Origin of the sequence: Psychrobacter sp. S1-30-MNA-CIBAN-0213, from assembly GCF_040309845.1 — a bacterium.
In the GTDB taxonomy this organism is placed as follows: Bacteria; Pseudomonadota; Gammaproteobacteria; order Pseudomonadales; family Moraxellaceae; genus Psychrobacter.
Window position 1 is genome coordinate 173,015 of record NZ_JBEOPE010000003.1, and the last position, 57,671, is coordinate 230,685.

The 57,671-nt window shown below is 41.7% G+C and carries 48 protein-coding genes and 1 pseudogene (1 of these 49 cut by a window edge); 34 read left to right on the forward strand and 15 right to left on the reverse strand.

The window, feature by feature from the left end; all coding sequences use genetic code 11:
• Positions 1–504: the beginning of a multifunctional transcriptional regulator/nicotinamide-nucleotide adenylyltransferase/ribosylnicotinamide kinase NadR gene (gene nadR, locus AAEY87_RS04205; RefSeq protein WP_350656199.1), read on the reverse strand. 582 nt of this gene lie to the left of the window's left edge; 504 of the gene's 1,086 nt are visible here — the first part of the coding sequence; the start codon lies at positions 502–504; its stop codon lies off the left edge, out of view.
• A gap of 903 nt (positions 505–1,407) precedes the next feature.
• On the opposite strand from nadR, the gene AAEY87_RS04210 reads away from it, so the two are divergent.
• From AAEY87_RS04210 to AAEY87_RS04225, 4 genes are all read left to right on the forward strand, one after another.
• Entirely contained in the window at positions 1,408–1,620 is a 213-nt protein-coding gene (locus AAEY87_RS04210; protein ID WP_068037612.1) for a PspC domain-containing protein, read from the forward strand.
• Between the two features lie 432 nt (positions 1,621–2,052).
• Complete coding sequence (gene glyQ, locus AAEY87_RS04215; RefSeq protein WP_350656200.1) at positions 2,053–3,027, forward strand: glycine--tRNA ligase subunit alpha; 975 nt, start codon at positions 2,053–2,055, stop codon at positions 3,025–3,027.
• 9 nt (positions 3,028–3,036) lie between these two features.
• Positions 3,037–5,130 (forward strand): glycine--tRNA ligase subunit beta, encoded by a 2,094-nt coding sequence (gene glyS / locus AAEY87_RS04220; protein ID WP_350656069.1) that lies wholly within the window; start codon positions 3,037–3,039, stop codon positions 5,128–5,130.
• A 387-nt stretch (positions 5,131–5,517) separates the two neighbouring features.
• On the forward strand, positions 5,518–5,805 hold the full coding sequence (locus tag AAEY87_RS04225; protein WP_082785715.1) for a hypothetical protein: 288 nt from the start codon (positions 5,518–5,520) through the stop codon (positions 5,803–5,805).
• A gap of 69 nt (positions 5,806–5,874) precedes the next feature.
• Here the strand turns inward: AAEY87_RS04225 and AAEY87_RS04230 are convergent, their stop codons facing one another.
• On the reverse strand, positions 5,875–6,330 hold the full coding sequence (locus AAEY87_RS04230) for a cell division protein ZapA (protein ID WP_350656070.1): 456 nt from the start codon (positions 6,328–6,330) through the stop codon (positions 5,875–5,877).
• Between the two features lie 107 nt (positions 6,331–6,437).
• Positions 6,438–6,878 carry an HlyD family secretion protein gene (locus AAEY87_RS04235; RefSeq protein WP_068329300.1) on the reverse strand — a complete coding sequence of 147 codons (441 nt, stop codon included), beginning with the start codon at positions 6,876–6,878 and terminating at the stop codon, positions 6,438–6,440.
• A 212-nt stretch (positions 6,879–7,090) separates the two neighbouring features.
• Between AAEY87_RS04235 and AAEY87_RS04240 the strand changes: the two genes are divergently transcribed.
• The 4 genes from AAEY87_RS04240 to AAEY87_RS04255 all read left to right on the forward strand — a co-directional run bounded on the left by AAEY87_RS04240 (position 7,091) and on the right by AAEY87_RS04255 (position 10,641).
• Complete coding sequence (locus AAEY87_RS04240; RefSeq protein WP_068037605.1) at positions 7,091–7,744, forward strand: UPF0149 family protein; 654 nt, start codon at positions 7,091–7,093, stop codon at positions 7,742–7,744.
• 171 nt (positions 7,745–7,915) lie between these two features.
• Positions 7,916–8,398 carry a nucleoside deaminase gene (locus AAEY87_RS04245; RefSeq protein WP_350656071.1) on the forward strand — a complete coding sequence of 161 codons (483 nt, stop codon included), beginning with the start codon at positions 7,916–7,918 and terminating at the stop codon, positions 8,396–8,398.
• 138 nt (positions 8,399–8,536) lie between these two features.
• Positions 8,537–9,772: an acetylornithine deacetylase gene (gene argE, locus AAEY87_RS04250; RefSeq protein WP_350656072.1), complete on the forward strand. Its 1,236-nt coding sequence runs from the start codon at positions 8,537–8,539 to the stop codon at positions 9,770–9,772.
• A 131-nt stretch (positions 9,773–9,903) separates the two neighbouring features.
• Positions 9,904–10,641 (forward strand): LysE family translocator, encoded by a 738-nt coding sequence (locus AAEY87_RS04255; RefSeq protein WP_068037603.1) that lies wholly within the window; start codon positions 9,904–9,906, stop codon positions 10,639–10,641.
• A gap of 99 nt (positions 10,642–10,740) precedes the next feature.
• On the opposite strand, the gene miaB is transcribed toward AAEY87_RS04255, so the two are convergent.
• Entirely contained in the window at positions 10,741–12,222 is a 1,482-nt protein-coding gene (miaB, locus tag AAEY87_RS04260) for a tRNA (N6-isopentenyl adenosine(37)-C2)-methylthiotransferase MiaB (protein WP_350656073.1), read from the reverse strand.
• 646 nt (positions 12,223–12,868) lie between these two features.
• Between miaB and AAEY87_RS04265 the strand changes: the two genes are divergently transcribed.
• From AAEY87_RS04265 to AAEY87_RS04280, 4 genes are all read left to right on the forward strand, one after another.
• Positions 12,869–14,911, forward strand: coding sequence for a lytic transglycosylase domain-containing protein (locus tag AAEY87_RS04265; protein WP_350656201.1), 2,043 nt, complete (start codon positions 12,869–12,871; stop codon positions 14,909–14,911).
• 460 nt (positions 14,912–15,371) lie between these two features.
• Entirely contained in the window at positions 15,372–16,100 is a 729-nt protein-coding gene (locus tag AAEY87_RS04270) for a T2 family ribonuclease (RefSeq protein WP_350656074.1), read from the forward strand.
• Between the two features lie 334 nt (positions 16,101–16,434).
• Positions 16,435–17,418: a malate dehydrogenase gene (locus AAEY87_RS04275; RefSeq protein WP_068037600.1), complete on the forward strand. Its 984-nt coding sequence runs from the start codon at positions 16,435–16,437 to the stop codon at positions 17,416–17,418.
• A 289-nt stretch (positions 17,419–17,707) separates the two neighbouring features.
• Entirely contained in the window at positions 17,708–17,947 is a 240-nt protein-coding gene (locus AAEY87_RS04280) for a DUF2789 domain-containing protein (RefSeq protein WP_068037599.1), read from the forward strand.
• A gap of 100 nt (positions 17,948–18,047) precedes the next feature.
• Here AAEY87_RS04280 and ribF read toward each other — a convergent pair whose 3' ends face one another.
• Complete coding sequence (gene ribF, locus AAEY87_RS04285; RefSeq protein ID WP_350656075.1) at positions 18,048–19,091, reverse strand: riboflavin biosynthesis protein RibF; 1,044 nt, start codon at positions 19,089–19,091, stop codon at positions 18,048–18,050.
• A gap of 315 nt (positions 19,092–19,406) precedes the next feature.
• Here ribF and AAEY87_RS04290 point away from each other — a divergent pair, with 315 nt between their 5' ends.
• A complete protein-coding gene (locus AAEY87_RS04290) occupies positions 19,407–20,030 on the forward strand; it encodes a GNAT family N-acetyltransferase (protein WP_350656076.1) in 624 nt (207 codons plus the stop codon).
• A 39-nt stretch (positions 20,031–20,069) separates the two neighbouring features.
• Here AAEY87_RS04290 and AAEY87_RS04295 read toward each other — a convergent pair whose 3' ends face one another.
• The 3 genes from AAEY87_RS04295 to ampD form a co-directional block, all read right to left on the reverse strand.
• Entirely contained in the window at positions 20,070–20,651 is a 582-nt protein-coding gene (locus AAEY87_RS04295) for a hypothetical protein (RefSeq protein WP_350656077.1), read from the reverse strand.
• 133 nt (positions 20,652–20,784) lie between these two features.
• The gene (murJ, locus tag AAEY87_RS04300; protein ID WP_068329279.1) at positions 20,785–22,335 is read right to left on the reverse strand and encodes a murein biosynthesis integral membrane protein MurJ; all 1,551 of its coding nucleotides are present in this window, start codon (positions 22,333–22,335) and stop codon (positions 20,785–20,787) included.
• Between the two features lie 165 nt (positions 22,336–22,500).
• Positions 22,501–23,100 (reverse strand): 1,6-anhydro-N-acetylmuramyl-L-alanine amidase AmpD, encoded by a 600-nt coding sequence (gene ampD / locus AAEY87_RS04305; protein ID WP_350656080.1) that lies wholly within the window; start codon positions 23,098–23,100, stop codon positions 22,501–22,503.
• A gap of 230 nt (positions 23,101–23,330) precedes the next feature.
• Between ampD and AAEY87_RS04310 the strand changes: the two genes are divergently transcribed.
• From AAEY87_RS04310 to lpxC, 12 genes are all read left to right on the forward strand, one after another.
• Positions 23,331–25,451, forward strand: coding sequence for an Lnb N-terminal periplasmic domain-containing protein (locus tag AAEY87_RS04310; protein ID WP_350656081.1), 2,121 nt, complete (start codon positions 23,331–23,333; stop codon positions 25,449–25,451).
• A gap of 9 nt (positions 25,452–25,460) precedes the next feature.
• Positions 25,461–26,300, forward strand: coding sequence for an SDR family oxidoreductase (locus tag AAEY87_RS04315; protein WP_350656082.1), 840 nt, complete (start codon positions 25,461–25,463; stop codon positions 26,298–26,300).
• A 57-nt stretch (positions 26,301–26,357) separates the two neighbouring features.
• A complete protein-coding gene (locus tag AAEY87_RS04320; RefSeq protein ID WP_350656083.1) occupies positions 26,358–27,368 on the forward strand; it encodes a hypothetical protein in 1,011 nt (336 codons plus the stop codon).
• 76 nt (positions 27,369–27,444) lie between these two features.
• Positions 27,445–28,173, forward strand: a complete 729-nt coding sequence (pyrE, locus tag AAEY87_RS04325) for an orotate phosphoribosyltransferase (protein ID WP_350656202.1) — start codon at positions 27,445–27,447, stop codon at positions 28,171–28,173.
• A gap of 137 nt (positions 28,174–28,310) precedes the next feature.
• Entirely contained in the window at positions 28,311–29,276 is a 966-nt protein-coding gene (gshB, locus tag AAEY87_RS04330) for a glutathione synthase (RefSeq protein WP_350656084.1), read from the forward strand.
• A gap of 251 nt (positions 29,277–29,527) precedes the next feature.
• Positions 29,528–30,613 carry an undecaprenyldiphospho-muramoylpentapeptide beta-N-acetylglucosaminyltransferase gene (gene murG, locus AAEY87_RS04335; protein WP_350656085.1) on the forward strand — a complete coding sequence of 362 codons (1,086 nt, stop codon included), beginning with the start codon at positions 29,528–29,530 and terminating at the stop codon, positions 30,611–30,613.
• A 98-nt stretch (positions 30,614–30,711) separates the two neighbouring features.
• The gene (gene murC, locus AAEY87_RS04340) at positions 30,712–32,151 is read left to right on the forward strand and encodes a UDP-N-acetylmuramate--L-alanine ligase (RefSeq protein WP_350656086.1); all 1,440 of its coding nucleotides are present in this window, start codon (positions 30,712–30,714) and stop codon (positions 32,149–32,151) included.
• 207 nt (positions 32,152–32,358) lie between these two features.
• Positions 32,359–33,273, forward strand: a complete 915-nt coding sequence (locus AAEY87_RS04345; protein WP_350656203.1) for a D-alanine--D-alanine ligase — start codon at positions 32,359–32,361, stop codon at positions 33,271–33,273.
• Between the two features lie 442 nt (positions 33,274–33,715).
• The gene (locus tag AAEY87_RS04350; RefSeq protein WP_068037577.1) at positions 33,716–34,525 is read left to right on the forward strand and encodes a cell division protein FtsQ/DivIB; all 810 of its coding nucleotides are present in this window, start codon (positions 33,716–33,718) and stop codon (positions 34,523–34,525) included.
• 132 nt (positions 34,526–34,657) lie between these two features.
• Positions 34,658–35,950: a cell division protein FtsA gene (gene ftsA, locus AAEY87_RS04355; RefSeq protein WP_203226476.1), complete on the forward strand. Its 1,293-nt coding sequence runs from the start codon at positions 34,658–34,660 to the stop codon at positions 35,948–35,950.
• A gap of 288 nt (positions 35,951–36,238) precedes the next feature.
• Positions 36,239–37,435, forward strand: coding sequence for a cell division protein FtsZ (ftsZ, locus tag AAEY87_RS04360; protein WP_068329266.1), 1,197 nt, complete (start codon positions 36,239–36,241; stop codon positions 37,433–37,435).
• 363 nt (positions 37,436–37,798) lie between these two features.
• Positions 37,799–38,716: a UDP-3-O-acyl-N-acetylglucosamine deacetylase gene (gene lpxC, locus AAEY87_RS04365; RefSeq protein WP_068039407.1), complete on the forward strand. Its 918-nt coding sequence runs from the start codon at positions 37,799–37,801 to the stop codon at positions 38,714–38,716.
• Between the two features lie 298 nt (positions 38,717–39,014).
• Here lpxC and AAEY87_RS04370 read toward each other — a convergent pair whose 3' ends face one another.
• On the reverse strand, positions 39,015–39,530 hold the full coding sequence (locus AAEY87_RS04370; protein WP_350656089.1) for a hypothetical protein: 516 nt from the start codon (positions 39,528–39,530) through the stop codon (positions 39,015–39,017).
• A gap of 263 nt (positions 39,531–39,793) precedes the next feature.
• On the opposite strand from AAEY87_RS04370, the gene AAEY87_RS04375 reads away from it, so the two are divergent.
• Positions 39,794–40,522: a CHAP domain-containing protein gene (locus AAEY87_RS04375; protein WP_068037565.1), complete on the forward strand. Its 729-nt coding sequence runs from the start codon at positions 39,794–39,796 to the stop codon at positions 40,520–40,522.
• A 171-nt stretch (positions 40,523–40,693) separates the two neighbouring features.
• On the opposite strand, the gene AAEY87_RS04380 is transcribed toward AAEY87_RS04375, so the two are convergent.
• Both AAEY87_RS04380 and AAEY87_RS04385 read right to left on the reverse strand, forming a co-directional pair.
• Positions 40,694–41,476 carry a DOMON domain-containing protein gene (locus AAEY87_RS04380; RefSeq protein ID WP_350656091.1) on the reverse strand — a complete coding sequence of 261 codons (783 nt, stop codon included), beginning with the start codon at positions 41,474–41,476 and terminating at the stop codon, positions 40,694–40,696.
• 142 nt (positions 41,477–41,618) lie between these two features.
• Positions 41,619–41,930 (reverse strand): YhbY family RNA-binding protein, encoded by a 312-nt coding sequence (locus AAEY87_RS04385; protein WP_068037559.1) that lies wholly within the window; start codon positions 41,928–41,930, stop codon positions 41,619–41,621.
• 522 nt (positions 41,931–42,452) lie between these two features.
• Between AAEY87_RS04385 and AAEY87_RS04390 the strand changes: the two genes are divergently transcribed.
• From AAEY87_RS04390 to AAEY87_RS04420, 7 genes and pseudogenes are all read left to right on the forward strand, one after another.
• Complete coding sequence (locus tag AAEY87_RS04390) at positions 42,453–43,085, forward strand: RlmE family RNA methyltransferase (protein WP_068037556.1); 633 nt, start codon at positions 42,453–42,455, stop codon at positions 43,083–43,085.
• A gap of 271 nt (positions 43,086–43,356) precedes the next feature.
• Positions 43,357–45,249: an ATP-dependent zinc metalloprotease FtsH gene (gene ftsH / locus AAEY87_RS04395; protein ID WP_068037551.1), complete on the forward strand. Its 1,893-nt coding sequence runs from the start codon at positions 43,357–43,359 to the stop codon at positions 45,247–45,249.
• Positions 45,250–45,439: 190 nt separating this feature from the next.
• The gene (folP, locus tag AAEY87_RS04400) at positions 45,440–46,342 is read left to right on the forward strand and encodes a dihydropteroate synthase (RefSeq protein WP_350656093.1); all 903 of its coding nucleotides are present in this window, start codon (positions 45,440–45,442) and stop codon (positions 46,340–46,342) included.
• Positions 46,343–46,414: 72 nt separating this feature from the next.
• Complete coding sequence (locus tag AAEY87_RS04405) at positions 46,415–46,696, forward strand: FAD assembly factor SdhE (RefSeq protein ID WP_068037546.1); 282 nt, start codon at positions 46,415–46,417, stop codon at positions 46,694–46,696.
• A 17-nt stretch (positions 46,697–46,713) separates the two neighbouring features.
• Positions 46,714–47,193, forward strand: coding sequence for a hypothetical protein (locus AAEY87_RS04410; protein ID WP_350656094.1), 480 nt, complete (start codon positions 46,714–46,716; stop codon positions 47,191–47,193).
• Between the two features lie 221 nt (positions 47,194–47,414).
• Positions 47,415–48,131, forward strand: a complete 717-nt coding sequence (locus tag AAEY87_RS04415) for a YidB family protein (RefSeq protein ID WP_350656095.1) — start codon at positions 47,415–47,417, stop codon at positions 48,129–48,131.
• 324 nt (positions 48,132–48,455) lie between these two features.
• A pseudogene (locus AAEY87_RS04420) lies at positions 48,456–49,912 on the forward strand (anion permease).
• Positions 49,913–49,990: 78 nt separating this feature from the next.
• Here the strand turns inward: AAEY87_RS04420 and AAEY87_RS04425 are convergent.
• From AAEY87_RS04425 to trmB, 3 genes are all read right to left on the reverse strand, one after another.
• Positions 49,991–51,130 carry a regulatory protein RecX gene (locus AAEY87_RS04425; protein WP_350656096.1) on the reverse strand — a complete coding sequence of 380 codons (1,140 nt, stop codon included), beginning with the start codon at positions 51,128–51,130 and terminating at the stop codon, positions 49,991–49,993.
• A 40-nt stretch (positions 51,131–51,170) separates the two neighbouring features.
• A complete protein-coding gene (recA, locus tag AAEY87_RS04430; RefSeq protein WP_068037536.1) occupies positions 51,171–52,229 on the reverse strand; it encodes a recombinase RecA in 1,059 nt (352 codons plus the stop codon).
• 1,241 nt (positions 52,230–53,470) lie between these two features.
• Positions 53,471–54,304 carry a tRNA (guanosine(46)-N7)-methyltransferase TrmB gene (trmB, locus tag AAEY87_RS04435; RefSeq protein ID WP_502945444.1) on the reverse strand — a complete coding sequence of 278 codons (834 nt, stop codon included), beginning with the start codon at positions 54,302–54,304 and terminating at the stop codon, positions 53,471–53,473.
• A gap of 308 nt (positions 54,305–54,612) precedes the next feature.
• On the opposite strand from trmB, the gene AAEY87_RS04440 reads away from it, so the two are divergent.
• Positions 54,613–55,542 (forward strand): DUF2628 domain-containing protein, encoded by a 930-nt coding sequence (locus AAEY87_RS04440; RefSeq protein ID WP_350656097.1) that lies wholly within the window; start codon positions 54,613–54,615, stop codon positions 55,540–55,542.
• Between the two features lie 107 nt (positions 55,543–55,649).
• On the opposite strand, the gene AAEY87_RS04445 is transcribed toward AAEY87_RS04440, so the two are convergent.
• Positions 55,650–57,539 carry a monovalent cation:proton antiporter-2 (CPA2) family protein gene (locus AAEY87_RS04445; RefSeq protein WP_068037528.1) on the reverse strand — a complete coding sequence of 630 codons (1,890 nt, stop codon included), beginning with the start codon at positions 57,537–57,539 and terminating at the stop codon, positions 55,650–55,652.
• Positions 57,540–57,671 lie beyond the last annotated feature (132 nt).

The window sequence follows — 57,671 nt, forward strand, 5'->3', positions numbered from 1 at the left end:
TGACCAATAAGCTATTGGATCACGCGCGATAGCATAAGAGTCAAATTCAGGCTGGAGCGGGGTAGTCACTACTTTCATCAGTAATTGCTCTCGAATGTTGCTCTGTGCAAGTGGATGATTGTCCGCGACGAATAATACGGCCTCTGCTGGCAAGTCTAGCGCCTCAATTAAGCGTTGCAGTTTGGCATTGCTAGCAGCAATATCGATAGTCACATCATCGAAGCTGTCGTGTAGTGGCAGCTCAATCTCATGAGTGGTATGAATGTGAATAAATGGCAAATCTGCACAAGCCATCTGGAGCCAACGCGCTTTGTCTTGTAGCGTAATAGTGAAATCTGGGTGCGGTGACGGGTGAGCGGTAATGATGATGTGTAAGGATTTTGCTTGCCCTGCAGCATCTAAAATACTGCGCATCTGCCCTAAATGTAGTGGTTCAAAGTGTCCAATTATCAAGCCATTATCGTACATAATATTTCCTAAAATTTTACCTAAAAATTTACTTATATAGTCGATCCGCTATAAAAATAAATACAGCGCTACTGAGATGATTTTTCCTTGCTTGCTGTGCCTACGCAGACAGAGGCTGCGTAAAAATCATCTTAGTAGCGCATTATAATCTTTGTACTTCTTTTATTTAGGACTGACTATACAATATTTCATTGATTCTCTATTACACATTACATTGGATAGCGATTCTATTAAGGTCAGACTATATAAAGCTTTGCACCTTGATACAGGTGGCTTATTGTAAACTGCTGCTTGGTTTTTGTTAGCCTGTATAAATAGTTTAGTCTGTTTAAATCATAACGTTTTTCATCGTTAGATATTTCTATTTCCGATAAAAGCTGTCAGAGCAGCACTTATAGTAATGTCTTTATTTATAGTCACTTGCTTGTAGCTGCTTTTCCACATTTACTTGTTCATAACTAACTGTTTAATTTACTTCATAAATTTCAAAAATATAGCACTAATTTCGTATATAAATAATTCGATTATTTAGTTTTCGTTAGTCATTAAAGTATCAATCTAGCAGTCTTATGTGAGAAGTCAAAAGTATATAGCAAACTGCCAGTAGAATAGTAGTAAGATAGGAGCAACAAAGCGATTCTTGAAACATTTTGAAATAATTATTTAGAATCAGGTAGTTACAGGCACTTTAGGACAGGTTAGGGCAAGTTTAAGTAGCATAAAGTCACAAACCATACCTACACTGCTAACAGATAAAGCTTAATTAGTTGCTATAATTGTCCGTAAGTTAAGAAGAGTAAGAAGCAATTAAAAGATAGCTATTAGAATATGTTTTTCAAACAACATTAGACTAACTTCTTAATTGTAATATTTAAAAATTTCATAATAATAATATTAAGCGAAATTTTAAAAAGAAATCTGAGAAGAGAGGTATAAGCTTTGGCTAAGTTAGCAAAATTGCATCGTTCACAGAACAGCCGTATGATCGCTGGCGTGATGGGCGGTATTGCAGAATATGTAGGTTGGTCGCCAACATGGGTACGCCTTCTATTTGTAATAATTTCCACTCTAAGCGCCGCAGTACCGGGTATTTTAATCTATATCGTTTTATGGATTGTCATGCCTAAGGCTTCTAACCAGTCTTACCAGTAGTACATTTTTACCGATAGTATGAAGTTTAATAATGCAACATCAATAACAACAAAAAATATCAGCTGATACGAAGCAGCCCACAAAAAGCAAAAAGCCTGACCATAACAGGATAGCAGCGATACACTTTTCCTCCTGCCCAGATGTTAACTCATCTGGGTATTTTTTTTGCTCTGTGATTTTTTCTATGTGATTCTAAACCTTATAACTTACTAGCTCATTGATTTACTAGAATAGCCTCGTTTTTTTGTCGCATTTTAACCTTGAGATAAATTTAGTTGCTGTAAATATGGATAAAATATCTATTTTTTAGTAAGGTGAGCAGGCAAATAGATATGTAGCCGGATGCGCTGCACGAACAATGAGCATAAATGTTTATCACGTTCGGTCTAACACTCCTAATTCCATAGTGATCTTCTTATGAATTCTCAACCGATGACTTTCCAAGATTTAATCTTAACCTTACAGAATTACTGGGCTGACAAGGGCTGCGTGATATTGCAGCCTTATGATATGGAAGTCGGCGCTGGTACCTTTCATACTGCTACTTTCTTGCGTTCATTAGGTCCTGAGCGCTGGAATGCCGCTTATGTCCAGCCTTCGCGCCGCCCAACTGACGGTCGTTACGGTGATAATCCAAACCGTTTGCAGCATTATTATCAGTTCCAAGTGGTATTAAAGCCTAACCCACCTAATATCCAAGAGCTATATTTAGACTCGCTAAGAGCCATTGGTATTGATCCTTTAGTACATGATGTGCGTTTCGTTGAAGACAACTGGGAGTCGCCTACGCTCGGTGCATGGGGTCTTGGTTGGGAGATTTGGCTAAACGGTATGGAAGTGACGCAATTTACTTACTTCCAGCAAGTTGGCGGCATTGAGTGCTTCCCGGTCACTGGCGAGATTACGTACGGTCTTGAGCGTTTAGCGATGTATGTGCAAGGTGTCGATAGCGTTTATGATTTGGTTTGGGCAGATGGTGAATTTGGCCGTGTCACTTATGGCGATGTCTTTCATCAAAACGAAGTTGAGCAATCCACTTATAATTTTGAACATGCTGATGTGCCAAAGATGGGCGAGTTTTTTGACTTTTACGAAGAGCAGGCAGATAAGCTGGTTGCAGCAGGTTTGCCATTGCCAGCGTACGAGATGGTGTTAAAAGCCTCACATGCCTTTAATTTGCTCGATGCGCGTGGTGCCATTTCAGTGACTGAACGTCAGCGCTTTATTCTGCGTGTGCGTACCTTAGCCCGTAAAGTGGCTGTCAGTTATGTCGAAGCACGTGCCAAGCTGGGCTTCCCATTGGCAGATGATGACCATCGCCAAGCAGCTTTAGATAAGTATTTGCCAAAAGATGAGACTGAAACTGAAGAGTCAAATAAAAACCAATCAACTAGCAATAATAAATAGGAGCATCCCATGAGTACAATTTTATTTGAACTGGGGTGTGAAGAGCTGCCTCCAAAGAGCTTAAAACCCTTACGCGATGCATTAGAGAACAGCGTCAAAGAACAGCTGAATGAAGTTAATATTAGCTTTGATAGTATGAAAGCTTTCGCCGCACCACGCCGTTTAGCGCTACAGATTGAAGGTATCAGTGATAAGCAACCTGACCGTACTGAGCAAAAGCGTGGCCCTGCGATTAAAGCCGCATTTGATGCTGATGGCAATCCGACGCGTGCAGCGCTGGGTTTCGCTAAAGGTCTAGGTATTGAAGCAAGCGAGCTTACGACCATTATCACCGATAAAGGTGATTATGTCGGCTATGAGCAGACGGTTCATGGTCAAGCGACCACGGAGCTGCTGCCTGCTATTTTTCAGACCGCGCTTGATAATCTACCGATTGCGAAGCGTATGCGTTCAGGTGCAAGCCGCGATGAATTTGTCCGTCCGGTACAATGGGCAGTATTGATGCAGGATGACGCTGTCATTGATGCCACTATCCAAGGCCATCAAACTGGTACACAAACTCGTGGCCATCGTTTCCATAGTCCTGATTATCATACCATTGCTCATGCTAATGACTATGAAGAACTATTAAAAGGTCTTAAAGTCGTTGCAGATTTTGATAAGCGTCAAATGCTTATCAAAAACCAAGTCAAAGCATTAGCCAATCAAGTAAATGCTAATGCGATTGTACCGCAGGATCTGTTAGACGAGGTGACGGCGTTGGTTGATTTTCCGATTGCGCTACGAGCTGACTTTGAATCGCGCTTTTTACAAGTACCGCAAGAGGCGCTTATCTCGACTATGCAAGCGGATCAAAAGTATTTTTGTCTGACGGATAAAGAAGGTAAGCTGCAACCTTATTTTATCTTTATTACTAATATTGAATCAAAAGATCCTAAGCAAATCATTGAGGGCAATGAAAAAGTCGTGCGTCCGCGCTTGGCTGATGCAGAGTTTTTCTTTTTACAAGATCAAAAGCAGCCATTGTTTGCGCTAACTGAAAGTCTAAAAACACGTGTATTCCAAGACAAACTGGGTACGATTTGGGAAAAGTCTGAGCGTATTGCTAAGCTTGCCGCGTTTATTGCCGCACTTATGCAGCAACAAGGCGCGCAAATTGATATTGAGGAAACGGTACGTGCGGCGATGTTGGCAAAAGCGGACTTGGCAAGCTCACTGGTTGGTGAGTATCCTGAGTTGCAAGGTATCGCTGGGACTTACTATGCGCGCTTAAATGGCGAACCTGCTGCCGTTGCTGCAAGTTTGGAAGAGCAGTATCTGCCTAAATTTAGTGGTGATGTATTACCTAAAACGCCGATTGGTATTTGCTTAGCACTGGCTGATCGCTTGGATACTCTGGTCGGTATTTTTGCGATAGACCAAGCACCAACAGGCTCAAAAGACCCGTTTAGCTTGCGTCGTTCGGCGATTGGTATTTTGCGTATTTTGATTGAAAAGCAGCTGCCGATTAATTTGGTCGCTTTGGTTGAGCAGGCAATTAAAAACTATACCAGCACTGAAGGCAGTAAGATTGCTAAAATGGGCGATACCTTTACCCAAGTAATGGCATTTTTAAATTCACGCTATCGAGCAATGTATACTGAGCAAGGCGTCAGCGTCGATACTATTCAGGCGGTGCAGGCGATTAATCCGCACATGCCGCTCGATTTTGATCAGCGTATTCGTGCAGTACAGACTTTTAGCGAGTTACCGCAAGCCTCAATGTTGGCTGATTCGAACAAGCGCGTGGCTAACATTTTAGCCAAGTCAGAAGTAACCGTTGCTGATAAGGTGGATGAGGCATTGCTAGCTGAACCTGCCGAACAGGTTTTATATAGTAGCGTTCGTCAAGCGCAAACAGCGGTGACACCACTACTCGAAAAGGCTGACTACACGCAAGTATTGCAAACACTAGCCAGTTTAGATGAACCATTGACACAGTTCTTTGATAATGTGATGGTTAATAGTGAAGATGCAGCGCTAAAGAACAATCGCTTAGCGTTGCTTAATCAGGTACGGGCGCTGTTCTTAACCGTGGCTGATATTAGTGAGCTGCAGCTGTAAGGTTGTTGTCTAAACCATTTGAAATGCTATCAATAAAAACTATGCATTAAACAGCGTCCATAAAAAACTGGCTATAGGTAGCCAGTTTTTTTATGCACAGGTAAGAAATGCTTCAAGCTTTTTAATAATTAGTCCGACAGTAAGTAGACAGAGCAGTGATTGTACTAGTAGCATGATTTACAGTAAACTTTACATCATAGCTATAGCCTATATTAAATAAGAGTATCATGCATTTTAGTTCCATGCGAGGCTGATGAAAATGTTCTTGCTTGCTGTGCCTACGCAGACAGAGGCTGCAAAAATTTCTATCAGACTCGCTGTAACGTTTTTAGAGTGAATTGACTATATCCCCATAGCGCATTAACTGCCAAACCGAGGAGCATTCCTGTGTTCGCTGCGATTATTATCATCATTATTATTTGGATTTCGATGTGGGGCTTTTATAAGTTCATGTATCCACGAGCGCCCAAAAGCATGATGCCAAAAGAGGGCGATGTGACCACACCGCGTCATTGTAATTTCTGCGGCAACAGCTTAGCTGAATATCGCGGCGTCCTTGAAACCAAGCCTAGCTTAGCTGCAAACAGCGATAGCAATATTGAAGCTAACCAAGAGTTATTCTTTTGCAACTATGAGCATCAAGCAGACTTCCATGCTGGTAAGAGTTACAAATGATAATTCGCATTGCTTTCTACACTATCGGATGCTGTACTATCAAAGAAAGATAAGAGCCTGTGTTTAAATTTACAAAATAGACTGTGCATCTTTCATAATTTTGCTGAGTAGTGCTTCAGCTTGTTTGGACGCTTGCGCAGTCTCGTTATCTGTCTTTTTATGCGCATGGATTTTTTCATAAAGGTTCAAGCAGCATAATACGAGTAAATTCTCTTGACCTAAATTCGGTGCCTCTCTTTTAATGTTTAGAAGAAAGTCATTGATGTAGTAGACCGCTGAACGTAGTTCTGCTTCTTCATTCACTGGGCAATAAATCTGATAAGTTACCCCGGCGATGACGATATCGACTTTTTTCATTTGTGGTTCAGGAGCCGCAGATTTTGTGCTGGCATTAGAAGCTGTATTGTTAGCAGTTACTGCTTGCGCACTGGTTGATTTAGCATTGTCAGCGTGCTCATGCTGTTTTTGATTCTGCTCAGATTGCAATTTGTCGTTTTGAGTGGCGTTGCTATTATTATCAGTCATAAAAGATCCTACAAGTTAACGTCGTTAAAATAATATGAGTAGAGTGGCGCTATCAGTATATGACACGCCGCAGTATCATTTATATAAAGCATGCATTTAAAGAATGCTTAACCTTCCATTTGATCAATACGCGTCAACCGTTTTAATACGACTTGCGTACGTTCGGCAGCGAGCTGGTTTTTCTCTTGCAAGTCATGGTTTTGTTTTTTAATGTCGCTGTTTTGCTGCTTGAGCTCATCATTATGCTGTTGTAATTGGCTATTTTGTTGTTGCAAATCACTCAGCTGTTTTTGCAGCTTGTCTTGTTCCTCACCGATCATATGATGGGCTTCAGCAAGGTTCTGATAGCGTTTATCTAGATCGCCCAGCTGTTTTTTAGCGTTATCACGTTCAGTGCTACTGCTATCAAGCTTGGTTTGGAGGGCGGCCAGCTCTTTTGGGTCACTATTAGGTTGTTGTTTTAGGCTGCTAAGTTCAGCACTGACGAGCTGATACTGCTTTTTTATATCGAGTATCATTTTTTCTAGGCTTTTAAGTTGATCATACATAGTCAGTTTTTATCCTTAACAAGTCATGCGTGGATGAATTTTCTTCGTTACGTTTAATAATGCCATAGGTGACCGCATAATATCTATATCAACAAAGTAATTGCACGTATTGAGCTTTGTTTTTTACTTTTATTAGTCGCAGTCTTGCAAATATCGTAAGGTTGCGACTGTCTTTAACGAATAATTGCTAACTAATTGATGGGACAACTATTATGAATGACAATATCTCTGGCTGGAATACTTGGTCAAATGCGATTGAAGATTGGACTGACGTGAGTATTTGTGAGCTACATGGTTTGATGACTGGCTTGATGACGGCTTGCAACGCGCCTACTGAGCAAGAATGGGCGACCGTATTGGCAGAGTTGAGCTTTGCGCCGTTACCAGATGCTGCATTGACTTTATTGACTGAAGAGGCAGAGGATACGGTATTTCAGCTCAAAGACAAAGACGACGCTTATGCGTATACGCCACTAGTACCTGACGATGAGCATGACTTGTATGAGCGCGTGATGGCGTTAAAACAGTGGGCAAATGGCTTTATGACAGGTTTTGGTATCACTGATTGTCGCCTAACTAGCGAAGAAAATGAGATGCTAATGGATTTGGCTAAGATTGGCGGTATTCGTCTTGAAGAAGATGAAGAGTATGAGGGCGGCGAAGAGTCCTACCTTTATATTTATGAGTTTGCGCGTATGGTGCCTGTGAGCTTTGCCACCCGCAAACGCAAACCTGTTAAAGAGTTGGCGCTAATCTCAGGTCTCGCTATGGATGCTAAAACAACTAAAGAATTGCAAGCGGAAGGTAAGTTACCAAAGCCTATGCCACATGTGTTGGATGTAATGAATCAGAATAATCCATCGTAAATACTTAATAAAACTCAACAACTCTGCATATATCTATTTCTGATCACGTGGCTCGCACCGTTTTGTACTTACTTTATACTAACTTGCGAGCCACATAATTAAGATTTAAACTGTCTCAAGAGTAAGACTAATTACTAAACAACTTATTAGAAGTAGAATAAGAGTAGCATTATGATAACCGACAATGAAATGCAACATCTGCGTCGCTGTATTGAGCTTGCCGCTGAAGCTTTAGAAGCAGGCGATGAGCCATTCGGTAGTGTGTTGGTCGATGGCGAGGGTCATGTATTGCGTGAAGATCGTAACCGTGCCAATACGGTCGATGCAACTTACCATCCTGAGATTGCTGTCGCGAAATGGGCGGCGGAAAATATGACTTCAGAGGCGCGTGCAAAAGCGGTGGTTTATACTTCAGGTGAGCATTGTGCCATGTGCTCTGCGGCTCACGCTTGGGCAGGATTGGGGCGTATTGTTTACGTTAGCTCTTCAAAACAGTTAGGCGCATGGATGGATGAGATGAGCGTCAAACCCTCATCTCCCATCAATACCTTGTCAATTCAAGAAGTGGCGCCGAACGTACCAGTAGATGGTCCGGTTGCAGGCTTAGACGAAGAAGTAAAACAGTTACACCAGCGTTCTTTCCAAAAAGGCTAACGTTTTTTATTTTTTACCATCCCAAAAATTACAGTAGCAAGGAAAACGAATGCGAGTACTACATCTTGTAGGCTTAGCAAGTTTGATATAGCTAATCGTATTTCTAGGATCGGTATTATATTTTGATAAGGATATCCTATGATTTCAAATGATAATGATAGCCAACTTAAAAATACTGACTATCCATCTAAAAGTATCGATTGGTTAACGCGCTTGATTGGTTTTGATACGGTCAGTCGGCATTCAAACTTAGCATTAATTGAAGATGTACAAGCCTACTGCGAGCAGTTAGGTTTAACGGTAGATTTGACTTTTAATGAAGCCAAAAATAAAGCCAATCTATTCGTTACTGTGACAGCAGGAGCAAACGCTGACGAAGTCAATCACGGTCTTGTGCTATCGGGTCATACCGATGTAGTGCCAGTTGATGGGCAAGAATGGACGTCAGAGCCGTTCATAGCGACCATTCGTGGTGACAAACTATATGGTCGCGGTGCTTGTGATATGAAAGGCTTTATCGCTTGCGCATTAACTTTATTGCCACAAGCTGCAAAGCTATCTAAAAATGGTCAGCTACGTCGTCCATTGCACTTGGCTTTATCATTTGATGAAGAAGTTGGTTGCTTAGGTGCGCCATTAATATTGGCAGATTTAAAAGCACGTGGTATCACACCTGATTATTGTATTGTTGGGGAACCAACTAAGATGACGATAGTTGTGGCACATAAAGGCATCGCTGTTTATCGTTGCCGCGTCCATGGCAAGTCTGCGCATTCATCATTGACCAAACAAGGCGTTAACGCCATTAGCTATGCCAGTCGTTTGATTGGTTATGTTGATACCTTGGCGGAAGAATTGAGCCATCGTGACGGTGCTCTTGACGATGGGGATGCGTTGTTTGATGTGCCTTATTCGACACTTTCAGTGGGCACGATAAAGGGTGGGACGGCGACCAATATTGTCCCCAATCTATGTGAGTTTACCTTTGACTATCGCAATCTGCCGCATATGACACAAGACGATATCCTCGCGCCGATTCAAGCAAAGGTTGCAGAGCTCAGCGCCCAAATGCAAGCACGCGCTGCCGATACCGGTATTGAGCTGATGCAAGAAGAAAGCGTGCCAGCAATGACCGATAGCGACAGCGCTGAGCTACAAGCGTTAATAGCAGCACTCACGGGCGATGATAAACGTCATAAAGTAGCTTATGCAACTGAGGGCGGGCAATTTACCAATGCTGGCATCCCAACGATTATCTGTGGTCCCGGTAGTATCGAGCAGGCTCATAAAGCTGATGAGTATGTAGAGCTGAGCGAAATTGAGCGTTGTGATGGGTTTTTACAGAAGTTGTTAGGTAGCTGTACGGTTAATTAGTTTATTAGATGGCAGAACGTTTATATTTGATATGAATGGGCATAAAATACACCGTCTTGATGGCGGTGTTTATTTTTTGCATCTTTTTCATGTATTCAGTTTATTTTAAATAAAAGAGTAGAGGTTGGTTGATGTCTTGGCATCTGTTTGCGGTGTTTTTTGCAAGTACGTTTTTTATCTCAGCGACTCCTGGTCCTAATATGCTACTCGCATTCCAGTATGGCATGAACTATGGGGTGAAGCGGACGCTCTGGACGTTAGCAGGATTAAGCCTTGGTTTGTTCATTCTATTGCTTTCAACCTTGCTTGGCTTGGATGTAATTAGTCGCCAGTCACCTTGGCTGCTCACTGTTATTAAAGCAGTAGGCGCAGCATATCTAATCTATTTGGGTATCAGCTCATGGCGCGATGCTGGTGATGGCAGCTTAATGAGTGATGCTCGCGAAATGAGCGAGGAGGTCGCGGCTGACTATCCTGATACGATGTCATCTGTGACTGATAAAAAAACGCCGCAGCCGCGCTCGCTATCGAGTGCGGCAGTTAGAGTATCACCGAGCAATATGACACTATTTCGTACTGGGATATGGGTATCGCTATCTAACCCAAAAGCGATTTTGTTTTTCGCCGCATTTTTTCCTAAATTCATCAATTTTAGTGCACCGCTATGGCCACAATATATCTTATTAACCATAGGATTATTTTTAAGTGAGACGATTTGGCAAATTATTTATACCCTAGGTGGCAAAAAGCTGGCAAGTTGGCTTGATATGGGCAATCGCTTAACGTGGTTGAATCGTAGTTGCGGGGTAATATTTATTTTAATTGCAGCAGCTTTACTAATTGAAGTGTTAAATAGTTTTATGATGTAAAAGATGGATAATTTTTAATATTAATATGACTCACAAAGAAGCCGTTCGCTATAAGTAAGTAGCGAACGGCTTTTTTATTAATTCAATTTTTCTAAAGATTTAAGCCAACACTTCGACAATCTCGCCTTTCACCATATGCGGACTCACAAAGTCAGTCACACGTACACTAACGATTTTACCGAGTAGCTCATCCATTTTATCAACGTCATAAGGGAACATGACGGTACGTGTGTTATCCGCAGTACCGATTAAGCAGTCTGGATGACGGTCTGCAATTTGTTCAACTAATACGCGAGCAGTCGTGCCAACCATCTCATGAGTTTTGGCAAGCGTTGAGTCAATGATAACTTTTTGAAATTCTGCTAAACGCTCTTTCTTAGTTTTGAAGCTCACATCATCAGCAAGCTCTGCTGCTGGCGTGCCCGGACGCTTAGAATAAATAAAGCTATAAGAGTGATCGAAATCCAACTCTTTTGCCAGATTCAAAGTGTCTTGAAAGTCTTCATCAGACTCACCAGGGAAGCCAATGATAAAGTCACTAGATAAATAAATATCAGGACGAATCGCTCTAAGCTTATTAATCTGATTGATATAAACATCAATGGTGTGGTTACGCTTCATCGCTGCCAAAATTCTATTCGAGCCACTTTGTACTGGTAAATGCAGGTGCGATACCAGCTCTGGTAATTGCGCATAAGCGTCAATAATATCGTCAGTAAATTCTAGCGGATGGCTGGTCGTATAGCGGATACGCTCAACACCATCGACATGCGAGACATAATGTAGGAGCTCTGCAAAACGGCAAATACTGCCATCATCTTTTTCACCGCGATAGCCGTTAACGTTTTGACCGAGTAGATTAATCTCACGCACACCTTGCGCTGCTAAATTGTCAATCTCTGCCAATACATCATCAAGCGGACGTGATAATTCTTCGCCGCGCGTATAGGGAACCACACAAAACGAGCAATACTTTGAGCAGCCTTCCATAACAGAGACAAAGGCTTTGTAACCCTCTACTTTTGGTTCAGGTAGAAAATCAAATTTTTCGATACTGGGGAAGGAGATATCAATCGTACCAATACGATTTTTAGGTGCTATATCGCGTTGCTCGCTCGATTGATCGTATAATTCTGGAAGACGATGTAGAGTCTGCGGGCCAAATATCATATCGACATAAGGGGCGCGTTTTTGAATATTATCGCCTTCTTGCGAGGCTACGCAGCCACCAACACCGATCACTAAATCTGGACGTTTTTCTTTCAGTTTACGCCAGCGACCCAATTCTGAAAAGACTTTTTCTTGGGCTTTTTCACGAATTGAGCAAGTGTTCATGAGCAGTACATCGGCTTCATCGATATCATGGGTCACGACCATGCCATGCGAATCGCCCAGTACGTCAAGCATTTTGCCGGAGTCGTAGACGTTCATCTGACAGCCTTGCGTGGTGATAAATACTTTCTTTGTCGCGGCCGATGGTTGCGCCAGATTTGGCTCTACGAGTGCATTGATAGCAGGCGCAGTGACAGTAGCTTCAGAGCTAGCGTCATTAATGCGGGGGTCGAATACAGAAACACTCATAAGTAAAATCCACAATTATCAAGAATTATCAAACAATATAGCGGCAAGCCATTAATGCGTGGCGTATTTTATCATAACCATCTAGTAATGTGAAAAGTAACCGTATACTATCGGCTACAATCATGATGAATTATTTATAATACTATCAATTGCTTATCAATAATTCGTTATAGGTATGGCTGATGGAAGAAGTTTAACGTCATATCACCTTTGTGTTACGCGCCACTCTCTTATTTATTGATAAATAGTAAGGGTGGTGGTTGAAAGTCAGACGAATATAGTATGATGAGTATTATGCCCTTATCATCGTACATTAGTTCGATCCTAAGCAAACAGTAATAAAGTGATAAATATTTGTTAGATTGGCAGTTGAGCGTAATGCTAGACTATTTTAGCGCATAGTTAACGCATCTTATACCTGCCAACTTTAAGCATTTATTTTAGACAGTCAGTACAGATATGAGAGCTAGAACGACTTATTTATTTAGCGTTCTAGTGCAAAATGATCATTAATATAATAAAGAGAGCAAGTATGACAAAGCAGCCTGCTGCCAATCACAAGAACAGCCACCGCAACAATTTTGACATGCCTAAATGTAATGGTATGGATGCTTCTATGAGTCATCCGCCCAAACGTCTTAGCCACATGACCGCTGCATGCTTACAAGCTCGCTCGTTGCGTATTGGTGCACTGAGTGTCGCTACGGCAATGAGTGCGCTTGGATTGTCGCAAGTAGCCTGTGCACAGCCTGCACCTTATGGTGAGAGCTACCAGCAAGACAATAGTGTGGATTATTTCACGGCCGCTGCATTGGCTGCAGAACGTGGTGATGTCAGTGCACTATTTAATTATGAGCAATTAATGAGTGGCGGATTATTTGCCATGTATCCAACATATTGGCGTATGAATCTGGACTTAAATGCCCAAAGCTCTGCTGCCATATCACAGTTCGTCCGTCAATATCCTGATACTGTCATGGCTGAAAAATTAGTCGCTGACTTTGCAGAAGCAAAAGCCGCTTCAGGTGATTATGCGTCGGTACGTCAAGTTGCCAATTTGGTTACCAATGGTGATCGTAGTGAGCGCTGTGCAATTGGACTTGGATTTAATAGTGGTGGCGACACTATGCGAGCGTTGGCAGAAAAGTCGGACGTTTGGTTGAACACGCTCAAACAGCCTGCATTGTGCGATCAGCTAGCAACTGAGCTTAATAATAATACGCTAATCAGTAATCAGGATCGGGCATCACGTCTCAAACGTATGTTACGCAAAGGCAAGACGGGCGATATCATGGCCTTATCATCACGCCTTGGCACTCCCATTTCTTATTCAGCATTGAGTGAGATTCAGCTGAATCCAAGCGCCTATTTTGGACGCTTTGGTATGCAGCCTAATAACCAAACCAATCAATATCTATATCTGTATGCGATTGGGCGTCTCGCTGAGAAGTCATACAGCGAGGCGGCAATGCAGTTAGATTTCGATATCAAACAAGACAATCAGCGCTCAGCGAAGCTATTAAACGATGATACGCGCCGTTATGCTTATCGTATCATTGGTGTGCAGCGCATGAACCATACCACTGATGATGGCTTTAGCTCTGAGGCCATTGACTGGTTCCGCAATAGCTTAGACGATGATTTCAACTTCGAAGAAGCTGAAGACTATGCTAAAGCTGCCATTCGTTTTAGCCGTTGGGATGATGTAGTTGAATCTATCTCACAGATGGATGCTGAAACTCAAAAACTAAATCAGTGGCAATATTGGTTGGCACGTGCGTACGAGCAATCGAGTAACAGTGGTAAGCGCAATACTGCTAAGAAAATGTATCAGCATTTGGCCAAAAGTAATGATTACTATGGTTTGTTGGCAAAAGATAAAGTTGGTCAACGCTTTGATGCTAGTAGTTTAGGTGGTAGTAGCTTGCCGAACGTAAGTAATGCTGATAAAGCACGTGTTTTGCAGAACCAACACTTTGCGCGTGCTTTTGCACTATACAATGCAGATGCCAGCCGTGCCTATGCCAATCGCGAGTGGAACTGGGCAGTGAAGCAGGCACGTGATAATCGTGATGATGGCTTGATTATTGCAGCAGCTCGTCAAGCACATGATATGGGCTGGCTTGATCGCGCTATCTATGCTGCTGATAATACTGACAAAGTAAATAGCTTGGCGCTATCACATCCAATGCCGCACCAAGATTCAGTGGTACGTTATAGTCAGTCGGCAGGTATCGACCCAGCATGGGCATACGGCATTATGCGTCAAGAAAGTCGCTTTGTAACATCAGCGCGTTCTAACGTTGGTGCTAGCGGGCTTATGCAAATCATGCCTGATACGGCAAAGTATATTGCTCGTAATTTAGGCGAGTCGTATAGTGCCAGCCGTGCCAATAGTGGTGATACAAATATTCGTTATGGCACATGGTATATGAGTGATATCTTAGGCAAGCTGAACTATCAGCCTGTACTGGCAACTGCAGGTTATAATGCTGGCCCAAACAACGCTAAGCGTTGGCAACCTACCTATGGTTCGTTGGCCTCTGATCAGTATGTTGAGTCAATAGCTTATCCTGAGACTCGTAATTACGTTAAACATGTAATGGAAAATGCAACTGTCTATAGTAGTTTGTTAGGTCGTGCTAAGCCTATCAGTGAGCGCATGGGTACTGTTCCAGCAGCGTTTTAAAGGTATCCATTACTTAGGTCTACTAAAACATTAAAAATGTAGGCCTAAACTGCTATAAGTGGTAGTAAAGTGCTTGATCGTTAGCATATACGTGCCGTGCTTAGGACTTAACTGTCAGCTTACGTATTTGCTATAGATTAAAAAAGGAGTTTTGCTACCATTACTTTAGTTAATATCTGATAACCTGTCGTTATTAAAAAACTTTTACTAAATTGTATATTCAGAGTTACTACTTTAATTATTGGTATTTTAAACCTAAAACTTAGGTGCATTTCACTGTATGATGTTGCCTGAATGTATTGTTCACGCCTAATAACTATTGAATGTTTTTTTACTTATGATAAATAATGACCCAAATCGGCTTATGCAGACATCTATCAGATTTCAATCATCTGTTAAGAGGTATGTGCAACAGTTTATTAGGGTATCGAGCTCAAAGACTCAATTATGGCAGCCGGTTTTGAAAAACGATCGATCAAAAAAGCATTGCTCAGACGGCTGTCAGAACACCACTTTTGATAATGTCTATCCTTTCACTCTAAGTCCTTTTACTCTAAGTCATCTCACTTTAAGTATTACAGGTTTAGTATTGCTACAAGTTATGCTGTCACTACCTGCGCAGGCAGCAAATGCGGTTCAGACTGGTCAGCGAGTGTTAATGATTGAGATGACTCCAGCTTTATGTAATTTGCAACCTTCACGCGCACGTATGCGTCAATGTTTAGAAGGTTACTCTTTAACAGTATCTGGCTTAGATATGGGTTATGGTGAGCGCTGTGGACGCGGTAGTGATCCGCGCCTGACACCATTACAATTAAAAGTAGTCAACCGTATCATGCCTGATACCACTGTGCGCAGCCAAGCATGGCAACATTACGGTGCGTGTAGCCCGCTTAGTGCTAGCAGTTATTTTCGTCAAATCACCAACTATGCAGGAGCATTAAAACTACCTAGCGAGTTGAATACGGGCAATAGCTACACAGTTTCAAAGTCTCGTTTTATGAGTCAAATGACTCGTCTCAATAGTGGAATGTCTTCTGCTAGTATTGACTTAATCTGTCAGGCTGGTAGTCGCCGTCAGTCTGTGCTTACTGACATCCATGTCTGTTATGACGGTGGTCAATTCGGTAGATGCAATGAGGTGATAAACAGTTGCGGCAACAATTTCATTATTTCAGGTGGTAAATAGTTATACCTGAGCAATGCTGCTTATGAGTATTAGAAATATACATTAACGTATTAAAGCCGCCTCTTTAGGGCGGCTTTTGTGTTTTCTATACTTACTATTTAATCAGACAGTCTTTTTTGCTGACAAACTTTTGTATGTATAAAATGTAACAATATAGACATCAGTAAGCGCGTTGTTATCTCTAGACGGTTTACCGAACGAAGTGCTACACTAGCTTTCGGTTTGTGACCGCTACCATTGAGCAAGTCTATACCTCATTGAGCAAGTCCATATCTAATATGCCTGTCTATATAATGATGACGACATTATCTAATAATTAATTAGGGAGTATTCTATGAAACAGCCTTTACGTGTTGCCGTGACTGGTGCCGCTGGTAATATCAGCTACGCGATGCTATTTCGTATTGCATCTGGCGAGATGCTAGGTAAAGATCAGCCAGTTATTTTGCAATTACTTGAAATCACACCAGCTCTTGACGCCCTAAAGGGTGTAGTCATGGAACTAGAAGACTGTGCATTCCCATTGTTGGCTGGTATCGTCCAAACTGATGATGCTAACGTTGCATTTAAAGATATCGACTATGCATTACTTGTTGGCGCACGTCCGCGTGGCCCAGGTATGGAACGTAAAGATTTGCTAGAAGCCAATGCTGCGATTTTCTCAGCACAAGGTAAAGCATTGAACGATGTTGCGAGCCGTGATGTAAAAGTATTGGTCGTCGGTAATCCTGCCAACACTAACGCACTTATTGCGCAGCGTAATGCACCAGATCTTGACCCACGTAACTTTACTGCCATGACTCGCCTAGATCATAACCGTGCTATGGCACAGTTAGCTGACAAAACTGACAGCACTGTTAATGACATCAAAAACATGACTATCTGGGGCAACCATTCATCAACTCAGTATCCAGACCTAACCGCTTGTACCGTAAACGGTAAGCCAGCGCTAGATCTAGTAGATCGCGATTGGTACGAAAACACTTATATCCCAGAAGTACAACAGCGCGGTGCAGCGATTATTAAAGCTCGCGGTGCATCATCTGCCGCTTCTGCTGCCAATGCTGCCATTGCACACATGCGCACGTGGGCACTAGGTAGTGATGAAAACGATTGGGTATCAATGGGTGTTTACTCAAACGGCGAATACGGTATTGCTGAAGGCTTAATCTACTCATTCCCAGTTACCTGCGCTAACGGCGACTGGTCTATCGTAGACGGCGTTGATGTGTCATCAGATTTCTCAAAAGAGAAAATGGCGGCGACTGAGCAAGAGCTTAGCGAAGAGCGTGATGCAGTAGCACATTTATTACCATAATTAAGTAGCTTGCTAAGACTTTGGCGCTATTTATAATTCTTATTATGTAAAAAAGCCTTCTATCTAGAGGGCTTTTTTGTACTTTAACATTCGCATCATTAATAATTTATGCTGAATTTTTGGTTATCAATGCACTGTGATTTCTTAGTTTTTGATAATCAGTCGTTAACACAATTGATAACGTTAGATTAACGTTGAATAACAGCTTTTAAAATAAAGCTTGCTACAATGAATACGTTAGTTCAAATAATAAGCACAATTGAATCCGTAGCACTTAAGGAGAAAAAGTATGTTGGGTGAACCTGAATACAATATGAATGAATTATTTGCACAGCTAGGGCTTGATAGCTCTGACGAAGCAATTGATAGCTTCGTTGAAAAACATAAATTAGCGAAAGAAGAGAAGTTAACAGAGTCTGATGTCTGGAATGATAATCAGCGTATGTTCTTACAAGAAGAGTGGGAAAAAGATGCGGCATGGGTAGAAGTTATTGATGACTTAAATGTACGCATGCACCCAGATGCTTAGAAAAATAAAAAAGATTGATTAAAACGAAAACCCACAAGCGTTAAGGTTGTGGGTTTTTTTCTGTCTATAAATTAAGCATACTTTGAATTAGATATACTTTCTAACTAATTTTCTGCTTTTCTCGCCATTCCAGTAGGTCTTTAACGTCTTGATGAATACCTGCTTTGAGGGCTTCTAAACCGTCATAACGTCTTTCGCCATGCAGATAATGTAAAAATCGTACTTGCAGCGTCAAGCCATATAGATCAGCTTGCAACGCTGGAAAATGTACTTCCAAGCGCCAGTCACGCTCTTTATCGACAGAGGGTCTGGTACCGATACTGGCTGTACCAAACAAGCTATACGGACGTAAGCCTGCGACGCCTGTTTTGCCATCAACAGCGAGTGCTGTTAAACCATTAGGTATTACTTTTCCATCATCATCTAAGCTGACCACGTCAACTGCGAAAATACCATGTAGAGCAGGTTTTAAGCGTTCTAAATCGATATTAGCAGTGGGGAAGTCCATGGTACGACCAATTTTATCACCACCGATGACTAACCCTGTAATGGCATAGTCGCGGCCGAGCAGAGTGTTAGCAGCGTCAAGGTCACCGGCTAATAATAGATCGCGAACACGAGTAGAGCTAATGCGCTCAGCTGCATCGCTTTCATCCGTGACGGTATGTAAATTGGTGACATGCAAGCCATAGTCACGCAAAAACTGACTGTCGCCGGTACGGTCATGACCAAATTTGAAGTCATCACCTAATACCAAAGATTTTACGTTCAAGCGTAGTGCTAAAAGATCAGCGAATGCTTGCGCTGATAATGAGCGAAAATCGCTATCAAAGCCTGCTACAATCAGTGTCTCAATGCCATATTCTGCGAGCAAGGCTTGCTTTTCTGCAAGATTGGTCAGGCGCGCAGGAGCAGTCGCTGGTGAGAAAAATTCACGCGGCTGTGGTTCAAATATCATGACGGCAGAGCTAAGGTTTTGCGCGTCAGCAATGTCACGAACTTGGGCTAACATCGCTTGATGACCTAAATGCACACCGTCGAAGTTGCCGATAGTCAGCACACAGGGCGCTAAATCTACTGGGCTAGTATTTGCAGGCAAAGTGCTTGGCGACGCAATCAGTTGCTCAAGAAAATAGGTGTTCATAAATTTTCAGCTATGATAGATAAGAACAGATAGAAAAGAAAAAACACATCTCTATTAAAGATTGATGTGTCTAAAACCAGCCATTATAAAGTAAAATAGCCATACTAACATCCTATAGTCTGCTGATAATACAAGTATAGTCAATCCATTATAAAAGAGTGACGGCGTTAATCTCGCTTGCAGTATCCCATATACGCCTGCGCCCATTGTTCTTTAATAACTGTAATGAATGCGACTGTAGATTGACTATGTTTAATAACCAAGAGTGATTTTTAATTGTTTATCACAAACTTTACCATTAGCTATGGAGACCCTATGACTGACATTGCTTTGAACGATATACCATCGACCTCTCCAACATATAATCTCAATGAGCAATTTACTGTGCAGCGTGCCAGCAAGGCTGATTTGCCAGAGATTTTAGCAATCTATAATCAAAGCATTGCGGGCAAACAAGCAACGGCTAATCTTACTCCAGTAACTTGTGAAGAGCGTGCAGAATGGTTTGAGGAGCATCTAAATAGTCTAACGCGCCCAATCTATGTTGTTAGAGCGGTTGTTAAATTGGCGAATGAGGCTAACGAAAGCACAGCGCAAACAGCGTCGCCAATCGTCGCGTGGGGCAGCTTTAGTGATTTGTATGCACGTACCGCGTACCATATCAGCACTGAAATCAGTATCTACTTGCATCAGGATTATCATGGAAAAGGACTGGGTAGCTTGCTCGCGCGCTGGATGATGACGCAAGCGCCAAGTCTAGGCATTCATAATGTAATCGCACTTATCTTTGCCCATAACCAGCCAAGCTTAGGATTATTCCGTAAGCTTGGCTTTGAGCAGTGGGGGTATATGCCGAAAGTGTGCGATATGGAGGGTTTCATCGCTGATGTTGTCATGCTAGGTAAAGCAGGGACGTTAGATAATGACATAGATGAATAAGTTTAGATAATAGCAATCAGAGAACGGAAGTCAGATGCCTTAACCTAAAATCTTCCATTGGTTGTCTATTTTCTGTAATTCATAGGTCAGTGGTGCAGGCTCACTTTGACCTTTTAGCATCAGCTCACCGGTGATAGTGGCACGAGTTTTATCACCATTATATTTGGTATCAGTAATAGTGACGCCATCGACAGTTTGCTGAAAAGCAGACTGAGTCTTAGCCAGCTCTTCTTCAAAATTTGCCATATCTACTTTATAGTATCCAGCGGCTTGATGCACATCGCCGTCATATAAGCTATCTAGGGCTTTTTTGACAGTATCTTCTGGTGTGCCAGCTTCGGTCGGATTGGTAACTAGGCTTTTTTGCTTATTAATAGAGCTAGAGCTCTCAGCTACTTGCTGACTTTCAACAGCATTATCAGCATCAGTTAATTCTGTTTGACCAGCTACATCGTTCTCAGATGCTTCCACAACATCTGCAGTATTTTCAGTAGTACTGGCAGCTGTCTCTGTTTCTACATTATCGTTGTTGCTACAACCACTTATAACTAGTCCGGTGCTCAACACGCCAGCAGCCAGTATGGTTGGCAAACGGAGCAAGATAGATTGTTTAGTTGTCATATTAGTCCTCAAAATTCATTTATGCATAAAAGACTCATTATGGCAACTATCAACGTCATGCACTGTCAATTCTCATACTAAGCTTGTTTTGGTTTCGTAAGTTTGTACGCTAATTATTTTTCAACACTGAGTTTTAACCATGTTTTAGCTGACGAGGACGGAATCCGGTTGCCAATAAGACTACGCCATAAACTACTGCGCCAACCCCACACATAATGAGCAGAGCTGCTATACGTCGCCATTGAGCATCATCGGTTGGGAAGTAGGGCAGCATGACATAAAGGACCGCGACCATAGCACTTGTAGAAATCGCAAACTGGGCAAAAAGCTTTTTCCAATGGCTGCCAAAGCGGAATATCTCACGCTTGTGCAAGAAGTAATATAACAAGCCTGCGTTCACGAATGCTGCACCCGTAGTCGCTAAAGCCAAGGCACCATGCAGTGGTATTTTGAAAAAGTAAAATATTCCGATAAAAATAACACTGAAAACCATATTGGCAAACACGGAAATAATACCGATTTTTACTGGTGTTCTGGTATCTTGGCGTGCAAAAAATGCTGGGGCAAAGATTTTAATCAGCATGAATCCCAAAATTCCGCCGGCCATACTACGTAACGCCAACGAGCTCATTTGTGCATCACGTAAGGTAAACTCACCACGTAAGAACAGCGCCTGCATGAGCACATCTGCCAGTATAAATAAGGCTGCGGATGCTGGAACACCAACCAAAATAATTAGTCGCGCTGCCCAATCAATGGTCTTTTTAAAGCTAACATCATCTTTTTGCGCTTCACTTTTTGACAAGCTTGGCAGAATAACCGTACCGATAGCCACACCGATTAGTCCTAGTGGTAGCTCGCTCATACGTTCCGCAGCATACAACCAAGAGACTGAACCGCCTATCATGAGAGAAGCGAATACGGTATTGAGCAGTAGGTTAATCTGAGTGACAGAGACGCCAAAGATAGCAGGTAGCATCAATTTTAAAATACGCTTAACACCTTCGTGCTGAAAATCAATTTTAGGTGCAACCAGCAATTTTTGTTGCCATAACTGCGGCAGCTGTATCAGAAACTGTAACAAACCAGCGATAGCGACTGCATAACCGAGCGCCATAATCGGCGTATCAAACATTGGGGCGAAAATTAGCGCACCGCCAATCATACACAAGTTTAATAATACTGGTGCAAAGGCTGGCGCAGCAAAACGCCCGTAACTTTGCAAAATACCGCTGGCAAAAGCGGTCATAGAAATAAACAGTAAGTAAGGGAAGGTCAGACGGAGCAGCTCAGCAGTAATGGCAAACTTGTCTGGTTGATCAGCAAATCCAGGCGCAAATAATGTCACCACCCAAGGTGCGATTAAAATCACAACGACTGTCAGCATGGATAAAACCAGCAACAACGCCCCTGAGGTGCGACTGACTAAAATCTGTACCTGTTGCAGACTGTATTTTTCTTTATATTCGGACAGTACAGGAACGAAGGCTTGGCTAAATGCGCCTTCTGCAAATAAACGCCGTAAAAAGTTCGGTATCTTGAAAGCGACCAAAAAGGCATCCATCAGGCCACCTGCGCCAAAGACACCTAATAACACAATATCGCGTACCAAACCTAAAATACGCGACAGCATGGTCATGCTACTGACCACCATGGTTGAACGAAATAACCGACTTTTTGCCATGAGAACCTATTTTGCCAAATTGTTTACTGATGGTTGTTTACTGATTTACTATTGTCAAAAAACTGACGGATTATAGCACTTTCATGGCATATCTATAGCATAGATAAATGAATTGAATGTGGAATTGAATGTGGAATTGAATGCTGCTGTTATTATGAGTAATCGCTACTTACAGAATTTCTCGGCCACTAGCCCGCGTAACTTCGCCCATTCAAAATAATCACCAGGATCTGTCTTACGTCCCGGTGCAATATCACTGTGTCCGGTTAGGTGTCGGTGGGTTTTAGGATAGGCGGCGTATATAGCGGCGACTACTGCTGCGAGCGTGTCGTATTGAGGGGTGGTGAAGGACACAAAATCTGACCCTTCAAGCTCGATGCCAATGCTATAATCGTTACATTCAGGTCGGCCAAGGTAGCTTGACCTGCCCGCATGCCACGCGCGTTCATTGAAATTTACAAATTGAGTAATGGTGCCATCACGTTCGATAAATAAGTGAGCTGAAACTTCTGCGCCTCTAATTGTCTGAAAATAAGGATGTGCATCCCAGTCTAATTGATTAGTAAATAGCGCTTTTACATAATGTACGCCGTCAGTGCCACAGGCGCCAAACTCATTGGGTGGTAGGCTAATATTATGAATGACGATAGTATCAATAGTCGTATCGTCAGGTCGTCTATTGTTATTCGGTGATGCAAGCCATGTCGCGTCGGATAATAGGCCATCTTTGATAGTCATTGACGATGGAATAGCTGAACTGAGCATAATGTTCTCTTTATATAATGGTATTAACAAGTATGCAGCTAAAGCATTTATCTAATAAATTTTCGTAAAATAATAACAAACATAATTTATATACTTAAGAGCCAAATAATTAAATAATTTAGTTCCAAGATAACTTTTGAAATATTTAAGTCAACAGCCTAGCAGAACTTGTTGACTAGACCTTAGCAGCGCTACCAGCCTATCAATAATAACGTGCGAGATTTTACCTCATGTCTATAAAGCCGTCTTCTATATCTGTAGATTGTACCTTAAGCACAATTAGCCTGCGAGCTTGTAGTCATCGAGCACGTTTGCCGATTGCCATTGCTGGGCTACTACTCTCTGCAAATGCGCAGGCTTTTTTGCCAACGCCATTGTCAGTAGTGACAACAGGGGAATTAGCGCCTGATATAACTGCTGCGCCTCAAGCAAAAGCGGTGAATTTGGATAGTGATAAGAGTGTGCAAAACAATCGATCTAATTCACTACAAGCCGAACAACTATTAGCCACATGGCGTAAGCAAGTACAGGCAGACAATCTTGCCGAGCATAGAACATGGCGACGGTTATTATATTTTTTAGATGATAAAAAATCGCTATTTAATAAAGGTGCGCCCAAAAGCTTAATTGATAGTCCAGAGTTTTTTCTGAGTGCGAGTGGACAACAGGATGCCAGTGCTGAGCTTGACGCGATGCTCGTCGCGTTTGCCAATCAAATCGCAGCGCCTCAAATCACACAGTCTACCAATAACTCAAACTCAGCCATTTGTCGTTTTCCAGCACGCACGCACTGGCTTACTGAGACTTTGGGCATCGACAGTTCGCGCCTGCAAGCTGATTGTCCAGAGCTTAAAAAATGGATGACCATGCTAGCTCCTGAGCAACTGTCAATTATGTTTGCCGAGGAGTATTTGGACAATCCAATCTCCGCTTTTGCTCACACTTTGCTGCGTATTGACTCGCCAGCAAGCGCGGTAGATCCTAGCCAAATTCATCATGCTTATGCGCTCAACGATACCGTCGATGGTAATCCTGATGATGCTTTTGCCGTTTACGCTATTAAGTCGGCTACTGGTGCTTATAATAACGTAATTGAGATTGATCCTTATCCAGAGAAGCTGGCCAAGTATCTCAAAGACGATGAGCGCGATGCGTGGACGTATCAGTTGGATTTGACTCCCGCGGAAGTACAACAAATCATATTGCATGTATGGGAAACCAAAGATTTAGACATTCCTTATTATTTCACCACGGACAACTGTGCTTCTGAGATTTTACGCTTGATTGATGTCGTGCGTCCTGAGCAGGATTTGCTCAGTCAATTGCCCTATGTCGTCATTCCTTCCGACGTGATTCAACTGCTAAATAACGAAGGTATATTAGCAGATACTCGTTACACGCCATCTGACAGTACCGTACGTCAAGCCGAGCTGAATAAGGCTAAGGCAGCTGCGGCGCTTGGTTATCAGAAACTATCTAAAGATGACGCTCGTAATATTAAATCAGCAGAGCGCAATTTGGCATCAAGTATATCAGCTGATGATGCTGACCCAAAAACGATTATAGATTACGGTATTGTCGCCTCGGATAATAATCCTATCGATAGGCATCCTTTGCAAGTGGCTCAAATTGGCATTGGTCAGCGCGGTGACAATAGCTATGTCGATGTTGGATTACGTTTAGGCTTTCATGACACCCTTGATCGGGCGTCAGGATTTTCACAGTTCTTTAATTTAGAAGCGCTTGCCACTACGCTGCGCTTCTATGATACTGATAGCAGTAAGGACAATGAACCTGACAGCGTGGTATTAGAAAACTTCACCGTGCTGCGCGGACGCTCTTTTAATCCGGTCAATACTGCTAAGCAAGGCAAGACTTGGGGCGCAAGTGTCGAAGCGACGCGCGTGAATGATGGCTCGCAAGCAGAGGATCGGGATCATTTAGTTGGGAGCGTTGGCTATGAAACTGGCTGGTCGTGGGCGTTTGGTACACCTAGTGCTGGTACTGGTGAGATGCCGCCACAGCTATGCTACGCACTGTTATCAGGCAAGGGGCAAGCGGGACGCGGGATTAATAAAGGTTTTCGCGTAGGCGCAGGCGTGAATGCTGGCTGCCGTTATCAGATTAACAATCAGTTACGCGCGCAGGCTGAATTGCAATTGCCATATTGGTATCATGGCAGCAGTGATGACTCTAACGTTCGGGGTCATTATTGGCAGCCGATCTCAAGCTTAGGTCTGCAATACGATATCGATAAAAAACAAGCACTACGCATCAATGCCAACTACGATTGGCAAGATCGCGTCGATGCCAATGACGATGTGCAATTGTCATACAGACGCTATTTTTAAGGATATAGAATGAGTACGCAAAATTTACTGATTATCGGACAAGGTGATATCGGTCTGCCAGTCACCAATAGACTTGCTGAGGACGGTTTCTCGGTCACAGGTCTCGCTCGCAGTAAACGCGAGCATTATGATTTGAATAGTAATGCAAAGTTTATGCAAGCTGATGCGTTGACGCTTAGCGCTGAGCAGCTGCAAGACTTTACTCATATTGCAATTATCGTCACTCCTGATGAGTATTCAACCAGCGGTTATCACGACAGTTACTTGGCGATTAATCAACATTTAGCAGAGCTTGCGGATAAGCTAACCAACCTTGTGCGCGTGGTTTTTATTTCCTCAACGGGTGTTTATGGTCAAGATAATGGTGAATGGATTGATGAAGATACCGCGCCTATTACCCCTAAGCGCGAAGCTTCCAAAGTGATACTCCAAGCAGAACAAGCGCTGCAACAAGGTTTTGGTAATAAAGCCATTGTCATTCGTGCGAGCGGAATTTACGGACGCGCGCGTCTAATGCGCTTACGTAAAGCCCGCGAGTCACAAAAAGAGCCAGTGGCAGCAGCGCACTGGAGTAATCGTATTATGAATCGTGATTTGGTCAATATTATCGCCAATGTAATGACTACAGGGGCGCCAAAGCCCCTTTATATCGCCACTGACTATGCGCCAGTCACGACTTTTGAGCTAGGCGTTTGGTTAAGTGAGCAGATAGGAGAGACGCCTCCTGCTATTGATAAGAAAAAAATAACTGTTACGGGGAAACGTTTACATAGCAACATTCCGTTAGCTTGGCTCAATTATCCTGACTGGCAGGTAGGTTATCGTGATATTTTGCGCCATCAAGAGTAAGATGACAGTTTGATTTAATTAGAATTGATTTTATATTTTATAGTTTATGGAGATTTCATGACCCAGCCTTCTACTTCTGATAATCGCTTACCCAATGCTGAACTTGCAGCAATAGGCGATAAGCTGCCAGAAGGCAATGCTGAGCTGTCGTCTACGTTGCCTGATAGCAAGCAGCCTGCGATCGTGCACCCTAACTTTGATCCGAGCCAATCGCCACTTGACCCTGCGCGACCTTTAAGTGATATTCCAGAGCCTGCTCGACGCCTAAATGGTCAATTGCGACGGCTCTATGGAAATTCTGCGCGGTTTTATCAGCCTAATGAAGACAGCTTATCGAAATGGGAATTGGTTGCGTCAGAGGCATTGGCTGAGCATTTGTCATTGTTGAATGCGGCAAAGCTTGTCGAATTTCCTGATAATTTTTATCAAAATCATAGCGAGCAGCCATTATTATCGCCGCTAAGCGACATGACCCTATTAGATATGTCGGATATTCAGCAGGCGATTCGCGCTCATCCAAAACTGAATCGTTATGGTTTTGCGCTTGCTGATAGTCCCGTAAAGATTAATAAAGATGATAATGGCTCCAATAAAAATAATACTAAAGCGTCTTCTGCCTCGTTACGTACGTTGACCAAACGTTATAATCCTGATGAGTTACTCAGCAGTCTTTATGCTGATGATTGGCAAGTGATTTTACAGCCGCAGCAGTTTGAGACAGGCGAGGGCAGTTTGGCTACCGATATTATGGCATGTAGCGTCGCTGTCCATGCTCTAAAACAGTGTAGTACGCGCAAAACTATCAATCATAGCTATAGCGCGGCGCAAATCTGTCAGCATGTCCGTAGCTACTTACTTAGCCAGCTTGATCTTGAGCCAGCACAGCGTTATCAGTATCGTCAGATTCGGCTATTTGCAGGGCATATCATAGTTGCGGCTTATCATTTAGGCTGGGACATACAAGTGAGCCATGATGGTCAGTGTTATTTTAATCTTTCATCGCGTAGTGGACTATTGACTCGTTATCCCAATATGCAGGATTACGACATCAATGGTTGGTCAAGCTGATCAATAATGCGTACAATAATGCAAATTTTTTGCCCTTTATTTTGCTGATAGGAATGCCATAATGCTCAATGCTCCAATGACTAATGCTCAACCTGCCCAAAACGTTTCTTTCTCATCTCATCAATTTATTCAATTGGCTTTAGACAATCAAGTTTTAAAGTTTGGTGAGTTTGTGCTTAAGTCTGGTCGTATCAGTCCGTATTTTTTTAATGCTGGTCTGCTAGCGACTGGTGAGATGTTATCGTTACTAGCGCGCGGTTATGCAGATGCCTTGGCCGCAGAGATGGCTGAACAAATAGCTGCTAGCAATAACGATGCAGAGCAGCAAGAGCTGGTCATTTTTGGTGCGGCTTATAAAGGTATTCCATTCGTTGCCGCAACCGCGCAAGCGTTATGGCTGCATCATGGTATCAATGCTAAATGGGGTTATAACCGTAAAGAAGCCAAAACTCATGGCGAGGGTGGTAACTTAGTCGGTGCTGATGTCAGTGGCAAGGCTGTCTGGGTACTTGACGATGTTATTACTGCTGGCACAGCGATGCGCGAAGTGGTCGAGATATTAGAGCAAGCTGGCGCAAGCGTTGCAGGTATTATTGTAGCCCTTGATCGTAAAGAAAAAGGCCAAAGCGATTATTCTGCTATACAAGAGCTCGCAGCGACCCTAAAAGTACCGGTGCGTGCACTCGTCAACATTGACGATTTAATCAGTTATTTAGCTGACGACCATGGTGCACAAAACGGCCAGCATAAAGAAGCGACCCAACTAGCAAAAATGCAGCATTACCGTGAGCAGTACGGCGTATAGTTTGTTGTTAGAATGCTGTTCTTGAGCTGTATTGAAGCTTTGCTACATTGCAGGTGCTTATGAATACTTGCCTATAAATAAGTGCCTGTAATTTCCTATAACTGCCTATTCATAATATAACGTAAGTGAGCCTTATCATGAGCCAAGAAAATCAAAAAAAATCTTTAAAAATACTCGTCATCATGGATCCTATCGAACAGGTTAATTATAAAAAAGACACCACTTTGGCAATGATGTGGGCAGCACAAGACCGTGGTCACACGCTTGGCTATTGTCAGATTCATGATCTTTGGTTGGATCGTGGGCAATTGATGGTCGATACGCAGCCAGTGACGGTAAAGCGTGACCCTGAAAATTTCTATACGTTAGGTGATAAGGCAACAAGTCCGGTCAGCGACTATAACGTGATTTTGATGCGTAAAGATCCGCCGTTTGACATGCGCTTTATTTATGCGACCTATATGCTTGATCATGCTAAAGCGGCAGGCGTGCTAGTGGTCAATGACCCACAAGCGATTCGCGACTGTAATGAGAAGTTATTTGCCACTTGGTTTAGCGATTATATGAGCCCAACGATTGTGACCAGCAAACAAGCACATATTCGCAAATTTATCACTGAGCAACAAGATGTCATTGTCAAGCCATTAGACGGCATGGGCGGCACAGGTATCTTTCGCCTGACCGCTGATAGCCCAAACATCGGGGTGACGCTGGAAATATTAACTGAGCTTGAAACCTTGCCAATTATGGCACAGCGTTATTTACCAGAGATTAAAGAGGGTGATAAGCGTGTGTTAATCGTCGATGGAGTGGTAATCGATTACAGCTTGGCACGTATTCCTACCAAAGGCGAAACCCGTGGTAATCTAGCTGCTGGTGGTAGCGGGGTGGCAATGCCGCTTACCGATATTGAACGCCAAGTGGCAGAAGTAGTCGCCCCAATCGTCAAAGAAAAAGGCCTTATGTTCGTTGGTTTAGATCTAATCGGTGGCCGTATTACCGAGATTAACGTCACCAGTCCGACTTGCGTACGTGAGATTGATGATCAATGTGGTACTGATATTGCGACAGAATTTATGATAGCGATAGAAGCCCGTTGTTAAGGATTGTATTTTAAGGATTATATTCTGGAGATGAGAGGTTATTAGTTTTTTGATATCTCTCATTTTTATTGTTTGGCATCAAAGTGTTTCAACCCATTATTTAAGCGATAAAGTGCTGTATAAATAAGCATAGATTCCTCTATACTATGCGGGCTTTAGTGTGTGAGCTTTTAGATTGGGAAGCTTTTGTTAATATATCAGTAGCTATTACTTAATATTCATTTTAGTACAGATGAGAAAGGCAGGCGTTAATGAAGACACCGCACATATTGATGATGGCCGCTGGTACCGGTGGCCATGTATTCCCAGCGCTAGCAGTTGCTGAGGAATTGACCCAACGCGGTGCCGTTATTCACTGGCTAGGTACGCCAACTGGTATGGAAAATGGCCTAGTTAAGCCAACTGGTTACGCTTTTCATCCTATTGCGATGCAAGGGTTACGCGGCAAAGGCATAGGGCGTGTAGTCAAATTACCCTTTACCTTGCTATCAGCGACGATGGCAGCAGTTAAAATCATCCGTAGCAATCAGATTGATATGGTAGTGGGTTTTGGTGGTTACGTAACTGCGCCTGGTGGTATTGCTGCGCGTATGACCAATACGCCTCTAATTATCCATGAGCAAAATGCTATTGCCGGTATGAGCAATCGTTATTTGGCTAAGATTTCTACTAAGGTAATGCAGGCGTTTGAGCATACTTTTGCTAATAGTGAACAGGATGCTAAGCTTGAAACCGTTGGTAATCCAGTACGTAACGCTATTACGGGTGTGGCTGAACCGACTGAGCGTTATGACATTAATGACAGTTCAGCGCTTAAATTGTTGGTGGTTGGTGGCTCGCTTGGCGCGCAAGTATTAAACGACACCGTACCTAAGGCACTTTCGTTAATAGACAGTCCTTTTGAGGTGCGTCATCAATGTGGGCGTAACAACGAGACGGCTACAAAAGCAGCTTATGATAGCGAGGACTTAGGCGCTCATCAGTTCACTGTACAGCCATTTATTGATGATATGGCAGCGGCTTATAATTGGGCAGATATTATCGTTTGCCGAGCTGGTGCCTTGACGGTTACTGAAATTCAAAATGTCGGTATCGCTGCGATTTTTGTGCCGCTACCGCATGCGGTAGATGATCATCAAACTGCGAATGCGCGCACCTTGACGTCACACGATGCTGCAATTTTGTTACCGCAGTCTGAGTTGACACCGCAGCGTTTGAGTGATGAGCTTGCAGCACTTGATCGTCATACTTGCTTGGAGATGGCAAAGAAAGGTCACGCCCTTGCTAATCGTAGTGCCAGTAAGCAAGTTGCTGATATCATTTGGCAAGCGTTGTAGCTTATATCATAAGCCTTTGCTTTCATGACTGATTGTTTTCCGTAACTAAGTTTTTTAATTCATCATATTTTATTAGCCTTTAATAAAGAGAAATCCTTATGTCTACCTCTGCGAAAGCTCTACCTAAGCGTTTGATTGAAATACCAGAAATGCGCCGTATTCAGCATTTGCATTTTATCGGTATTGGCGGTTCAGGTATGTGCGGTATCGCTGAGGTTATGAATAATCAAGGCTATCAAGTTAGCGGTTCTGACATCGCTGATAGCGTGATTACTCGACGTCTACAGCAAATTGGTATCGAAATATCGATTGGTCATGATTCCAAAAATATTGCCAATGCGGATGTCATCGTCGTATCGTCAGCGATTGACCGCAGCAATCCTGAAGTAAAAGCAGCACTAGAAGCGCGTCTGCCAGTGGTTCGACGCGCTGATATGCTAGGCGAGTTAATGCGTTATCGTCATGGTATTGCCGTTGCTGGCGCACATGGCAAGACCACAACGACTAGTTTGCTGACTACTATGATGGCAGAAGGACAGCTCGATCCGACCTACGTGATTGGCGGTAAGCTAAATGCCTCAGGGAAAAATGCCGCGCTTGGCAGTAGTCGTTATTTGGTTGCTGAAGCAGACGAGTCTGACGCGTCGTTTTTGTCATTGCATCCGATGGCCGCGATTGTCACTAATATCGACCAAGACCATATGGAGACCTATGAAAACAGCTTCGATAAACTAAAAGCTGCTTACATTCAGTTTTTACAAAATATGCCGTTTTATGGCTTGGCTGTGGTGTGCGGTGATGACCCTGAGCTGTATGCGATGATTGATGATATTGGCCGTCCCGTACTGACTTTTGGTCTTGAGCCGTTTAACGATGTACAGGCAATTGACTTGGTTACTGAGGGTACTAAGACGCACTTTACCGTATTGCGCCGCGACCGTGAGCCGCTACGCTTGACATTAAATATCCCTGGTACGCATAACGTCTATAACGCCCTTGCTGCTATTACCATGGCAACCGATGAAGGCGTCGATGACGAAGCGATTAAGCGCGCACTGCAGAAATTCGAAGGGGTCGGCCGCCGCTTTGAGCAGCATGCCTCTGTGGATATTGATGATGGTAATGTTTTGTTGATTGATGATTATGGTCACCATCCAAAAGAAGTCGATGCCACTATCAAAGCGGCTCGCCAGAGTTTTCCTGATCGTCGTCTAGTGATGCTGTTTCAGCCGCATCGTTATAGCCGTACGCGTGACTGCTATGATGATTTCGTCGAAGTACTCTCAAGCGTTGATGAGCTATTATTATTAGAAGTATATTCAGCAGGCGAAAGCCCGATTGCAGGTGCTGATACTAAGTCATTAGCACGCAGTATTCGCTTGCGTGGCGAAGTTGAACCAACGATTATTGATAAGGACAATCTAGCGCCTGTCATGCAACGCTTATTAAAAGCAAATGACATGCTTATCACTCAAGGTGCCGGTAATGTGGGACAGATATCTATCGACTTGGCTGCAAACAATCTCTATATCCAGTAAGCTAGAAGAATTTTAGGAACTATCTACATGTCTATTAACAATCAAGAAAATGCAAAAAACCTTAACGAAGCCATAAATGATGCCGAGAATACGACGCTTATTACTAATCCAGAGTCTGCTTTAGCAGCAGCTGCGCAAGCAGAGAAAGATACTATGGACAATAACCAGCCAAAGCAAGACACACTATTAACTGTCGCTCCTAGCAAAGTGAAAGATGCGAGTGAGTTTGGTAAGGTGGCTGTCGTTTATGGTGGCAGTAGCAATGAGCGCAGCGTGTCATTGGACAGTGGGGCCGCCGTATTGCAAGCGCTACAAAATCAAGGCGTCGATGCCACTCATTTTGATCCTAAGCATCAAGACATTACTGAGCTTCGTGACTATGATCGCGTGTTTAACGTGTTACATGGTCGCGGCGGCGAAGATGGTTTGCTACAAGGCGTGTTGCAATGGTTTGATATTCCGCAAACAGGTTCAGGGATTTTAGCATCAGCCTTAGGAATGGATAAAGTTCGTACTAAGCAGTTGTGGCAGGGTTGCGGGTTATCAACGGCACCATTTTCATTGTTGACAGCTGATACCGACTGGCAGCAAGTGGTGAATATGCTGGGTTTACCTTTAATTATTAAACCTGTACATGAAGGTTCAAGTATTGGCATGACTAAGGTCAACCATCTTGACGAGTTGCCTGCTGCCTATGCAACGGCAGTACAGTGTGGCGATGTAGTAATGGCTGAACGCTGGATTACGGGTCGTGAGTTTACAATTGTTATTATTGATGAGGAAGCCTATCCAGTTATTCGTTTAGAACCTGCTGATATCACTAACTTTTACGATTTTGAAGCTAAATATAATCGCAATGATACTGGCTATTATATTCCTTGTGGACTCAGTAGTAGTGATGAAAAACATTTGCAAGACCTGAGCCTTGCTGCGTTCCGTGCCGTTGATGCAAAAGGCTGGGGACGTGTCGATGCTATGCAAGATGAAGCTGGCAATTTTTGGTTACTTGAAATCAATACGGTACCTGGTATGACCAGTCATAGCTTAGTCCCGATGGCAGCTAAAGCACGAGGTATGGACTTTGATACCTTATGCTGGCACATACTGGCACAAACACTTTAATAGAGAGAAACTATTCATTAGAGATTGTCTTGTAGTATCGTGTTAGAGAGCTTATCGCTGCTACTTTACAATAAATAGAGCTTAGTACTATTTATTAAGATAAATTGCTAATATTTTTAGTGCTATATTGAACAAAACGGATATAATGCATCCTAAGATTGTATCGCTAGCCCTGCTATAACACAGCTTCCTGTAAACTTGTGTAAAATCGCTAGTTACAGCATGGGTTAGGCTATTGTTTACCATCAAAATACGTTAATATTGTAATGATTACCCTATGTTGGTGATATTTATCTCATTTTAGGCGTTTATCGTGTATTGAGAGACAAAGCATTAAAGTTTGATGGCTTTTATAGCAAAACGGTCATAGCAAAACAGTAGTTATTTAATCGAAATATTTAGTAAGCTAAAATATATACAAGGTATAGGGGCAAACGCGGTTATGGCTCAAACTGTCAATGGAACAACTGACTTGATGAGTGATGACGCCCGTCGCCCGAGATCCAGCTTGCAAGTACCTACTTGGGTTAAGTATTTTTTTATGACTCTTGTAGTAGGGCTATTGTTATTAATATTAATGATGGGTGGTAAGGCTCTACGTGATGCACCGCCAGCTGCTATTCATGTCAATACACAAGATTTGACCACTGCTCAATATCAAGCTTTGCAACAGACTATGAGTCAGCAAACAGTAAGTAGTTTTTTTACAACTGACTTGCAGGCGTTGCGAGATATTGCAATGGGACTTGCTTGGGTCGATCAGATCAGTGTGACTCGAGATTGGCAGCGTGGTATCGTCATCACAGCATTACCTAAGCAGGCAGTAGCCAATTTTGGTACAGAACGTTTAGTCGATGCTCAAGGTGCAGTATTCGTGCCAGCAGACAGCGAAGAGTTAACCAAGCCAAAATTTGCTACGTTGCAAGGTGAGATGAACCAAGCGCCTGTTATTATGCAGCAAATGCAGCAGATTAATGATTGGTATGCACCGCTTGATATGCGAGTTGAGGATATCATTCTAACACCGCGTATGACTTGGTTAGTACGTTTCGATAATGGTCTAAGGGTTATTGTCGATAACGAAAATACCGCGCAAAAGTTACTTAATTTAAGCCAGCTTTTAAGCAATCAGTTAAGTGACCGCCGTGAGAATATGCAGTCGGTAGATTTAAGATATAAGAACGGTTTTACCGTTGCATGGAAGACTGAAGTGCCACAAGTAGAACCAGTGGTAGCTCAACCTGTAACGTAAACTAGTCTTACCTGTACAACAGTTTTGCCGTCTTTGTGCTATAGATGATGTATAAATTCAAAATAGTACTGTTCTAATGATTTAATGGAGACGTCATGTAGTCTCCTGTTTAGCGATAATTTGTTTGGTACCATGAAAAATACTGAAAATCTGGTTGTTGTCCATCTGAGTGCCACTGCAGTCTATGTCGTGATCGGCAGCGTTGTGTCTGCAAAAGACATACGTATTATGGGTGTTGGGCAAGTTAAAAATAGCGATTTTTATCAAGGTCAAATCAAACATCGTGAACGCTTGCAAGGTGCCATCAAACAAGCCATTCAAGATGCTGAAGATACAGCGAACTGCCGTGTACATAGTGTATGGTTGACCTTAGCTACTCCTGAATTGTCTAGCAAAAACAGTGTCGGTAATGTAGCGGTCGAGGAAGAGACTGTACGTGCTAAAGATATGGTACAAGCATTATCCAATGCTAAATCGCAAGATTTACCGTCTGATTATTATTTGATGCACTGCTGTCAGCAAGGTATTTATATTGATGAGCAAGAAGCAATGGTTGATGATGCTATTGAGATGATTGCAAAAAACATCACAGTCATGTATCACATGATGATGATGCCGGTCTCTAGCCGTCAAAATATACAAAAGCTGCTGCAAGGGTGTGATGTTGGTATCGATCATATTGTTTTTGATGCAGTAACGAGCGCCGAATATAGTTTAATGGGTGAAGAACGCCAACAAGGTGTTTGCCTAGTAGATATAGGCGCAAGTACTACTAGTATTTGCGTGTATAAAGAAAATAAGCTTATTTTTACTCATTGTATCGCAAGTGGTAGCCATGAAGTAACAATGGATATTTCAGCTGATATCGGTATTTCTATGATAGAAGCCGAAAAGCTCAAAAAATCACATGGTACAGTCGATATAAATAGTATGGATCCAAGCTCGTTTTTTATTTTTAAACCGCAAGGTACAGGTGACGAGGTCAATGTCAGTCTTTATAATCTAGCACGCATTATTGAAGCGCGTTATGTACAGATATTTACTGAAGTCATTCGACAGTTACATGAGGCAGATCTGTTAAGTTATATCGATCGCGGTATTGTACTTACTGGTGGTGGTAGTACCATTAAAGGTATGATACCTTTTGCCAAAAGACTGTTAAAAATGCCAGTGGTGCTGTCTAACACACATCCTGCTATCAGTGCTTATAATCATTTTGATAATGAAGAGTCATTTAAGCAGCTGAATATACAGGTCAATGATCGTGCTTATCAAACTGCATTCGGAACTTTACTCTATAGTCAAAGTGAGCAGTTTCGTCACAGTGAGCAAAGTGAACCTGACGCTATTAAACAGGGCCGAATAAAAGGTACTTTCCAAAGTGTCGGTCATCGTTTCACTAGCGTTCTTAAAAAAATACTTTAGAGTATTTAGAATAAAGTATTTAAAAGCATAAACGTTTGTAATCGTCTTTGAAGTGCGCTATCTCAATCTAACGATTAATACGTTTATTTGACAAAATACTGTAGTACTGCGAGACCATATTATTAGCGTAGCGCATTTAGATAGAGGTTTGACACATATCAACTAAGCCTCAGCTTTATTATCTTATTTTATTTGTATGCATTTATATATAGTAAGTCGATAGTACTTTATGCGAGTGCGTTACCACGTATCGACCATCACGCTATCTGCAACTGGAGAATCTTTTTTATGTCAAAATACACCATGCCAGATGATAACCAGCCTCAAAATAATGGCCAAGCTCGTTTTACCGTATTCGGTGTTGGCGGCGGTGGCGGTAATGCAGTCGAACATATGGTACAGCAAGGTATCAAAGGCGTGACGTTTATTTGTGCCAATACTGATAGACAAGCCCTTGATCGCCTGACAGTACCGCATAAATTGCAGCTTGGTGCGAAGAGTAATCGTGGCTTAGGTGCTGGTGCTAACCCAGAAGTTGGGCGTGAAGCTGCAGAAAGCGAAGAGGAAGCGATTCGAACTTTGCTTGAAAACTCAGATATGGTATTCATTACTGCTGGCATGGGTGGTGGTACAGGTACTGGTGCAGCTCCTGTCATTGCGCGTATCGCGAAAGAGATGGAAGTTTTGACCGTTGCGGTCGTTACGACACCATTTAAGTTTGAAGGCGGCAAGCGTAACAAATCTGCTAAAGCAGGCATTGAGCAATTGACAAACTTCGTTGATTCTATCATTACTATTCCTAATGACAAGCTTATGAGTGTCTATGGTAATATTTCAATGAAAGACGCGTTTAAAAAAGCGGATGATGTGTTATTGCATGCAGTGCAGGGTATTGCTGAAACTATTGCGCGCTCCGGTCTTGTTAACATTGACTTCAATGATATTCGTACTGCGATGACAGCTAAAGGTCACGCTATGATGGGTGTCGGGCGTGCTAGTGGTGATGATCGTGCGCGTCAAGCCACTGAAAAGGCAATCAAGTCACCGTTGTTAGATGATCTATGCTTAGAAAATGCCAAAGGCTTATTAGTCAACGTTATCTCTTCAGAAACTCTATCATTAGATGAATTCAGTCAGATCAGTGAAATTGTGGAAGGTATCACAGATACTGATGAAGCGAACATTTTCTATGGTTCCGTTGTTGATGAAGAGATGGGCGATGATTTACATGTTACGGTTATCGCAACAGGTTTGACGTTGGATGAAAAGGTGAGTGAAGCACCTAAAGTTCAACAATCAGTGCCTTCTGTGACCAGCACGCAACCAGTAGATCCCAATCTGCATACCAGTGCTTTGAACAGTCAAAAGCATTCACAAAACCAGGCATATCAAGATACTGGAGCACGTTCTGCACCTGCTCAAGAGCAACCACAGACTAAAACTAATAGTATTCAAGACTATCTTAAACGTCAGCAGAATAAGTAATTAATCTGTTTTAAGTTGCACTAATATTAATATATTGTATGGTTTTTACAACGGTTTTTAGATTATAAAGTCTTAATAAATTATCAACAGTGATGTCAGTTTTATAAAGAGCCAGCGTAGCAACGCTGGCTCTTTTGTATTTATAATCTGTTAATAGTAGATATTTAAAAGGTTTTAACATAGTTTTAGCTAAAAAATTGGTGTTAATTAGGCAAGTCATTAATAAGTTAATAATGAAAAACAGTTCATCATAAGCTGGGTCAATCATAGAAATGAGTAAATTACTGATTTTTGACTATAGCGAATTGATAGGAGCTAGTGGTACACTATGGCAATTGTAACAAAATATGTGAGAAAGCAGCCATGAATCAACGAACCATAAAAACAGCTATAGCTATTACAGGTATCGGTCTGCACAGTGGCGAGCCTGTTGATTTAGAGTTTCATCCACAACCTGTTAACACTGGAGTGGTTTTTGAGCGCTCAGATATTGAGGGTAGTGAGCCGATTCCAGCTAGTGCTTTTTTAGTACAAGATACCATGATGTCATCAAATCTTGTATTTGGTGGTACGCGCGTCGGTACGGTTGAGCATTTATTAAGTGCAATAGCAGGACTTGGTATAGATAACCTGTTAATAAGAGTATCTGCGAGCGAAATTCCGATTATGGATGGTAGTGCCTCACCTTTTGTGGGCTTACTATTGCAAGCAGGCTTCACTGAACAAGATGAGTTAAAGAAGTTTCTGCGTATTGTCCGACCAGTTCGTGTCGATGTTGATGATAAGTGGGCAGAACTGCGTCCTTATGAAGGATTTGAATTAAATTTTGAGATTGATTTTGATCATCCAGCTTTCGATAAAGACTTTCAACATGCTCAACTTAACTTTTCAACACAAAATTTCATCGAGCAATTAAGTGAGGCGCGTACTTTTGGATTTTTACAGGATATTGAGACGTTAAGACAAAACAACTTAGCGTTGGGCGGTAGTATGGACAATGCGATTGTCATTGATGATGCTCGTATATTAAATGCTGGTGGGTTACGCTTTGCTGATGAGTTCGTTCGCCATAAGATTTTAGATGCTTTAGGCGATTTATATTTGATTGGATATCCTATTATAGGTCGTTTTAATGCCTATAAATCAGGACACGCCTTAAACAATATGTTAGTACGTGAAATCTTATCAGATGCAAATAACTTTGAAATTGTAACTTTTGATGACAATGTAACCTGTCCTATCGAATATTTACCTCTAACAGGTCTAACTGTTGAAGGATGAATACAGGAATATACACGAAGTATCGCAACATTTACGTAAGATTACATATTTTGGGAATATCAACGTTCAAATTATAATCACATTGAAAAATATATACTTTCATATTTTTTAATAACTAGGCTCTAGCCTAGACAATATAAAAGCTTTGGACAGTAAAAAAATCATCTGCTAGTCAAATCCTTAATAGGGATAGAGCTGACAGATGATTTTTTTTGTTTATAGAATTACAAAAATGCAGCGTTACCATGTCGATTTTCTGTTTTTATTTACATAAGATTACATTGTAAGATGCGAAATTTTACTCATTTGCTAGTCGTAAAAGTGCTTTTTTGAGCTTTTCATCAGTGGTGACATGCTTTGCAGCCTGTGCTATAGTCCGCTTTGTGTTTTGGCTAAGAGCCTGATTTTCATTGGCTTTATCATGTTTAAGATTATTAGTTAGTGATGATAATTTTTCTTTATACGATGAATTATTAGTATTGGTTTTCGATACTACTACGCGAATCTTCTTAAGTTGTTGAAATGTAATTGACTGCGTTGTCAGTACTTGTAGATATGCATGTTGTAAGTATCGAATATGATTGGCTGCAGTAACTGAGGCTACGCTTAGTGTTAATTGCTCAGAGCTCAGACCTACAACCCAGCAGGTATTAAGTATTTCTTCAGGTAGACAGTCTACCAATAGCGTTTTTATCTCATTGGTTACTTGTGTATAAAGACGCATATCATCAGCTAGTGTTTGAGGTAGTGCGCTACCAGCAAATGCTTGATGGTCGATAAGCTCAGCAAGACGATTAGGCTGTTTTTTTGACATCGTGTTTACTCATCAATTAGGTGATAAAAGCCGATTTATAAAATAAATATGCCTAATATCAGTATATATAGAATATAAAGCGAGCTGTTTAAGAGGCGAATAACCAAACTGGCAATAATGCCTGTGTTAATCGTCATAGACTGAATAGTTAGCTGCTGTACTAAGGATTTTATCATGGTTATTCAATGGTACATCCTCTAAATCAATTAATGCTTTGTCACGGATGACGAGCAATCTTGTATTAACAAATAGGTAGTAAATTTATGAAACAAGCTTTATTAATTTTGTCAGTACTGGGAATGGGTTTAGCACAAACGAGTGGTGCTGCCGAAACCACCTTTCAACCAAATAATACCTTGAGTCATACCATCACAAATATTTCAGTTTCTCAAAACTATGGTTCTAGCCGCAACGTCTATAGCACCAATAGTGGCGCCCATGTCTTTAGCAATGATGAAATCAGTCAAGCTATCGACAATCTAAGTGCTCATGCCAAACAAAAAGAATATCAGTTAGCATCGTTAACCAATCGCTTATCATATGAGCGTCAGCAGCAAGCTAGTAGCAGAGTACCAGATAGTAACTCAGCTCCTGCTATCGCCGCTGCTCGTGCGTCACGAGTTGCTTTGTCTAGAAGCTCTGGATATTGTGCCCGTTATGTACGTAAAGCTTTACAGTCAGCTGGTTACGAATTTACGCCTAATCCTTCAGCTTATCAGTATGCCTCTCGCGGCACACTTGCTAACGCAGGTTTTACCAAAATCAGCAATGACATGCCGCCACAAGTAGGTGATGTCGTAGTCTATGATCGCAGCTCACAACGTCCGCATGGCCATATCCAAATTTTTGACGGTTCAGGATGGGTTTCTGATTTCCGTCAGAACAGTATTAGCCCATACAGCGGCGTTCATAACTATACTACATGGCGTGATTCGCAGTACGTTGATGATGCTTCAGATCGTGGTATCTACCTTGCTATGGCTGACAAATAAAGTCTGATTAAGTAGCCGTAAGCTAAAAATTGACCGTTTTCTCCTAACTCAGTAATGCTCTTTATGACATTACTGAGTTTTTTTATGTTTATTCTTATACTTGTTAAACTGCAATCAAAAACATCTGTTTTTAGCTGTCTGATAAGGTCGTCTAATAATTATAAAGCTCATTTAAGACAACTTTGATTTAGACAGTGCAGCTTGGTAATCCAGTTTTGACCAATGATACTGCTGATGAAAGTCGGGCGGGGCAGCATGAGCCGATGCGAAGTATAAATTGGTTTTATCAAAACGTAGAATTACGCAAGGATGTAGCAGCTCGATACCAATATCAGCAGGCGATTCAGAATTGGAATAGTCAGATGATATTTGTTCTAAATACAATCCAAAGATACGTTGATACTGATAGTATGGAATAAATTTAGCAGCAGTTAAATCTATAGCGAGACTTGCCAGTCTAAGAGATGGTTTCAGACCAATTACGCTTTTTATCTGTTGGCCTGAAAAGTTGTCTTTCCAAATGATATGAGCCTTTGTCTTGCTATCTGATTGTAGTAATGCTTCTGGAGGTAGCGTCGATGGAGTGCGATAGTCGTTAAACTTATACAGTGCATATTGCCCATTGGGGCTGGCGTTGATTTCGATATAGCTGGTCGTTTCGTTATCACCAATAGCTTTACTACTAATAAAACACTCCAAGCAAGTCTGCTCCCACAAGTAATCATTGAAACTGACCTGTGTTTGTTGCCATGCGGGCCAATCTAGTTGCGCAGCTAAGGTAGGTGATGGCAGCTGAACTTGATAACTCAGCCAAAGTTGTCGCTTGGGCTGATAAATGATTGAAGCACTTACGCTAATTCGAATTTGCAGGAGCTGATCAATGGGTACACCAATCTGCTTTGCATCTGTAAATAGATTTTCGGTTGCAAGTTTTAGGTTGAATAGCTGACTCATGACAAAAGTGACCTAACAGAGATTTTCAATATAGAATATATTAAGTGAGAGATAACATAAAAGCCGCGAGCAATGATGCGTCGCGGCTTTTATAATTATAACCGTTGTATGGGTTTAACCAATATCATTCATTGCTCATTTGCTATTGAGCATGGCGTACTAGGTTTGACAACTTAGGGTTGGCATTTGGATTCTGGCGTAGTAATAATGCCATACGTCCAATAGTATGAATCACCTCAGCCTTAGCAGCAGTAGCAAGTTCCGTACTGACCAAGTCGCGGTCATGTTTACTACCAGCAGGTAGTTTTACTTTAATAAGTTCATGATCAGTCAAAGCACGGTCAATCTCTTCAGTGATGGCAGGAGTAATGCCATTATTACCGATCATAACGACAGGTTTGAGCTCATGACCAATACCTTTTAAGCGTTTAATCGTAGCGTTATCGAGTTGCATAGTATTCCTAAATTCTAGTAAAAATAAAAGACAGTCTTAAAATAGTTGCGTTGTTATAACGAGTCATAATAAATAAGAAGCAATGTTATTTAAACAATATCATTAAAACAATGTTATTAAAAAAGTTAATATTCATTATAAATAATCTGTGACCATCTTGCATGAAATCATCAGTATTTTGCACGATTTTACGTGATGAAAATGTTAAACTGATTAACTCGCCGCATTATAGACGCTGCTGAGTCATAAAGCTGTTAAATCATTACTAATGCTATTAATTTTATTAACTATATAGATTTATTCTAAATAGGCAGTCTTAAAAGTAAAATAGGCATTGCAGATTTAATGCTTAAACCCCACTACAGGTAAATACTGTCGAATATAAAAAATATAAATATAAATTTAAATAGTTGTACATTGGTAAGTTGTCACGTTGTCACGTTGTCACGTTGTCACGTTGTCACGTTGTCACGTTGTCACGTTGTCACGTTGTCACGTTGTAAAGTAATAGGAGCAGGTATTTTGGCCACGCGTATTGAGAATAAAGGTTTGTCAAAAAGTAGTAGTGCTTGGATGAAAGAGCATATTGACGACTATTATGTGAAACAAGCACAAAAAGATGGCTACCGTGCACGTGCTGCTTATAAGTTGCTTGAGATAAACGATAAAGCCAAATTGATATCTCCTGGTATGACTGTAGTAGATTTAGGCAGTGCTCCTGGCAGTTGGTCACAGGTTGCAATTAAACTAGTTGGTGAACGAGGTACTTTAATTGCGTCTGATATCTTGCCTATGGATGCTTTAGCAGATGTGAAGTTTATTCAAGGCGACTTTAGAGAAGCAGAAGTTTTTGACAAAATCATGGCTGAGGTCGGTGGCAAGCAAGTAGATGTGGTATTGTCTGATATGGCACCTAACACAGCAGGGAATAGTTCTATTGATCAACCCCGAATGATGTACTTATGCGAGCTGGCTGTAGACTTTGCTTTGGATACCTTACCAGAAGGTGGCGCGCTTATTATGAAAGTGTTTCAAGGTGAGGGCTCACAAGAATTACGCAAGCAGATGCAGTCTAAATTTAGTAAGATTCGTAGTATGAAGCCTGCAGCATCCAGACCACGATCAAAAGAGATGTTCTGGATAGCAATAAAATAACTTGTTATTTCAATAGGTTATAGCTAATAAATAGTCTATTATTAACTTTATAAAATACGTCATATAAGGTGCGAAAACCGCTACAATTGTTAACTGAATAAACGCAGCTTTCGCTTGAATTGTGTAGGTTAAAACCACATATCATAATATATTAACTTTGTTTTGTTTCAAGCAAAGTCGTCTGATAATGTATGATGAATTTATATTACATTTATATATGGGCGTCACGTGTTTAGTAAACACACCAATAAGTAAGGGATGGGAATAACTAGTGAGCGACATGGTAAAAAATACCTTATTGTGGCTGGTGGTAATCGGCGTTTTGGTGCTGGTGTTTAGTGGCTTTGATCAATCATCTGAGCCAGATAACCTTAACTACTCTGAGTTTGTGACCGCAGTGTCCGAAAACCAAGTAGCCAGTGTTGAGATTGACGGCGAGCAAATCATCGGCGAGAAGAAAAATGGCTCATCTTTTGAGACCATTAGGCCAGCTGTGACTGATGAGCAGCTAATGCCACTATTGCGTGAGAACCAAGTCGAAGTCCAAGGGACTGCGCCTAAACGTCAAAGCGTGTTAATGCAATTGTTAATAGCCAGTTTCCCAATCCTATTGATTATTGGTCTGTTCTTGTTCTTCATGCGTAACATGCAAGGGGGCGCTGGCGGTAAGGGCGGCGGTCCAATGAGCTTTGGTAAATCTAAAGCTAAAATGCTGACTGAAGACCAAATCAACGTCAACTTCGAAGACGTTGCTGGTTGTGAAGAAGCCAAAGAAGAAGTGGTGGAAGTTGTCGAGTTCTTACGTGATCCCGATAAGTTTACCAAGCTTGGTGCGACGATTCCACGTGGTATTCTGATGGTAGGTCCTCCTGGTACTGGTAAAACGTTGCTAGCACGAGCCATTGCTGGTGAAGCTAAAGTACCGTTCTTCTCAATTTCAGGTTCTGACTTTGTTGAGATGTTCGTCGGTGTCGGTGCATCTCGTGTACGTGACATGTTTGAACAAGCCAAGAAAAGTGCGCCTTGTATCATCTTTATTGATGAGATTGATGCAGTCGGTCGCCATCGTGGCTCTGGTATGGGCGGCGGTAATGACGAGCGTGAACAGACGCTTAACCAGTTGCTGGTCGAGATGGATGGTTTTGAAGGTAATGAAGGCGTTATTGTCATCGCTGCGACTAACCGTGCAGATGTTCTCGATAAAGCATTGTTGCGTCCGGGTCGTTTTGACCGTCAGGTGCAAGTAGGCTTGCCAGATATTAAAGGCCGTGAGCAAATTTTAAAAGTGCATTTGAGAAAACTACCGAATACTATCGGTGTTGATGCCAATGCACTTGCTCGTGGTACTCCTGGATTCAGTGGCGCACAGCTTGCTAACCTTGTAAACGAAGCAGCATTGTTTGCAGCACGTCGTAATAAAACTAGCGTCGACATGAATGATTTTGAAGATGCTAAAGATAAGTTGTACATGGGTCCTGAGCGTAAATCAATGGTGATACGCGAAGAAGAGCGCCGTGCAACTGCTTATCATGAGGCGGGCCATGCATTGGTCGCTGAGCTATTGCCAGGTACAGATCCTGTGCATAAAGTGACTATTATGCCGCGTGGTTTTGCGCTTGGTGTGACTTGGCAATTGCCTGAGCACGATCAAACTAGTATGTATAAGTCAAAAATGCTAAGCGATATCGCTATATTATTCGGTGGTCGTATTGCTGAAGAAGTATTTATTAATCAGCAGTCGACAGGCGCTTCTAACGACTTTGAGCGTGCAACTAAAATGGCGCGCGCCATGGTTACTAAGTATGGTATGTCTGATGCCCTTGGTATTATGGTGTATGAAGATGATGATAGCTCGCAAGGATATTTCGGTTCTAGTAACCGTACTATCTCAGAAGCGACGCAGCAAAAAGTTGATGAAGAAGTACGCCGGATGTTAGAAGAGCAGTATGATATTGCTCGTGAGCTGATCGAAGGTAATCAAGATAAAATGCATGCAATGGTTGATGCCTTAATGAAATGGGAAACGATTGACCGTGATCAGTTGCAGGATATCCTAGCAGGTGAAGATCCACGTCCACCAAAAGTTTACCAACATGAAGTCAATCTCGCAAAAGGTAATATTAAGCCAACGGGTTTAACTCCACCACCATTGCCAGCGATGTAAAATTAAAAGTCATTCAATAATTTATGCAAAAGCCCTTTTTCTTAAAGGGCTTTTTTATTGGTATAAATTTACTGGTATGATGAGCTAAATTTATTTGCTTCGGTATTTATTTTCTTGAAGAACATAACTGAGATCGATCATTTAGCAAAGCATATTTATTTATAAAACAATTATTAATAATGGATTAATTATGGCATTGTTCCTCCCTTTACCAGCTTATACTCTGTCTAGTGGCAATAAAGTTTTAGATTTATCTCAACCACATATAATGGGCATTTTGAATGTAACACCTGACTCATTCTCCGATGGTGGACAATTCAATGCCATTGATAAAGCCGTTGCACACTGTCAAGAAATGCTGGAGGCAGGAGCGACTATTATTGATATTGGGGGCGAATCTACACGTCCAAATGCGGATGCCGTTGACACTATTGAAGAAGTACAGCGCGTGGTGCCAGTTGTCAAAGCCATCAGACAATATCTTGGCGATGCAGTTTGGCTATCTATTGATACTAGTAATCCTGCAGTTATAGAGACTGCGTTTGAAGCAGGTGCAGACATTTGGAATGATGTGCGTGCTCTCAAGCGCGAGGGTGCAGTATCTATGGCGGTCAAACTTGATATACCAGTGATGCTTATGCATATGCGTGGTGAGCCGACAACCATGAATCATTTAGCGCAGTATAATAATGTAGTTAGCGATGTCATTGCTGAGTTAGCCGCTCGTATCGATGAGGTAACAAGCTTCGGCGTGAAGCGTGATAAGATAATTATTGACCCAGGATTTGGTTTTGCTAAAAACTATGACCATCACTGCGCCTTATTAACACAGCTTGATAGCTTGCAAATACTTGGGTTACCAATGATGTTTGGTGTTTCGCGCAAGCGTTTTTTAGCAGAAGTATTGGCCAATAGCGGAGTCAACATGATCGCAGAGACTAAGGCATCTGATCGTGATGCAGTAGGGACTGCCGCTGGCTTGCTGGCTTTGCAACAAGGCGCAAGCATTATTCGTACCCATAATGTGCCAATGATGCAGCAGGCAGTGGCATTATGGAAACAGTTATCCACTCATAATCAGCATAAAGCCTAACTATCATAATTATTATTCGATGATTAAAAATCAAACTTCTATTTAAATATATCTTTAATTGAGACCGTACCTATGACAGCAATAACCCAACCAGAACCAACTAACGAACAGCGCCGTATTATTTATCAAGCACGCCGTGGATTAAAAGAGTTAGATTTCTATATTGATCCTTACGTTAAAGAGCTTTACTTGACAGCAGCGCCTGCTGAGCAAGAGGCTTTTGCGCAAATGCTTACTCATGAAGACCCAGATTTACTGGATTACTTTACCAATCAAGCTCGTCCAGAAAACGAAGCGATATGGACATTAGTAAATAAAATTAAGACATGGCGCCATGCTAAAGATTCACTATAAAAATCTGGTTCTCTCTTATGCTTGACAACGCTGTGGCTCCGTCGCAAACCAATCCGTTACGTATTGATACTGCTGTTAATTCTAGCAGTTATCTTCGTGCGCTCATATATGTCGGATTGCTAAGTGCGCTGGTATTACTATTATGGCTTGCCGAATTATCATTGTGGCAAGATGTTGTGATACTGGTTGTCAGTGCAGTAGTAGTAAGCTATTTGGCTTTATCACGTCCAATATTGTTACATTTGAGTCAGCCACCTTTGTATAAGCAAGTGAGTCAGGATTGGCAATTACTTATGCGTACTGGTCGCGGCGATGAGCTATGGCTGGCTGAGCTTAATAATATACATCGTTATCATTGGTTGATAACTTTTGAATTTATGACTGTCGAGCCTTTTAAGCGCACTCTGACAGTGACCGTTTTTCGTGATCAAGTCAGTCGTAATGAATGGCGACAGCTAAATATTTTAGCGAATATATCAGGTGAAAAAATTGTTTAAAGTCGTCTGTTTCAGGCAAAATTTACATGGGTAATATGATTGTATAAATTTTTTATATTCAATGTTTCATTATTCTTTAACGAAGTCCTACGCGTTATAACAAAATACCTATCCTGCTAGTTAAAACGGTTTGTTATATTAGATAGCAGGTCAGATTATGCTTTTAACAGCTCTGATGTCAGGTATGACAATACGATTATAAATAATAAGAGGATAATACTATGAGTTTATTAGGAAATTTAATTACACAAGTCACCCGTAGTGCTATGGATCCAGAAGATTCTAAACGCAACCCAGTCAATCAGAATATTAATCCGCGTCGTACTGGTGGTCTTGGTGATATTTTAGGTGGGGTATTAACAGGTAGTCGCAATCAAACACGTGAATATAATCCGCAACAATACGATAAACAGCCAGGTAATGGCTTTGGTTTGGATGATATTTTAGGAGGTTTGACTGGTGGCAATCAGCGCGGTGGTATGAGCTCTGGTGCAGGCGGCTTAGGTGATATCTTAGGTAGCGTATTAGGCAGTCAGCGTACTAGAAGCGGTTTCGGTGGTAAAGGTATGCTAGTGGCGGCTCTTATGCCTATGGTACTAAGCTGGATTCAACGTAACGGTGGACTTAGCGGCGCATTGTCTAAAGTCACAGGAATGGGTTATGACAATCAAGCACGCTCTTGGATGAGTAATCATGAACTTAATGATAACTTGGATCCTAATGATGTCAGTCGTTTATTTGACGAGAATGAAATTCAACAAGTCGCTGCGCATACTGGTGCCAATGATGTAGAAGTACGCCAAGGTCTGGCTGAGCTACTGCCAGAAGTCTTTAATCAGCTAACGCCACATGGCAATTTGGACAATGAATCAGAAGCCAATCAAGAGATTGATCAGATTGTTAGTCAATTATCTAGTCGTCTTGGTACGCTAAAATAAGACAAGTATTTTTTAATTTCAGTACACTATGTTTTGGTTTAAAAAAGAGTGCGTTTAATAACGCACTCTTTTTTTATGGCCAATAATTAATAATCAGAAACTCGTGGCACTCTTAGCATTAAGTGACATTGTTAACATTAAATAGTTATGTTAAAAAAAGTGAGCAATAAAGCAGCATTAGTCTAATCGTTATATCATAGCTATATAATTAGTTAATGACTGCTTCATTATATGTTTTTTTATCTATTTACAGTTCCAGGTTTTGTTGAAGCTGATGAATAAGATATCACTACCTACTATACGCGTGATAAGGTTGAGCTGATGATGCCATTTAAACCTATTCCTGCCGCGATTGCCGTCTTAGTTGGCTTGATTATCTGGTTCGTTATTCCAGTTCCTGCTGACGTTACACCTGAAGCTTGGCATATGCTGGCGTTGTTTATTGCTACGATTGTTGCCATTATTGGTAAAGTTTTACCGATTGGCGCAATTGCCATTATTGCAGTGACATTAGTGGCTGTCACTGGCGTGACTAATGAGAGCCCGAAAGAGGCAATCAGTGATGCTCTCTCAAGCTACTCAAGCCCGCTTATTTGGCTGATCGGTATCGCGGTAATGATATCGCGAGGATTGATTAAGACTGGTTTGGGACGCCGTATTGCTTATTACTTTATCTCTATTTTCGGCAAAAAATCGATTGGTGTGGCTTATTCCCTAACTGCAGCTGAGTTAATGATTGCACCTATTACGCCCTCTAATACTGCCCGTGGTGGCGGTATTATTCACCCTATTATGAAATCCATCGCGCAGAGTTTCCATTCAACTCCAGAAGAAGGTACTCAAAAAAAGATTGGCCGTTATTTAGCAATGTGAATTATCATGCTAACCCAATCACTTCGGGCATGTTTATTACTGCAACCGCACCCAACCCTCTGGTCGTAGATTTAGTTAACAAAGCAACAGGTGGTGACATTCAACTGTCTTGGACAACATGGGCAGTGGCGATGTTTGTACCTGGGATGCTATGTTTAATATTGATGCCACTGGTCATTTATGTCATTTATCCACCTGACTTAAAAGTTACACCCAACGCCAAAAAATTCGCTACAGAAAATTTGGATGAAATGGGGAGTATCAGTAAGCAAGAAAAGATTATGCTCGGTGTCTTTGCACTGATGTTGATACTGTGGGCGAATATTCCTGCTCTTATATTCGGTGAAGCCTTTAGTGTTGATGCCACGACGACGGCTTTTATTGGATTGACGACTTTGATATTAACTGGTGTACTCACGTGGGAGGATGTGCTCAAAGAAAAGTCTGCTTGGGATACTATTATTTGGTTCGGTGCGCTAATTATGATGGCGTCTTACCTAAATAAGCTTGGTTTGATCAGCTGGTTTTCTAGCAACATCGAGTCAATGATTGGTACGACTGGGGTTGGTTGGATGGGTGCAGTAGCGATTTTGACCTTGGTTTATTTGTATATCCATTATTTCTTTGCCAGTACGACTGCTCATATTACAGCGCTATTCGCAGCCTTTTACGCAGTAGGGTTAAGCTTAGGTGCACCGCCAATGTTATATGCGTTAATACTTGCGGCAGCAGGCAACATCATGATGACCTTGACTCATTATGCGACAGGTACCGCTCCAGTTATCTTTAACTCAGATTATGTGACATTAGGGGAGTGGTGGGGTATTGGCGCGATAATGAGTGTGGTTAACTTAGTCGTTTGGATAGGTGCAGGTCTGGTTTGGTGGAAAGTGCTCGGCTATTATTAAACGTGCGTACATATTATTAATAGGGTTCATTCATTGCGTTCTAAATACTTTAACCTAATCAATCTGCAAGAAAATTAGCTAAAAGCGTTCATCTAACGTCTCTAACGTATAGTTGAGCGCGGCAAAACAGATATCACTCTTAAATCCACGATATTGTAAAAACCGCAGCTGGCGTGCTTTGTCTTTTTGCTCAATAGGGATGTCGTTTCCATATTTTTTGGTACGTGCAGCTACCGCAAGCTTTAGCCAGTCGACGCCTTCCACTAAGCTTTCTGGATCCTCATCAACGAACTCGCTAAATTCATCAGACTCTGTATTTGCCATGTCAATTAGCTCATCTATATTGCTAGGTATGGCTATTTTTTTGCGATAGAACTCTTGTTTGATGCGTCCACGTCCACGACCTTTACGGATATTTTCCCGAATAAGCATCAAGGTAGTACGGTAATCACTTTGATAACCCTTCTCTTCAAACTCATCGAGTAGTTCATCAATTTTGGTAGGATCTTGCTCTTTATCGAGTAGTTTTTGTTTTAATTCAGCTTTGCCATATTCGCGGCGCGATAAATAGTAAAACGCTAACCAGCGTAGGCGGCTTTCAGCTTTGATAGCATCTACTTCTGCTTGTCGCTGCTCAGGTGTACGTAGGTAAGCTTTTAACGCGGATGGTAAGTTGTCCGTTTGATTAACTTCACTACAGTCTTTTTCTGGCTCTGATAAGTGCTCATCGGTGCGACTAATTGTGTTGTCGTCGCTAATTTTATCTATATCTGAAAATTCTTTTATATTGGACTTATCGACTATAGCGTCAGCATGAACGTTACGTTTAACTTCTGCTAGCATCTCTTTGATACTTTGCGATGTAGGAAGCTGGTAAGTAGGTATTTCATTAGCTTCAGGCTCAAAATTGGCAGCCGGATGAAAGCGCTTTTTCCGCTTTTTCGATTTAGAATTAGAAGATTTGGATGAGTGGTCAGAAGAGAAAAATGAGGTAGTATCGTTGTCAGAGTTATCAAAGGTTTGAGAAGGCTCGTCATCCTTAAGATCTGCGCGCCTAGGACTAGATTTTGCATATTTTGATTTATCTACAGATTGTTTTATTTTGGCAGGTTTTTTAGATAAATACTTTTGAGTGGCTGTTTTTGGTTTAGAGACAGGAGTACTAGCTGAATCGGCTTCCGATTCAGCTAGAATTTCGGCTAATGTTTTAATTTTCATAAGAAATCAAGATTATTGATAATGATTAGTGATTAAGCTGCTATTGTACAGGTTCAGAGGCCAGTTCTGCATCGGCTTCATTAGCGTCCGTTGCTTTTGCTTCTTTTTTTGATCCAAGCTTTTCGTCACGAATTTTATCTTCAATCTCTTTGGCAATAGCAGGGTTCTCTTTCAAAAACAGCACAGAGTTGGCTTTACCTTGACCGATTTTTTCATCGCCATAGCTATACCACGAGCCTGCTTTGCCAACCGCACCAATCTCAACACCCAAGTCAATCACTTCGGCTAAGTGGTTAGTACCTTCACCATAAGTGATTTCAAACTCTGCTTGGCGGAAAGGCGGTGCCATCTTATTTTTGATAACTTTAACCCGAGTTTGGTTGCCGATGATTTCATCACCATTTTTAACCGCACCAATACGACGAATGTCCATACGCACTGAGGCGTAGAACTTAAGTGCGTTACCACCTGTTGTGGTCTCAGGGCTACCAAACATGACACCGATTTTCATACGGATTTGGTTAATAAATACTACCATACAGTTAGAGCGTTTAGCATTACCAGTAATCTTACGTAAGGCTTGGCTCATCAAGCGTGCTTGCAAACCCATATGTGAGTCGCCCATCTCGCCCTCAATCTCTGCACGCGGCGTCAAGGCAGCAACTGAATCAATAACAATCATATCAACCGCCCCAGAACGCACAAGCATGTCAGTGATTTCAAGCGCTTGCTCACCATTATCAGGCTGAGAGAGCAATAGTTCATCAGTATTCACGCCAAGCTTGCGCGCATAAACTGGATCTAGTGCATGCTCAGCATCAATAAAGGCACAGATACCACCTTGCTTTTGGCATTCTGCAATAGCTTGTAGCGTCATGGTAGTTTTACCAGAGCTTTCTGGGCCATAAATCTCAACGATACGGCCTTTTGGTAGGCCACCAATGCCAAGGGCAATGTCTAGACCTAATGAGCCTGTTGATACCACATCAACATCCAAAATGGCAGAGTCGTCACCTAGATGCATGATGGTGTTTTTGCCAAATTGCTTTTCAATTTGACCCAGTGCCGCTTTAAGTGCTTTGGCTTTATTGTCGTCCATAATGGAGTCCTTATCATAAAAGAGTAATTCGAAAGTTTGAATGTATAGTGATAATTAAACAAAAATTTTTAATACATGGGTCGTCTATCTTAACCTACTTTTAATTTCATATTTATCTTAGCTAAAACTCTATAAGAATACTTTGTCCCACTATACAGTAAAAAATATCGATAATAAAAGTAGAAAAAAGTTTGGAGAAGTGATGTCTTTAGGTGTGTTATTTGATGAAGTAATTATAGCAAAATCTGACTGCTACATCTTGACCTGATACAGAACAAGCGACAACAGCTGTCGCATGATTTAAATTGACGAAAAAGTTAAATGAAATAGTAGAAATTCTTACTATTAATATGGTAACTTAGACTCACTACCAGCCAAATTTGTCAATAAAAATATTAAGTTGTCCACAGAAAATAATAGGCTCTAAAGTCTCGTTCGTGAAACATAGGTTAGTATGAAAAATATTTGAAATTAATTTCTAAAAAGTTATTTTTACTTTTTTAATAACATAAGTTATTGATTCTAATATTAATTTAAATTGTACAAAAAGTGAACGATTTTACCTAAGGCATTAGTGTATCAAGCTAGATACGTGTCAAGTAGGCACTTATCCACATACTTATCCACAGCTTATGGGGAAAACTCATCAAACCCTTATGCTATCAATGTTTGCGATGATGATAAAAGCTTGAGATTCAGTCGAGATGTTTTTGTAGCTCAGATTTTATAGGAAAATCGTGCTAATTTTTATATTTTTTGACGATGTTTCACGTAGTATTGTCTCGTTACCTTTATAGTCATTATTAGCCTAAACTTTAAGAAAAACTGGAATGCTAAAATTTTTTTTGATAAAAACAATAGTTGAAAATAGCAAGAGCTCTTTGCATTATTCTGAAGATAAAGTTTTGGCTTCAAATAAAGACTAGACTGGCGTAATGTTGCATAGCCGCAATGTAGAATGAAACTTTATCAGCTAGGAAGTAGATATTTGGTAAATGCAGGAACAGAAACAGATGTCAGAGAATAGATACTAGAAAATAAGAAGGGTGGCAAAAGAATGAATGATATAACAATAAGCTAGAGTAGCGCACAACCACAAGAGTAAGTAGGGCGATACTATGTAGTTTGAGCTCATGAATCGAGTAGTTTGAGCACATGAATTGATTATATAATGTTACAAAAAAGCGGCTAAGTCGATTAGCCGCTGAATGCTGAATATAAACTATAAAAAAGATAAAAATTTAGTCTTTAGTATAAATCAAATCCCAAACACCATGACCACGTTCTAAGCCGCGACGTTCAAACTTGGTCATTGGACGAAAGTCAGGACGTGCAGTAAAGCTACCTTTACCTGCCTGATTACTGAGGCCAGCAAAGCTATCTAACACATCGACCATCCAAAATGCATAATGTTCCCAGTCGGTTGCCGTATGAAACCAGCCACCTTGCTTTAGACTGCGAGCAACTATAGCCATGCGTTCCGGACTGACAAAACGGCGCTTATAATGACGCTTTTTTTGCCACGGATCAGGGAAGTAAAGTTGAATACGGTCAATATGGTTTTCTGGCAGCTGCTTCAGTAGTTGAATGGCATCACCATTGATAATTTTAACGTTGGTCAAGCCTTGTGTACCAGCCATATAGGCACATTTGCCAATACCGGGCTCATGTACTTCGACTCCAACAAAGTTGCGTGTAGGGTCAGCTGCAGCCATCTCAATGAACGAATCACCCAACCCAAAACCAATCTCTAAGGTAAGCGGAGCGTCACTGCCATTCGGCGTGTCAGCAAATAGCGAGCGCAGATCATTTATGCCCTCTAGATTGCCATCACCGAAACTATTATTCACTAAATACTGAGCAAATTCTGGATCAGTTAGTGCCAGCTCGGCATTTTTATTCATATGCGTGCGGCGTTTCATAAACGTATTGACGATACGAATGTGTTTGCTATCAGACGCTTCTGCGTCGGTCGATGCAGATTCATTGGTATTTATATCAGTGTCGATATCGGTATCAGTGGCCATGTCGTTATGGCTTTGAGAAGGGCTATCGGTGTGAGAATGTTCATTCATAAGATCTATAGAACTTAATTAAGTGACGAATATGAGCGTATTATAAGTTAAATACACCTGGGTGTGAACGTCCAATCTTATAATGAATGACCAAACTACAATGGACGTGGTTATTAGTAAGTTATCAATCGCTTACTAACGCGCTTAGATAGACGCTATATTAAGCTACCTATCGGCACTAAAGTGATATCGCATCTGCCTTTTGATTATCATATAATAAAGGTCACCTATCGACCCAATAAATCCCTATTTAGAATCCTAAATTTCAAGTAATTTTTAATCATGCACAGTTAATAGAGCCTACTGCTATGTTATTTATTGAGACGGATTCGCCACCACCGTTTTATCAAGAACAGCTGAGTCCTCTCAAGCGCAAAAAGCTTGATCAATGGTTTATTGGTCATCGTACACAAGGTTATTACCTTAAGCGCTTTGCGCAGTTTGATCAGCAAGGATATCTGTCACCCAAGTGGCACTGGGCTGCGTTCTTTATTACCTTACCTTGGCTGCTATATCGTAAGCGTTACATGGACGCCCTTGTCTATAGCGTTGCTGGCTGGTCCTTTATTCAACTTAATATTGTCATCGCGCTAGTCACGTTTGAATTTGTGGCGATGCCTTATATCCCAGATGTCTATCAGATGGCAACACGTATTGGAATTGCAGCAGTTATTTGGCTGTTTTGGGCTTCTATGGTCGCACGTTGGACCGATGCTTATTATTACCGAATGGCAAGACGTGAAATTGCGGATGCTATCAATGACCATCCACGAGACGAGGCAGCGCAACAAGCGCATCTACGCCGTGAGGGAGGAGTGAGCTTATTTGGTTTAGGGCTTGGTTTTGGATTTTTTGCTTTTGCGCTCATGGTGATCAATGTGCAGTTTTTGCCGATTATCGCCAAACAAAAGGAAAATGAGGTATTGTTTGATGCTTATGACATCACTAAAAATGCGCAGAATAGGGTCGCTCTAATCTATCAGCAAACGGGAGAGTGCCCAACCAAATTACCTCTCAGCACCGATGCACAGCAGGTACGCATGCATATTACTACGCAAGTAGAAGGTGTATCCGCTACTGACTGTGCAGTGGTGGCGACAGTTGAAAATGCCAAGTTCCCTATACGTTATCTAAATGGTCAAACCTTAGTGTTTCACCATAACCCTGATAGCGATAGCTGGAATTGTATAAGCTCACTTAATAAAAAACAGGCTCCCAAACGCTGCATGGCTAATTAAATCATGTTTGGCACTTAAAATTTAGTAGCTATCAAGCTAAGTAACTATCAAGCTAAGTAACTGTCAAACCGAGCTATCGATAAACTGAGCAATAAACCACAAATCATCTAGGCCTTAGGGTCAGTAACGACATCATCTGGGGCGTCATCAACGGGCGTTGCTTGATTCTTAAGGACTTCATAAAACTCACCTAAGTCCATCTTGCGCGCTTTACCGATATCTTCATCAAACAAGCTTTCAAGCTCAGCCATAGCCGATTGTGCTGATTCAATCAGGCGCGCCTCATCACCATAGATCGCTTGCTGACGTTCAATCAAATCATCATCGTAGTTGCGGAAAGTTTGAATCGTTTCACGTGCTTTTTCAGGTGATATCCCAAGCAGCTGTAAGGACTCGCGTGACATATCTAGCGAGGATAAGTAGGTCTCACGCCAGATATGACGCACACCGACCTCACGTAAGCGGTAATAATGCTGACGGTCACGAGCTCGCGCTAGCACAACTAAATCAGGATAGTTTTTGCGAAGATACTCAGCGGTAGTGATAGAGCGCTCTAAATCATCAACAGCGATAATAAAAATACGGGCTTTACTGATACCGGCAGCACGCAGAATCTCAGGGTTTTTTGGATCGCCATAATAGACTTGGTTACCAAATTTACGCACGAAATCCACTCGATTTGCCGAGCGTTCAATGGCAGTAAATTCGATATTATGCATGCGTAGTACTCGCCCGATAATTTGTCCGACTCGTCCAAAACCAGCGATAATGACTGGATGCTCATGGTCGGGAATCGTATCGTGTTCGCGACTAGGCTTACTTTTAGCGAACAAAGGCTCGCCGACTTTATCTAGTAATAAAAATGCCAACGGTGTGAGTGCCATAGAAATGGTTACGATTAGATTAAGCGTGTTTTCCAGTTCAGGCGCTAATACATTTTGAGTCGCCGCGACGTTGAATAAAACAAAGGCAAACTCACCGCCTTGAGCTAAGGTAACACCAAGCCGAATACTGGTCGGCCAGCGATTGCCTGATATTTTTGCAATAGCAGTAATCACGGCAAACTTGATAAACATCAACGCCAACGCACAACTTATTATGAATATAGGATGCGCTAAGATAAGCTTGATATCGGTCAGCATACCTACTGACATAAAAAATAAGCCGAGCAATAAACCTTTAAATGGCTCAATACTGGCTTCTAGCTCATGACGATATTCAGAGTCAGCTAATAGTACACCGGTCAAAAATGCACCTAAAGCCATTGACAGACCGATTTGTCCCATCAAAATAGATACGCCCATGACGATAAATAAGGCGACAGCGGTCAGTAGCTCTGAAGCACCACTGGATGCTACAAACTTAAAAAATGGTCGGATAACATAACGGCTAGCAAGGATAAGACCACCAAAGACGGCAAAAACTTTGCCAAAATAAATCAAATCGTAGCTTTGTTCGCGCACACCTGATAAAAATGGAATCACTGCTAATAATGGAATAACGGCAATATCTTGGAATAGTAAGATAGTAAATGCTTCACGCCCATGTGTACTAGAGAGTTGCTGTTTTTCGGTCAGTATCTGTAGTACAAAGGCAGTAGAAGAGAGCGCTAAGCCGAAGCCGACAATGAAAGCAGTATCTAGTCTTAGAGAGAAAAACTGATACAGAATTACCATCAATAGCGTGCCCGTAAGCCCAACTTGTAAGCCGCCAAGGACGAATATAGAGCGTCGTAGTGCCCAAAGCCGTGATGGTTGCAATTCAAGACCAATGATGAATAGCAGCATTACCACACCAAACTCAGAAAAGTGTAGCAAGCTCTCGGCATCACCTGCCACATCTAGCGCACTCGGGCCTAATATCAGTCCTGTAATCAGATAACCGAGGACAGTGGCTATACCAAAGCGTTTACCAAGTGGAACAAAAAGCAGCGCTGCACCCAAAAATATGGTGGCTTGTAACATCAAGTTTGGTGAGCCGGCAGCGGCAGCGAACATATAAAATCCTTAGCAATCAATATAAAAATATAGTCAATCTAATCTACATTAGATACGGTGTCAGGTTCGCTTAGTCTACTATTGATAGTACTTTCACTCATCTTTCCTGTAACCAAATAAGCTTAAATAAAC

Excerpts from the sequence above, each read along its gene's own strand:
- murG (WP_350656085.1), top strand. The coding sequence starts at position 29,528 with ATGAAGACACCGCACATATTGATGATGGCCGCTGGTACCGGTGGCCAT.
- murJ (WP_068329279.1), bottom strand. The coding sequence starts at position 22,335 with ATGGCAAAAAGTCGGTTATTTCGTTCAACCATGGTGGTCAGTAGCATG.
- ampD (WP_350656080.1), bottom strand. The coding sequence starts at position 23,100 with ATGCTCAGTTCAGCTATTCCATCGTCAATGACTATCAAAGATGGCCTA.
- murC (WP_350656086.1), top strand. The coding sequence starts at position 30,712 with ATGTCTACCTCTGCGAAAGCTCTACCTAAGCGTTTGATTGAAATACCA.
- AAEY87_RS04315 (WP_350656082.1), top strand. The coding sequence starts at position 25,461 with ATGAGTACGCAAAATTTACTGATTATCGGACAAGGTGATATCGGTCTG.
- AAEY87_RS04235 (WP_068329300.1), bottom strand. The coding sequence starts at position 6,878 with ATGTATGATCAACTTAAAAGCCTAGAAAAAATGATACTCGATATAAAA.
- AAEY87_RS04410 (WP_350656094.1), top strand. The coding sequence starts at position 46,714 with ATGCTTGACAACGCTGTGGCTCCGTCGCAAACCAATCCGTTACGTATT.
- trmB (WP_502945444.1), bottom strand. The coding sequence starts at position 54,304 with ATGAATGAACATTCTCACACCGATAGCCCTTCTCAAAGCCATAACGAC.
- AAEY87_RS04255 (WP_068037603.1), top strand. The coding sequence starts at position 9,904 with ATGTCTTGGCATCTGTTTGCGGTGTTTTTTGCAAGTACGTTTTTTATC.
- AAEY87_RS04275 (WP_068037600.1), top strand. The coding sequence starts at position 16,435 with ATGAAACAGCCTTTACGTGTTGCCGTGACTGGTGCCGCTGGTAATATC.
- AAEY87_RS04295 (WP_350656077.1), bottom strand. The coding sequence starts at position 20,651 with ATGACAACTAAACAATCTATCTTGCTCCGTTTGCCAACCATACTGGCT.
- AAEY87_RS04350 (WP_068037577.1), top strand. The coding sequence starts at position 33,716 with ATGGCTCAAACTGTCAATGGAACAACTGACTTGATGAGTGATGACGCC.
- AAEY87_RS04445 (WP_068037528.1), bottom strand. The coding sequence starts at position 57,539 with ATGTTCGCTGCCGCTGCCGGCTCACCAAACTTGATGTTACAAGCCACC.
- folP (WP_350656093.1), top strand. The coding sequence starts at position 45,440 with ATGGCATTGTTCCTCCCTTTACCAGCTTATACTCTGTCTAGTGGCAAT.
- AAEY87_RS04415 (WP_350656095.1), top strand. The coding sequence starts at position 47,415 with ATGAGTTTATTAGGAAATTTAATTACACAAGTCACCCGTAGTGCTATG.
- ftsZ (WP_068329266.1), top strand. The coding sequence starts at position 36,239 with ATGTCAAAATACACCATGCCAGATGATAACCAGCCTCAAAATAATGGC.
- AAEY87_RS04320 (WP_350656083.1), top strand. The coding sequence starts at position 26,358 with ATGACCCAGCCTTCTACTTCTGATAATCGCTTACCCAATGCTGAACTT.
- miaB (WP_350656073.1), bottom strand. The coding sequence starts at position 12,222 with ATGAGTGTTTCTGTATTCGACCCCCGCATTAATGACGCTAGCTCTGAA.
- recA (WP_068037536.1), bottom strand. The coding sequence starts at position 52,229 with ATGGACGACAATAAAGCCAAAGCACTTAAAGCGGCACTGGGTCAAATT.
- AAEY87_RS04245 (WP_350656071.1), top strand. The coding sequence starts at position 7,916 with ATGATAACCGACAATGAAATGCAACATCTGCGTCGCTGTATTGAGCTT.
- AAEY87_RS04290 (WP_350656076.1), top strand. The coding sequence starts at position 19,407 with ATGACTGACATTGCTTTGAACGATATACCATCGACCTCTCCAACATAT.
- ribF (WP_350656075.1), bottom strand. The coding sequence starts at position 19,091 with ATGAACACCTATTTTCTTGAGCAACTGATTGCGTCGCCAAGCACTTTG.
- lpxC (WP_068039407.1), top strand. The coding sequence starts at position 37,799 with ATGAATCAACGAACCATAAAAACAGCTATAGCTATTACAGGTATCGGT.
- argE (WP_350656072.1), top strand. The coding sequence starts at position 8,537 with ATGATTTCAAATGATAATGATAGCCAACTTAAAAATACTGACTATCCA.
- AAEY87_RS04375 (WP_068037565.1), top strand. The coding sequence starts at position 39,794 with ATGAAACAAGCTTTATTAATTTTGTCAGTACTGGGAATGGGTTTAGCA.
- AAEY87_RS04425 (WP_350656096.1), bottom strand. The coding sequence starts at position 51,130 with ATGAAAATTAAAACATTAGCCGAAATTCTAGCTGAATCGGAAGCCGAT.
- ftsA (WP_203226476.1), top strand. The coding sequence starts at position 34,658 with ATGAAAAATACTGAAAATCTGGTTGTTGTCCATCTGAGTGCCACTGCA.
- AAEY87_RS04440 (WP_350656097.1), top strand. The coding sequence starts at position 54,613 with ATGTTATTTATTGAGACGGATTCGCCACCACCGTTTTATCAAGAACAG.
- AAEY87_RS04240 (WP_068037605.1), top strand. The coding sequence starts at position 7,091 with ATGAATGACAATATCTCTGGCTGGAATACTTGGTCAAATGCGATTGAA.
- AAEY87_RS04370 (WP_350656089.1), bottom strand. The coding sequence starts at position 39,530 with ATGTCAAAAAAACAGCCTAATCGTCTTGCTGAGCTTATCGACCATCAA.
- AAEY87_RS04380 (WP_350656091.1), bottom strand. The coding sequence starts at position 41,476 with ATGAGTCAGCTATTCAACCTAAAACTTGCAACCGAAAATCTATTTACA.
- gshB (WP_350656084.1), top strand. The coding sequence starts at position 28,311 with ATGAGCCAAGAAAATCAAAAAAAATCTTTAAAAATACTCGTCATCATG.
- AAEY87_RS04385 (WP_068037559.1), bottom strand. The coding sequence starts at position 41,930 with ATGCAACTCGATAACGCTACGATTAAACGCTTAAAAGGTATTGGTCAT.
- pyrE (WP_350656202.1), top strand. The coding sequence starts at position 27,445 with ATGACTAATGCTCAACCTGCCCAAAACGTTTCTTTCTCATCTCATCAA.
- AAEY87_RS04230 (WP_350656070.1), bottom strand. The coding sequence starts at position 6,330 with ATGACTGATAATAATAGCAACGCCACTCAAAACGACAAATTGCAATCT.
- AAEY87_RS04405 (WP_068037546.1), top strand. The coding sequence starts at position 46,415 with ATGACAGCAATAACCCAACCAGAACCAACTAACGAACAGCGCCGTATT.
- AAEY87_RS04265 (WP_350656201.1), top strand. The coding sequence starts at position 12,869 with ATGACCGCTGCATGCTTACAAGCTCGCTCGTTGCGTATTGGTGCACTG.
- glyS (WP_350656069.1), top strand. The coding sequence starts at position 3,037 with ATGAGTACAATTTTATTTGAACTGGGGTGTGAAGAGCTGCCTCCAAAG.
- AAEY87_RS04280 (WP_068037599.1), top strand. The coding sequence starts at position 17,708 with ATGTTGGGTGAACCTGAATACAATATGAATGAATTATTTGCACAGCTA.
- glyQ (WP_350656200.1), top strand. The coding sequence starts at position 2,053 with ATGACTTTCCAAGATTTAATCTTAACCTTACAGAATTACTGGGCTGAC.
- AAEY87_RS04310 (WP_350656081.1), top strand. The coding sequence starts at position 23,331 with ATGTCTATAAAGCCGTCTTCTATATCTGTAGATTGTACCTTAAGCACA.